General features: G+C 62.3%; 56 protein-coding genes and 1 tRNA gene. 27 read left to right on the forward strand and 30 right to left on the reverse strand.

Going from position 1 to position 55,606, the window contains the following annotated elements:
* The first annotated feature begins 198 nt into the window (after positions 1-198).
* From RO069_RS11485 to RO069_RS11495, 3 genes are all read left to right on the forward strand, one after another.
* A complete protein-coding gene (locus RO069_RS11485) occupies positions 199-789 on the forward strand; it encodes a TetR/AcrR family transcriptional regulator (RefSeq protein ID WP_328187634.1) in 591 nt (196 codons plus the stop codon).
* A gap of 109 nt (positions 790-898) precedes the next feature.
* Positions 899-1,339 (forward strand): PaaI family thioesterase, encoded by a 441-nt coding sequence (locus RO069_RS11490; protein ID WP_328187635.1) that lies wholly within the window; start codon positions 899-901, stop codon positions 1,337-1,339.
* The gene (locus RO069_RS11495) at positions 1,336-1,752 is read left to right on the forward strand and encodes a PaaI family thioesterase (RefSeq protein ID WP_328187636.1); all 417 of its coding nucleotides are present in this window, start codon (positions 1,336-1,338) and stop codon (positions 1,750-1,752) included. The genes RO069_RS11490 and RO069_RS11495 overlap by 4 nt, the downstream gene beginning before the upstream one ends.
* Positions 1,753-1,812: 60 nt before the next feature.
* Here the strand turns inward: RO069_RS11495 and RO069_RS11500 are convergent, their stop codons facing one another.
* Positions 1,813-1,935: a YHYH domain-containing protein gene (locus RO069_RS11500; RefSeq protein ID WP_328187637.1), complete on the reverse strand. Its 123-nt coding sequence runs from the start codon at positions 1,933-1,935 to the stop codon at positions 1,813-1,815.
* A gap of 361 nt (positions 1,936-2,296) precedes the next feature.
* Here RO069_RS11500 and RO069_RS11505 point away from each other — a divergent pair, with 361 nt between their 5' ends.
* Positions 2,297-2,590, forward strand: coding sequence for a hypothetical protein (locus RO069_RS11505; RefSeq protein WP_328187639.1), 294 nt, complete (start codon positions 2,297-2,299; stop codon positions 2,588-2,590).
* A gap of 87 nt (positions 2,591-2,677) precedes the next feature.
* Here RO069_RS11505 and RO069_RS11510 read toward each other — a convergent pair whose 3' ends face one another.
* The 15 genes from RO069_RS11510 to RO069_RS11580 form a co-directional block, all read right to left on the reverse strand.
* The gene (locus tag RO069_RS11510; RefSeq protein WP_328187640.1) at positions 2,678-3,028 is read right to left on the reverse strand and encodes a hypothetical protein; all 351 of its coding nucleotides are present in this window, start codon (positions 3,026-3,028) and stop codon (positions 2,678-2,680) included.
* Positions 3,029-3,296: 268 nt separating this feature from the next.
* Entirely contained in the window at positions 3,297-4,736 is a 1,440-nt protein-coding gene (gene nuoN, locus RO069_RS11515) for an NADH-quinone oxidoreductase subunit NuoN (protein ID WP_328187719.1), read from the reverse strand.
* Positions 4,733-6,268, reverse strand: a complete 1,536-nt coding sequence (gene nuoM, locus RO069_RS11520) for an NADH-quinone oxidoreductase subunit M (RefSeq protein ID WP_328187642.1) — start codon at positions 6,266-6,268, stop codon at positions 4,733-4,735. Before nuoM ends, nuoN begins: the two co-directional genes overlap by 4 nt.
* Entirely contained in the window at positions 6,265-8,133 is a 1,869-nt protein-coding gene (gene nuoL, locus RO069_RS11525) for an NADH-quinone oxidoreductase subunit L (protein WP_328187643.1), read from the reverse strand. The genes nuoM and nuoL overlap by 4 nt, the downstream gene beginning before the upstream one ends.
* Positions 8,130-8,438: an NADH-quinone oxidoreductase subunit NuoK gene (gene nuoK, locus RO069_RS11530; RefSeq protein ID WP_328187645.1), complete on the reverse strand. Its 309-nt coding sequence runs from the start codon at positions 8,436-8,438 to the stop codon at positions 8,130-8,132. Before nuoK ends, nuoL begins: the two co-directional genes overlap by 4 nt.
* A complete protein-coding gene (nuoJ, locus tag RO069_RS11535; RefSeq protein WP_328187646.1) occupies positions 8,435-8,953 on the reverse strand; it encodes an NADH-quinone oxidoreductase subunit J in 519 nt (172 codons plus the stop codon). The genes nuoK and nuoJ overlap by 4 nt, the downstream gene beginning before the upstream one ends.
* 18 nt (positions 8,954-8,971) lie before the next feature.
* Entirely contained in the window at positions 8,972-9,541 is a 570-nt protein-coding gene (gene nuoI, locus RO069_RS11540; RefSeq protein WP_328187647.1) for an NADH-quinone oxidoreductase subunit NuoI, read from the reverse strand.
* A gap of 9 nt (positions 9,542-9,550) precedes the next feature.
* A complete protein-coding gene (gene nuoH, locus RO069_RS11545) occupies positions 9,551-10,528 on the reverse strand; it encodes an NADH-quinone oxidoreductase subunit NuoH (RefSeq protein WP_328187648.1) in 978 nt (325 codons plus the stop codon).
* Positions 10,525-13,242, reverse strand: a complete 2,718-nt coding sequence (gene nuoG / locus RO069_RS11550; RefSeq protein WP_328187649.1) for an NADH-quinone oxidoreductase subunit NuoG — start codon at positions 13,240-13,242, stop codon at positions 10,525-10,527. Before nuoG ends, nuoH begins: the two co-directional genes overlap by 4 nt.
* A 47-nt stretch (positions 13,243-13,289) precedes the next feature.
* The gene (gene nuoF / locus RO069_RS11555; protein WP_328187651.1) at positions 13,290-14,672 is read right to left on the reverse strand and encodes an NADH-quinone oxidoreductase subunit NuoF; all 1,383 of its coding nucleotides are present in this window, start codon (positions 14,670-14,672) and stop codon (positions 13,290-13,292) included.
* Positions 14,669-15,184: an NADH-quinone oxidoreductase subunit NuoE gene (gene nuoE / locus RO069_RS11560; protein ID WP_328187653.1), complete on the reverse strand. Its 516-nt coding sequence runs from the start codon at positions 15,182-15,184 to the stop codon at positions 14,669-14,671. Before nuoE ends, nuoF begins: the two co-directional genes overlap by 4 nt.
* Positions 15,184-16,950, reverse strand: a complete 1,767-nt coding sequence (gene nuoC, locus RO069_RS11565) for an NADH-quinone oxidoreductase subunit C/D (RefSeq protein WP_328187654.1) — start codon at positions 16,948-16,950, stop codon at positions 15,184-15,186. Before nuoC ends, nuoE begins: the two co-directional genes overlap by 1 nt.
* Positions 16,951-16,964: 14 nt before the next feature.
* A complete protein-coding gene (locus RO069_RS11570) occupies positions 16,965-17,642 on the reverse strand; it encodes a NuoB/complex I 20 kDa subunit family protein (protein ID WP_328187656.1) in 678 nt (225 codons plus the stop codon).
* Positions 17,643-17,714: 72 nt separating this feature from the next.
* Entirely contained in the window at positions 17,715-18,131 is a 417-nt protein-coding gene (ndhC, locus tag RO069_RS11575) for an NADH-quinone oxidoreductase subunit A (protein ID WP_328187658.1), read from the reverse strand.
* Between the two features lie 116 nt (positions 18,132-18,247).
* Entirely contained in the window at positions 18,248-19,996 is a 1,749-nt protein-coding gene (locus tag RO069_RS11580; protein WP_328187721.1) for an ABC transporter transmembrane domain-containing protein, read from the reverse strand.
* Positions 19,997-20,113: 117 nt separating this feature from the next.
* Here RO069_RS11580 and RO069_RS11585 point away from each other — a divergent pair, with 117 nt between their 5' ends.
* Positions 20,114-21,907, forward strand: a complete 1,794-nt coding sequence (locus tag RO069_RS11585) for an ABCB family ABC transporter ATP-binding protein/permease (RefSeq protein ID WP_328187659.1) — start codon at positions 20,114-20,116, stop codon at positions 21,905-21,907.
* A gap of 8 nt (positions 21,908-21,915) precedes the next feature.
* On the opposite strand, the gene RO069_RS11590 is transcribed toward RO069_RS11585, so the two are convergent.
* On the reverse strand, positions 21,916-23,202 hold the full coding sequence (locus RO069_RS11590; protein ID WP_328187660.1) for a sensor domain-containing diguanylate cyclase: 1,287 nt from the start codon (positions 23,200-23,202) through the stop codon (positions 21,916-21,918).
* Positions 23,203-23,853: 651 nt separating this feature from the next.
* Here RO069_RS11590 and RO069_RS11595 point away from each other — a divergent pair.
* Positions 23,854-24,765 carry an alpha/beta hydrolase gene (locus RO069_RS11595; protein ID WP_328187662.1) on the forward strand — a complete coding sequence of 304 codons (912 nt, stop codon included), beginning with the start codon at positions 23,854-23,856 and terminating at the stop codon, positions 24,763-24,765.
* Positions 24,766-24,861: 96 nt separating this feature from the next.
* Positions 24,862-26,820, forward strand: a complete 1,959-nt coding sequence (locus RO069_RS11600; protein ID WP_328187663.1) for a carboxylesterase/lipase family protein — start codon at positions 24,862-24,864, stop codon at positions 26,818-26,820.
* A gap of 79 nt (positions 26,821-26,899) precedes the next feature.
* Here the strand turns inward: RO069_RS11600 and RO069_RS11605 are convergent, their stop codons facing one another.
* Positions 26,900-28,405: a flavin-containing monooxygenase gene (locus RO069_RS11605; protein ID WP_328187665.1), complete on the reverse strand. Its 1,506-nt coding sequence runs from the start codon at positions 28,403-28,405 to the stop codon at positions 26,900-26,902.
* 15 nt (positions 28,406-28,420) lie between these two features.
* Positions 28,421-28,996, reverse strand: coding sequence for a cupin domain-containing protein (locus RO069_RS11610; protein ID WP_328187667.1), 576 nt, complete (start codon positions 28,994-28,996; stop codon positions 28,421-28,423).
* A gap of 139 nt (positions 28,997-29,135) precedes the next feature.
* On the opposite strand from RO069_RS11610, the gene RO069_RS11615 reads away from it, so the two are divergent.
* The 9 genes from RO069_RS11615 to RO069_RS11655 all read left to right on the forward strand — a co-directional run bounded on the left by RO069_RS11615 (position 29,136) and on the right by RO069_RS11655 (position 33,988).
* Positions 29,136-29,846 (forward strand): winged helix-turn-helix transcriptional regulator, encoded by a 711-nt coding sequence (locus RO069_RS11615; RefSeq protein WP_328187669.1) that lies wholly within the window; start codon positions 29,136-29,138, stop codon positions 29,844-29,846.
* Between the two features lie 28 nt (positions 29,847-29,874).
* Positions 29,875-30,516, forward strand: a complete 642-nt coding sequence (locus RO069_RS11620; protein WP_328187671.1) for a GNAT family N-acetyltransferase — start codon at positions 29,875-29,877, stop codon at positions 30,514-30,516.
* 61 nt (positions 30,517-30,577) lie between these two features.
* Positions 30,578-30,988: a fosfomycin resistance glutathione transferase gene (locus RO069_RS11625; protein WP_328187672.1), complete on the forward strand. Its 411-nt coding sequence runs from the start codon at positions 30,578-30,580 to the stop codon at positions 30,986-30,988.
* 113 nt (positions 30,989-31,101) lie between these two features.
* Entirely contained in the window at positions 31,102-31,473 is a 372-nt protein-coding gene (locus RO069_RS11630; protein ID WP_328187674.1) for a GNAT family N-acetyltransferase, read from the forward strand.
* 15 nt (positions 31,474-31,488) lie between these two features.
* A complete protein-coding gene (locus tag RO069_RS11635; RefSeq protein ID WP_328187675.1) occupies positions 31,489-32,151 on the forward strand; it encodes a hypothetical protein in 663 nt (220 codons plus the stop codon).
* Positions 32,152-32,218: 67 nt separating this feature from the next.
* Positions 32,219-32,755: a DinB family protein gene (locus RO069_RS11640; RefSeq protein ID WP_328187677.1), complete on the forward strand. Its 537-nt coding sequence runs from the start codon at positions 32,219-32,221 to the stop codon at positions 32,753-32,755.
* A gap of 106 nt (positions 32,756-32,861) precedes the next feature.
* On the forward strand, positions 32,862-33,095 hold the full coding sequence (locus tag RO069_RS11645) for a hypothetical protein (RefSeq protein ID WP_328187679.1): 234 nt from the start codon (positions 32,862-32,864) through the stop codon (positions 33,093-33,095).
* Positions 33,082-33,345 (forward strand): type II toxin-antitoxin system RelE family toxin, encoded by a 264-nt coding sequence (locus RO069_RS11650; protein ID WP_328187680.1) that lies wholly within the window; start codon positions 33,082-33,084, stop codon positions 33,343-33,345. The genes RO069_RS11645 and RO069_RS11650 overlap by 14 nt, the downstream gene beginning before the upstream one ends.
* Positions 33,346-33,397: 52 nt before the next feature.
* Positions 33,398-33,988 carry a GNAT family N-acetyltransferase gene (locus RO069_RS11655; protein WP_328187682.1) on the forward strand — a complete coding sequence of 197 codons (591 nt, stop codon included), beginning with the start codon at positions 33,398-33,400 and terminating at the stop codon, positions 33,986-33,988.
* An 11-nt stretch (positions 33,989-33,999) separates the two neighbouring features.
* On the opposite strand, the gene RO069_RS11660 is transcribed toward RO069_RS11655, so the two are convergent.
* Positions 34,000-34,076: transfer RNA gene (locus RO069_RS11660), tRNA-Pro, on the reverse strand.
* Between the two features lie 140 nt (positions 34,077-34,216).
* Between RO069_RS11660 and corA the strand changes: the two genes are divergently transcribed.
* Positions 34,217-35,170 carry a magnesium/cobalt transporter CorA gene (gene corA, locus RO069_RS11665; protein ID WP_328187684.1) on the forward strand — a complete coding sequence of 318 codons (954 nt, stop codon included), beginning with the start codon at positions 34,217-34,219 and terminating at the stop codon, positions 35,168-35,170.
* 75 nt (positions 35,171-35,245) lie between these two features.
* On the opposite strand, the gene glyS is transcribed toward corA, so the two are convergent.
* From glyS to def, 7 genes are all read right to left on the reverse strand, one after another.
* A complete protein-coding gene (gene glyS / locus RO069_RS11670) occupies positions 35,246-37,324 on the reverse strand; it encodes a glycine--tRNA ligase subunit beta (protein ID WP_328187686.1) in 2,079 nt (692 codons plus the stop codon).
* A 2-nt stretch (positions 37,325-37,326) separates the two neighbouring features.
* Positions 37,327-38,319, reverse strand: coding sequence for a glycine--tRNA ligase subunit alpha (gene glyQ, locus RO069_RS11675; RefSeq protein WP_328187688.1), 993 nt, complete (start codon positions 38,317-38,319; stop codon positions 37,327-37,329).
* A gap of 159 nt (positions 38,320-38,478) precedes the next feature.
* A complete protein-coding gene (locus RO069_RS11680; RefSeq protein WP_328187690.1) occupies positions 38,479-39,927 on the reverse strand; it encodes a TrkH family potassium uptake protein in 1,449 nt (482 codons plus the stop codon).
* Between the two features lie 37 nt (positions 39,928-39,964).
* Positions 39,965-41,338 carry a Trk system potassium transporter TrkA gene (gene trkA / locus RO069_RS11685; protein WP_328187692.1) on the reverse strand — a complete coding sequence of 458 codons (1,374 nt, stop codon included), beginning with the start codon at positions 41,336-41,338 and terminating at the stop codon, positions 39,965-39,967.
* Complete coding sequence (gene rsmB / locus RO069_RS11690) at positions 41,335-42,645, reverse strand: 16S rRNA (cytosine(967)-C(5))-methyltransferase RsmB (RefSeq protein ID WP_328187694.1); 1,311 nt, start codon at positions 42,643-42,645, stop codon at positions 41,335-41,337. The genes trkA and rsmB overlap by 4 nt, the downstream gene beginning before the upstream one ends.
* A complete protein-coding gene (fmt, locus tag RO069_RS11695) occupies positions 42,645-43,580 on the reverse strand; it encodes a methionyl-tRNA formyltransferase (RefSeq protein WP_328187696.1) in 936 nt (311 codons plus the stop codon). The genes rsmB and fmt overlap by 1 nt, the downstream gene beginning before the upstream one ends.
* Positions 43,581-43,670: 90 nt before the next feature.
* Entirely contained in the window at positions 43,671-44,177 is a 507-nt protein-coding gene (def, locus tag RO069_RS11700; RefSeq protein WP_328187723.1) for a peptide deformylase, read from the reverse strand.
* Positions 44,178-44,479: 302 nt separating this feature from the next.
* On the opposite strand from def, the gene RO069_RS11705 reads away from it, so the two are divergent.
* The 8 genes from RO069_RS11705 (at position 44,480) to RO069_RS11740 (ending at position 51,319) form a co-directional block, all read left to right on the forward strand.
* The gene (locus RO069_RS11705; RefSeq protein ID WP_328187698.1) at positions 44,480-45,496 is read left to right on the forward strand and encodes a LysM peptidoglycan-binding domain-containing protein; all 1,017 of its coding nucleotides are present in this window, start codon (positions 44,480-44,482) and stop codon (positions 45,494-45,496) included.
* A gap of 62 nt (positions 45,497-45,558) precedes the next feature.
* The gene (gene dprA, locus RO069_RS11710) at positions 45,559-46,764 is read left to right on the forward strand and encodes a DNA-processing protein DprA (protein WP_328187699.1); all 1,206 of its coding nucleotides are present in this window, start codon (positions 45,559-45,561) and stop codon (positions 46,762-46,764) included.
* A 51-nt stretch (positions 46,765-46,815) separates the two neighbouring features.
* On the forward strand, positions 46,816-47,391 hold the full coding sequence (locus RO069_RS11715; RefSeq protein WP_328187701.1) for an L-threonylcarbamoyladenylate synthase: 576 nt from the start codon (positions 46,816-46,818) through the stop codon (positions 47,389-47,391).
* Positions 47,392-47,399: 8 nt separating this feature from the next.
* Positions 47,400-48,335 carry an oxygen-dependent coproporphyrinogen oxidase gene (hemF, locus tag RO069_RS11720; RefSeq protein WP_328187703.1) on the forward strand — a complete coding sequence of 312 codons (936 nt, stop codon included), beginning with the start codon at positions 47,400-47,402 and terminating at the stop codon, positions 48,333-48,335.
* Positions 48,325-49,152 carry a shikimate dehydrogenase gene (aroE, locus tag RO069_RS11725; RefSeq protein ID WP_328187704.1) on the forward strand — a complete coding sequence of 276 codons (828 nt, stop codon included), beginning with the start codon at positions 48,325-48,327 and terminating at the stop codon, positions 49,150-49,152. The genes hemF and aroE overlap by 11 nt, the downstream gene beginning before the upstream one ends.
* 94 nt (positions 49,153-49,246) lie before the next feature.
* The gene (locus RO069_RS11730; protein ID WP_328187706.1) at positions 49,247-50,020 is read left to right on the forward strand and encodes a MotA/TolQ/ExbB proton channel family protein; all 774 of its coding nucleotides are present in this window, start codon (positions 49,247-49,249) and stop codon (positions 50,018-50,020) included.
* A gap of 3 nt (positions 50,021-50,023) precedes the next feature.
* The gene (gene tssL / locus RO069_RS11735) at positions 50,024-50,863 is read left to right on the forward strand and encodes a type VI secretion system protein TssL, long form (protein WP_328187707.1); all 840 of its coding nucleotides are present in this window, start codon (positions 50,024-50,026) and stop codon (positions 50,861-50,863) included.
* A 141-nt stretch (positions 50,864-51,004) separates the two neighbouring features.
* Positions 51,005-51,319: a PA4642 family protein gene (locus RO069_RS11740; protein WP_328187709.1), complete on the forward strand. Its 315-nt coding sequence runs from the start codon at positions 51,005-51,007 to the stop codon at positions 51,317-51,319.
* A gap of 55 nt (positions 51,320-51,374) precedes the next feature.
* On the opposite strand, the gene RO069_RS11745 is transcribed toward RO069_RS11740, so the two are convergent.
* The 3 genes from RO069_RS11745 to RO069_RS11755 form a co-directional block, all read right to left on the reverse strand.
* Positions 51,375-51,833, reverse strand: a complete 459-nt coding sequence (locus RO069_RS11745; RefSeq protein WP_328187711.1) for an Hsp20/alpha crystallin family protein — start codon at positions 51,831-51,833, stop codon at positions 51,375-51,377.
* Positions 51,830-52,198 (reverse strand): hypothetical protein, encoded by a 369-nt coding sequence (locus RO069_RS11750; RefSeq protein WP_328187712.1) that lies wholly within the window; start codon positions 52,196-52,198, stop codon positions 51,830-51,832. Before RO069_RS11750 ends, RO069_RS11745 begins: the two co-directional genes overlap by 4 nt.
* A gap of 78 nt (positions 52,199-52,276) precedes the next feature.
* Positions 52,277-52,813 (reverse strand): gamma carbonic anhydrase family protein, encoded by a 537-nt coding sequence (locus RO069_RS11755; protein ID WP_328187714.1) that lies wholly within the window; start codon positions 52,811-52,813, stop codon positions 52,277-52,279.
* Positions 52,814-53,178: 365 nt separating this feature from the next.
* Between RO069_RS11755 and prlC the strand changes: the two genes are divergently transcribed.
* Entirely contained in the window at positions 53,179-55,230 is a 2,052-nt protein-coding gene (gene prlC / locus RO069_RS11760) for an oligopeptidase A (RefSeq protein ID WP_328187716.1), read from the forward strand.
* An 11-nt stretch (positions 55,231-55,241) separates the two neighbouring features.
* Complete coding sequence (locus RO069_RS11765) at positions 55,242-55,496, forward strand: YheV family putative zinc ribbon protein (protein WP_328187718.1); 255 nt, start codon at positions 55,242-55,244, stop codon at positions 55,494-55,496.
* Positions 55,497-55,606 lie beyond the last annotated feature (110 nt).

Here is a 55,606-nt window from a genome sequence, read left to right on the forward strand (position 1 = left end):
ACTAACCGGTTTTACCGCCGTCTCCTACTTTTTCACGCTAATCCGCGATGAACCTATTTTTTGGACCGAAGACAGGGCAAGGGTTCCTGAGGTCATTTCTGGCTTCTATCCGTTGAACTTCTACACGTATTATTGAAATCTCCTGTTTGCGTATAGACTGTTGCAGCCTTCGAGTCCTTTCGGCCCAGGATTAGACGCATGCCCGCAAGCTCCGTACACCGTCTCAACATCGTGCGTGCAGCTGCAAAGCTGTTTCGCAAGAATGGTTATTCGAAAACCGGTCTGAACGAGATCCTTGCTGAAAGCAAGGCGCCAAAGGGCTCCCTTTACTACTACTTCCCGCAGGGCAAGGAACAGTTGGGCGAAGAAGCCTTGCGGTTTTCTGCCCGTATGGCGGTCGACGCTCTGGAGCAACTTCGCCGGGAAAATACCACCGCAGCGTCTCTGCTACGGGCCTTCGCAGCGCTTCTGGCAGAATGGATGGAGCGGTCTGCATTCCGTGATGGCTGTCCAATGGCGACGACCATACTGGAAACCGTACCGCAGTCCGCAGAGCTAAGTCTCGCGGCACGGGAAGGGTTCGCGGCCTGGCGAGGGATATTCGAAGACATGTTGCGCAGCGACGGCGCAAAACCAGACGACGCGGTTCGCCTGGCCAATCTGGCAATAGCCGTATTGGAGGGCTCCCTGATCCAGGCCAGGGTAGCGCAAGATTGCAGTCCCATTATCGAATCCGCCGAAGAAATCGCCGCCCTGATGAGCCTTCGCTCGAACCGCCCTGATACCTGAGAAACCGCCTGCCCGGTTTCGTCACCATTGCGTGTAGCCCTGAATCTTGATAATTATAATGACTGGTCTATATAAAACATGACAACTTCAAATGACAGAAGGTGGCTCCATGGACAGCAACAAGGCAGTGCCCGCCGGATTTTCCCGCCATGACCGCCGTAGTGGCCTGACCGATCCCTGGGAGCCGCTGTTTGCAGCGACCACGGACCGTACCTTCAGTCTGGGGCTCTACACCGACACACCCCATGTGAATAGCCGGGGCTTCGTGCATGGAGGCCTTTTCTCCGCGCTGGCGGACAACGCGATGGGGCTGAGCTGCGCCCGGCAGATAGACAATGTTGGCGGGCTGGTAACGGTCAATCTGAGTATCGATTACCTGGGAACCGCGCGCAAAGGCGAATGGCTGGAAATAAGAGCCGAGCCTACACGCATCGGACAGTCGCTCTGTTTCGCCGAGGCAAGGATTCTGTCTCACGGTAAACTCTGCGCGACGGCAAAAGCGGTATTCAAGGTTTCGCTACTCAATAGCAACAAGGAGAAAAGGGTATGAACGATGCAGATGACCTGCTTGCCAGGATCCAGAACATATCCCGTCTTTCGGAATTCAATCAATGGCTGGCCCTTGAAGTAACTTCGGCTACGCCGGGGGAAGTAGAGCTCCAATTGCAGTGGAAAAAAGAACTCGGGCAATACAACGGATTTCTGCATGCCGGTATTCAGGGAGCATTGATCGATACCGCGTGCGGCTTTGCCGCCGGCACACTCAGCGGGAATGTCCTGGCGTCCCAGTTTACCGTGCGCTGCCTGCGCCCAGCGGAGGGACAGAGCTTCAGGGCAGTCGCGCGTGTGATCAAACCGGGGCGCCAGCAGGTATTCAGCACAGCGGAGCTTTATGCGACCAACGACGGTGTGGAGAAACTCGTCGCTACAGGCGATACGCTACTGGTGCCCGTACCGGCCTGAGTCAAAAGCCCTTGGTTTCGGCCTTGAGGAGAGTGTTTCTCCCCAGGACAGTTCTATTGGTTAATGACAGTGGTAAGGCTTGGAGCCGGCGTGGCAACCGTTTTTGTCGGTCCCACCGGAGTGGGCATGGGCTACGCCAATCAACATCATGGAAGCGAACAGAACAGCGACTAGCTTTTTCATAAACAACGCCTTTTTGTTGGAATTAAGCCTTCCTTTGCAAGTGAGCGTCCACCTGCCTCTGGAACTCTAGAGAAGGTCAGGTAGGGAACCCGCCGTAGCATTTCCTGAACTGACCAACTGTAGCTAGTGTAGACACTAATTGAGGGTGGTCCACTGTGTTTTATACAGAAACCGTTTCGACCCGCTAAAGGACTGGCATGACTCGCCCCGGGGAACAACTCACTCTCTGTTACCGATACCCCGTACGACCATGTCGTTCCCGCTGAGTCTTACGACAGAAATCTCAGTCTTCTTTGGGGAGTGACTGTCCCAGGTACGCCCTGACCGGCACAGGATCCGGTCCTGCTCGCTAGTTGTTTTCATGAGCTATTCGTTTGGTGAAGCAGGAGAAGTCGGGTACTCTCTATACAGCGCCAGGGCATTTGGTTGGAAATCGATCGACGAGTCACCCGCGTTGGATTGGGTGTTTATGTTCGCCTACCCGATGGCCTATGCGGTCTTCATTCCGGCTCTGGTGTTGCTAGTAAAGGACGTGATGCGGTTCAGTCGCCGAACGCCGGTGGTGGCCATCGGCTGGGTTGGCTTTGATGTGGTTGTACCCCTGTTGAGCTATCTGCTTTTTGAACTTTATTTCCTTCAGATTGGGCAGGTGTGAGGTTTGTCAGACCTATCCTGGTGACGCTGCCCTAGTGGAAATAAATCCGTCCCCTTTTTTTCATCTCGCAACCACTACAGTCACTTGTTAATGCAATGGAAGGTTGACCTTGCTTCCATGGTAAACGCCGTCCTTAAACAGGAGTAGGCTCTCGTTCACCTTCAATCCCTTCCTGTCAGAGCCCCATTTGATGTGGATGTCAGATACCTCCACAGCGCGAACGGCCTCGCTTCCGAACCTGTCAATCGCCAAGCGTTTTATACCTTCAAATGACGTATCAGCCCCAGAATTTCTGAGGATGGCCTCAATCTCGCTTGTGGTGATTATCTGCTCCACCCACGCTTCTTCGTACCGCTTAACCTCGGTGTATAAATAGAGGTTTAGCCCTGCGGAGACTAGAAACAGAAGACTTAAAATCAGCACCAGCTTTCTATTCATGTGAGCATTAACCGCGTATTAGATCACTTTCCGCATTATTGCGAAAAACGAGAACGCCAAATAACTCCAAGAAAGATCGCACCCTACTTAAAATAAAGTTTCTAAAAACAGGAGGACACAGTGGTCGACCCGGCTCTTTCCGTAATATCGTGCGCTCCACATTTGACGTTTTCAATATACCAGTTTAAAAGCGACATACCAGTAATGCCGGGAACTGGGCGTGGAGATAGATGATCGGTCAATAGTGAGTGGCGTTAGTCGCTGCGGATCACGAAACTCCAGACAACCCCACAACCCAATCAATAACCGGCGCCGGATAAACCCCGATCACCAGAATCAACACAGCCACAACCATTAGCGTCAAACCACCAACCCGACTCCCCCAGTCATTGGTGGCGTCCCGTCTCCGCATGCCCGGCTCCGGCAAATACAGGGTCACCATCACCCGCAAGTAATAGAACAACCCGATGGCGCTGCCGGCGACGATGCCGCCCACCAGCCACCACTGGCTGTCGGCTACGCCCAGGGCGATGACGTAGAACTTGCCGATAAAGCCCGCGGTCAGGGGGATGCCGGCGAGGGACAGGAAGCTCACGGTCATCACCGCCGCCAGCCAGGGGCGGCGCCAGAACAGGCCGCGGTAGTGGTGCAGGCCGGCGGCGTCTTCGCCGCCGAAGGGGCTGGATACCTGGGTGACCACGCCGAAGGCGGCCAGGGTGGTGACCAGGTAGGTGATCAGGTAGACCCCGGTGGTTTCCACCGCCATGGCACCGCCCACCACGACGGCGACCATCAGGTAGCCGAAGTGGGCGATGGAGGAATACCCCAGCAGGCGTTTCAGGTTGGGCTGGAACAGGGCCAGCAGGTTACCGCCGAGCATGGTGATTATAGCCAGCAGGGTGATCAGGGTATGTAACCACTCACTGTCGAAGATGGGCGCGGTGATCACCAGCCGGATCAGCAGGATAAACACCGCCAGCTTGCTCACCGTGGCCAGGAAGATGGTGGCGGGGGCCGGGCCGCCCTGGTACACATCCGGGGTCCACAGGTGGAAAGGCACGATGGACAGCTTGAAGCCCAGGCCCACCAGCATCAGCACCGCGCCGGCCAGGGTCCAGGTGTCCGGGCTGGCGGCAAGGCCAGCGGCCAGCCCTGCCAGGTCCAGGCGACCGGTGCGGGCGTAGATCAGCGCCATGCCGAACAGCAGGAACGCGGTGGCGGCGGCGGACAGGATCAGGTACTTGATGCCCGCTTCCAGGGACCGCTCCGCCCGGAAGCTGTAGGCCAGCATGCCGTACAGGGGCATGGACAGCAGCTCCAGGCTGATGAACAGGCTGGCAAGGTGGTCGCTGGCCACCAGCCCCAGGGCGCCGGTTACCGCGCACAGCAGCAACAGGTAGAACTCTTCTCTTGGGCCGATATAGCCGGTCAGGTAGTGATGGCTCAGGGCCACGGTCACCAGCGCACACAGCAGCACCAGCACACTGCCCATGATCGCCAGGCCATCCATGACCATCAGCGGTGGTGACGACAGCGTCCCGGACGCCACGGGCAGGCAGGCCAGGGCCAGGATCAGACCGGCGGCGGACAGCAGCGCGGTGACACCGTGGTGCCGTTGCCAGGCCACACCCAACATGACCACCATGGCGGTGGTGCCGACAACAATCAGTGGTAGCAGGGCGACCAGGTTCTCCAGGGTCAGCATCAGTTCACCTCCCCTGCGCGATCGGCCAGTTCGGTGGGCGCCTGCTGGAACAACTCAGCGGCCGGCCCGGCGATGGGGGTGGTAATGTCCAGTATCGGCTGTGGATAGAGCCCCACGAACAGGGTCAGCACCAGCAATGCCAGCATCATGCCATATTCCCGCAGGTCCGGCCCGGCCAGGGCGCCGTGGCGGTATTCCGGGCCGTAATGCACCCGCTGCATCAGCAGCAGGGAGTAGATGGCCGCCAGCACCAGGCCGACACTGGCGATGACCACCACCACCGGCGCGCTTGGGAAGGTACCGAACAGCACCATGAACTCACCCACAAAGTTGGCGGTGGCGGGCATGCCCAGGGACGCGGCCACAAAACACAGGGTGAAGCCCGGCAATATCGGTATGCGGCCCCACAGCCCGCCCATGATGCGCATGTCCCGGGTGTGGATGCGCTCGTACAGTTGCCCGCTGAGGATAAACAGCCCGGCGCTGGAGAAGGCATGGGCCACCATCAGGATAATCGCCCCCTGGATCGCCAGTTCCGAGCCGGAATACAGGGCAATCAGCACAAAACCCATGTGGGAGATGCTGGTGTAGGCAATCAACCGCTTGATGTCCTGTTGCCCGCAGGCCAGTACCGCGCCGTAGATGATGCCCACCAGTCCCAGGGTCATGGCCACCGGCGCAAAGGCCTGGGATTCCTCCGGGAACAGCGGCAACGCAAAGCGCAGGATGCCGTAGGCGGCGGTTTTCAGCAGGATGCCTGCCAGGTCGACGCTGCCCGCGGTGGGCGCCTGGGCGTGGGCGTCCGGCAGCCAGCCGTGGAAGGGCACCACCGGCAGTTTCACCGCGAAGGCGATGAAGAAACCCAGCATCAGCCAGGGCGCCAGGGCCTCGGGGATATCGGTGCCCCGCAGGGTGTCGTAGCTGAAGGACAGCTCCCCGGTATTCGAGAAGTGTACGAACACCAGCGCAATGATCGACACCAGCATCAGCAGGCCGCTGGCCTGGGTGTAGATGAAGAAGCGGGTGGCGGCGCGGATGCGGGTCTGCCCCTGGGAGCCGCTGTGACCCCACAGGGCGATCAGGAAGTACATGGGCACCAGCATCATTTCCCAGAACAGGAAGAACAGGAACAGGTCCAGGGCCAGGAACACGCCCACCACGCCGCCGAGGATAAACAGCAGGTTCAGGTGGAAGAAGCCCACCCGGTGGGCGATCTCCTGCCATGAACACAGCACCGCCAGGGCCCCCAGGAAACCGGTCAGCGCGACCAGGATGAGCGACAGCCCGTCCATGGCCAGGTGAATCTCGATGCCGAAGCGGGGGATCCACGGCGCCCGCCATTCCAGTATCCAGTGGCGGCTGCCCTCGCCCGGCATGGTGAAGTCGCCGGTCACCCACAGCCACAGGCTGATCACCAGCACGAACAGCATGGTGATCAGGGCAATCCAGCGGGGTGTCTTTTCGCCCCAGTGTTCCGCCTGCCAGCACAGCAGGCCCCCGATGAACGGGATCAGGATCAGCCAAACCAGGATCATGGAGCACCTCCCGGCAGCAGCGCCAGCGTCATCAGGATGGCCGTAGCCCCGAACACCATCACCAGGGCGTAGCTGCGTACCCGGCCGTTCTGGCTGCGCACCAGTCCGGCGTTGAAGGCCTTCGCTATCACGGCTGGCAGGTTCATCACCAGGTTGACCAAGTCCACCCGGAGGATTTTCACGGTCCACTGCCAGGGCCGCACCAGCAGCCCGTCAAACACGGCATCGAAGCCCCAGGCGTTGTGCCACAGGGTCCACAGGCGGGCGCCAATGCCATGCCGGGCTTTGTCAGCCAGCCAGTCCCGTTGCCACAGGAACAGCCAGGTCGCGATCAGCAGCCCGGCGATGGCGGCGCCCATGGCCAGCACCTGCAGCAGGGTGTGGCCGGTGTGGACGGATTCGCCGGGAGCGGCAGGGAACAGGTCCCCCAGACCCGGGTAGATCCATGCCCCGATAAAGGTGGACAGGATCGCCAGCACCACCAGTGGCAGGTGATGGGTGACGGGGTTGGTGCCTGGTTCGGGATGACGGGCGTGGTCGCTGCCCGGCTCGCCGTGGAAGGTGCCCAGGACCAGCCGCACCGTGTAGATGCCGGTGAGCACCGCGCCCAGCAGGCCCACCGCCAGCAGGCCGGTCTGGTCCGCTGCCATGGCCTGCCACAGGATCTCGTCCTTGCTGAAGAAGCCGGCGCTCACCAGTGGCAGCGCCACCAGCGCCGCGCCACCGATGATAAAGCCGCCATAGGCCACCGGCAGTTTGCGCCACAGGCCGCCCAGCTTGTCCATGTCCTGCTCATGGTGACAGCTGATGATCACCGCCCCGGCGGACAGGAACAGCAGCGCCTTGAAGAAGGCGTGGGTCACGAGGTGGAAGATGGCGGCATCAAAGGCCCCCACCCCGAGGGCCAGGAACATGTAGCCAATCTGGCTCATGGTGGAGTAGGCCAGCACCCGCTTGATATCGGTCTGGGCCAGGGCCGCAAAGGCCGCCAGCAGCAGGGACACGGCACCGATCACGCCCACCAGCAGCAGGACATCCGGGGCCAGCAGGAACAGGCCGTTGAGCCGCGCGATGAGGTAGACCCCGGCAGTGACCATGGTGGCAGCGTGGATCAGGGCGGATACCGGTGTCGGACCGGCCATGGCGTCCGGCAGCCAAGTATGCAACGGTACCTGGGCAGATTTGCCAAGGGCGCCGCCGAGTACCAGCAGGGCCGCCAGGTTGGCGACATCGCTACCCGACGTCCAAAGTTCCGGGGCCCGGGCCAGCACCGTCTGGATGTCCAGGGTACCCAGCTCCATAAAGATCAGGAACAGCCCCAAAGCCAGGAACACATCGCCGATGCGGGTGACCACAAAGGCCTTGAAGGCCGCCCGGCCGTTGGCGCTGCCCTGGTAGTAGTAGCCGATAAGCCCGTAGCTGCACAGGCCCACGCCTTCCCAGCCCAGGAACAGCAACAGCAGGTTGTCGCCGAGTACCAGCAGCATCATGCTGAACACGAACAGGTTCATCCAGGCGTAGAAGCGGGTGATGCCTTCCTCACCGGTCATGTACCAGACGGCGAACAGATGGATCAGGAAGCCCACGCCGGTGATCACCGACATCATCACCAGGGCCAGGTCGTCCACCGCCAGCCCGATGGTGGGCTGGAAGTCACCCACGGCGATCCAGGTCCACAGGGTCACACCCTCGGTACCACCGGAATGGCCGATTATCGTCCACAGGGTCGCCAGTGCCGCCAGGCCGACACTGCCCACGCCAATGACCGAACTGGCCCGGGGGCCCAGGCGACCGGCGGAGAACGCCAGGATCAGGGTGCCCGCCAGGGGCAACAGGAACGAGAGAGTTACCGCCAATGCCATCATCCACGCATCCTGCTGGCCGCATCGAGGTTAAGAGAACGGAACCGCTGGTAAAGCTGGATCATCAGCGCCAGCCCGACGCTGGCCTCCGCCGCCGCCAGGGTGATCACCAGCAGGAACATGGCCTGCCCGTCCGGCTGGTTCCAGGCGGTGGCGCCGACGATAAAGGCCAGTGCCGCCGAATTGAGCATGACCTCCAGGCTCATCAGCACAAACAGCATGTTACGCCGAAGCATCAGCCCCAGCAGCCCGAGACTGAACAGGATGGCTGCCAGGATCAGGCCGTGTTCCATGGGTATGCCATTCATCGGGAACCTCCACGATGGCGCAGGGGGTTCGAACGCCGGCCCACATGGGAGGCGGTCACCAGTGCCGCCAGCAGCAGGATGGCGGCCAGCTCCACCACCATCAGCCAGGGGCCGAACAGGGTCAGGGCCACCGATCTGGCGGTGAGCAGGTCGCCGTCGATGGTCTGCCCCACTCCGCCCTGGGCCAGCAGCGACACCACCGCGCCCAGCAGGACCATGGCCAGCAACGACGGGCCCAGCCAGTAGCGGGGGTGCAGGAAGGTCTGTTCCCGTTCCGCGTCCGGTTTCAGGTTCAGCATCATCACCACGAACACGAACAGCACCATGATGGCCCCGGCATAGACGATGATCTCCAGGGCCCCGGCGAAGGGCGCGCCCAGGGCGAAGAACACCAGCGCGACAGCAATCAGCGAGACAATCAGGTACACCACCGCATGTACCGGACTGGTGCCGGTGATCACGCCGACGGTGGCGAATATTGCCACCAGGCCGCTGAGGTAGAAGGCCAGTTCCATTACGCTTTCCTCCCGGTGTCAGGGCAGCAGTGAACGCACATCCTCCGGTGCCTCCTCGTTGCTGGCTTCGCCCTTGTCCTTGCCGCCGATGGCCATGCCCGCCACCTTGTAGAAGTTGTAGTCGTGGTCCTTGCCGGGGCCGTTGATCAGCAGGTCTTCCTTCTCGTACACCAGCTGCTGGCGGTCGTACTCGCCCATCTCGAAGTCCGGCGTCAGCTGGATGGCGGAGGTGGGGCAGGCCTCTTCGCACATGCCGCAGAAGATGCAGCGGGAGAAGTTGATGCGGAACCACTCCGGGTACCAGCGACCGTCGTCCATTTCGCCCTTCTGCAGAGAGATGCAGTCCACCGGGCAGGCCACCGCGCACAGGTTGCAGGCCACGCAGCGTTCCTCGCCGTCCGGATCACGGGTCAGCACGATGCGGCCCCGGTAGCGGGGTGGCAGGTACACCTCCTCCTCCGGGTAGCTCACGGTTTCCCGCTTGCGGAAGCTGTGCATGAACACCATGCCCAGGGTGCGCAGCTGGGACCAGGTGGCCGGCACCAGCCAGAGCACGGTTCGTATGACCGGGACTTTGGTCTTCTCCATAAGTCCTCCCTATTCGCCCACCAGGAGCATCACCGCTCCGGTGGCCAGTAAGTTGATCAGGGTCAGCGGCAGGCACACCTTCCAGCCGAAGCTCATCACCCGGTCATACCGGGGCCGGGGCAGCGACGCCCGCAGCAGGATGAACAGCATCAGGAAGAAGCCGGTCTTGAGGGCGAACCACAGGATCGGTGGCAGCCATGGCCCGTGCCAGCCGCCGAAGAAAAGCGTCACGATCAGCGCCGATACCAGCACCATGCCGACATATTCACCGATGAAGAACATGCCGAACTTCATGCCGGAGTATTCGATGTGGTAACCGTCCGCCAGCTCTTGCTCCGCCTCCGGCTGATCGAAGGGATGCCGGTGGGTGACGGCGATACCGGCGACCAGGAAGGTGGCGAAGCCGAAGAACTGGGGAATGATGAACCAGAACCCTTCCTGGGCATTGACGATATCCCGCAGGTTGAAGGAGCCGGCCAGGGCCACCACGCCCATCAGCGACAGCCCCATGAACACCTCGTAGGACAGGGTCTGGGCCGAGGATCGCATGGCCCCCAGTAGCGCGTACTTGTTACCGCTGGACCAGCCGCCAAGCAGCACGGCGTAAACGTTGATGCCTGCCATGGCCAGGAAGAACAGCAGCCCGATATGCATGTCCGCCACGCCCCAGCCCGGGGTGATGGGAATGACCACGAAGGACAGCAGCAGGGACGCGAAGGCAATGATCGGTGCCAGCACGAACAGGGGCCGGTCCGCGAACGGCGGTATCCAGTCTTCCTTGAAGAAGATCTTCAGCATGTCGGCAATCAGTTGCATCGTGCCGAAGGGGCCCACCCGGTTGGGCCCGTAACGGTCCTGCCACAGGCCCAGCAGGCGGCGTTCCACCACCGTCAGCGCCGCCCCGAGCAATACCGCGCCCAGCAGGATCACCAGGGCCTGGAACATGGCCCAGACGATGGCGGCCAGTTGCGGGGTCCACCAGCTCATGGCTCACCTCCCGCTGCCTTTTGCAGGGTGACGGATTCGCTTTGCCGGAGCCCGGGGATGACGCCGGCTGGCAGCCCGACCCAACCGGTGGGCCAGTCTTCCCGTTCGCGTACCGGCATCGCCCGTTCCCCTGCCAGGCTGACGATGTCTCCGGTGTGCAGGCCCAGGCGCAGGGCATCCTCATGGCTCAGGGTGAGCCAGGGGGCCTCTATTCGTTGCTGGATGGGGGTGGCCATTGAGGAGGTTTCCTCACCGCCGAACAGCCGGGGCAGGATCAGGGCCCGCAGGCCGTCGGTGGTATCGGCGGACGATGATGGCTGGCTGTAGTGGTGCGGTCCTGGCGCCCGCGGGATCAACCGGACCCCGGGGTCGCCGCCGCGCAGGTGTCCGCCCACCTCATCGGTGAACTTGTTCCAGGCCTGAGGTGAGTTCCAGCCCGGTGCCCAGGCGAAGGGCACCTGTTGCCGGGCTTCCTGGTAGCCGCTATAGCCTTCCATGGAGAAGGCGAAGGCGGTGTCCGGGTCCTGCATGGGCCGGGGTTCGCTAACATCCAGGTTGGCGCGCATGGCGGTGCGACCGCTGTAACGGTGGGGCTCCCGGGCCAGGCGCTGGCCATCGATGCGGAAGTTGGCGCCGGGGGCGGCGTTGACAATGCCGGCCAGGGCAGGATGGTCCGCCGCACAGGAGCCGATCGCCGTATCCAGGGTGATATCGCCGCTCTCCTGGCCCCACAGGTTGGTGGTGAGCACATGCAGCCAGCGCCAGCTCTCGTGGATGCGGGTCTCGGGCCTCAGGTAGGCCGGGTCGTACACCTGGAAGAAGCGCTGGGCGCGGCCCTCCAGGTTCACCAGGGTGCCATCGGACTCGGCGAAGCTGGCGGTGGAGAGGGTGAACCTGGCTTTCGCGGTGGTGGCGGTGTGCTGGTGGTCCAGGGCCACAATGATGTCCGCCCGGGACAGGGCCGCGTCCACCCGGGCGGCGGGCAGTCTCTGGTAGAGGTCGTTCTCCAGTACCACCAGGGCGTCGGCACGGCCCTGGTCCAGTTCGTCCAGGGCCCAGTCCAGGGAATGCCCGCCCATCAGCGACAGTCCGGTGCTGTTGGCTTCCCGGCGGATCAGTGTCAGCCCGCCCCGCTTGGCCCGCCGGGCCAGGGCCCGGGCGATGTTGCCGGCGGCGTCCAGCACCGCTTCCGACAGCAGTGAGCCACCACTGACCACCAGCGGCCGCTCTGCCGCCATCAGGGCATCGGCGATGCGCCGGGCCGCCTCGGCAAGGTCTGAAGACAGGTTATCCACGGCCGGGGCGGCCGGGTCGATATGATGGGCCACCGCAAAACCGAGCCTGGCGATATCGTCCGGGGCCAGGGCGTGTCGGGCTTGGGCGACGTCGTCCAGTTCCGTGGCTGCGGGCCAGGCGATAAACAGCGGGTGGTAGCGGTCCTGGGCCAGGGTCTTGAGGGCTTCGGCGTTCCAGGCCGGCACACCGATGCTCTCGCCCAGGGCCTTGCGACGGGCCAGCGCAGCCTGGCGGATGTTGAGGCCCAGCCGTGCGGCGCTCTGCACCGGATCTTCCCCCAGTACCAGGATGGCGTCGTGGTCCTCAATCTCCCGGGGTGTGGGCGTGGGCAGGCCGGTGCTGCGCTGCAGTTCCGCCATCCGCGCCAGGCAGGCCTGCTCCCGGGCCTCGATGCCGGTGGAAAAGTTCTCCATGCCCACCAGTTTCTGCAACTGGTGATTGCTCTCCAGGCTCGCCCGTGGTGAGCCGATACCGATGACGCGACGGGCATGGCGCAGGGTATCGTTGATGCGGGCCAGGGCATCGTCCACCCCCAGGGGCACCGGGTCGCTGTCCGGCGAATCCCGCCATTCCGGCACCGTTGGGCGGTCCTCCCGGTTTACATAGCCATAGCCGAAGCGGCCCCGGTCACAGAGGAAGTAACCGTTCACCTCGCCGTGGTAGCGGTTCTCGATGCGTCGGATGCTGCCGTAGCGTTCCCCGGGGCTGATATTGCAGCCCACCGAGCACTGGTGGCAGATACCGGGGGCGAACTGCAGGTCCCACTTGCGGGTGTACTGCTCGGAATGGCTCTGGTCGGTGAACACGCCGGTGGGACACACCTCGGTGAGATTGCCCGCGAAGGGGCTTTCCAGGGTGCCTTCCTCGTAGCGCCCGAAGTAGACATTGTCCTTGGCCCCGAAGGCGCCCAGGTCGGTGCCGCCAGCGTAGTCGTTGTAGAAGCGCACGCAGCGGTAACAGGTGATGCAGCGGTTCATTTCGTGGGCGATGAACGGCCCCAGGTACTGGTTGCGGCGGGTGCGCTTGCGGAAACGGTAGCGGCGGCGGTCGTGGCCGGTCATCACCGTCATGTCCTGCAGGTGGCAGTGGCCGCCCTCCTCGCACACCGGGCAGTCGTGGGGGTGGTTGATCATCAGCCACTCCACCACGCTGGCGCGGAAGGCCTTTGCTTCCTCATCGTCGATGGAGATGCGGGTCTGGTCCGATGCCGGGGACATGCAGGACATCACGATCATGCCCTTGTCATCGTCCGCATCCTTGTACTGTTTGACCGCGCACTGGCGACAGGCGCCCACGCTACCCATGGCCGGGTGCCAGCAGAAATAGGGAATGTCGAGACCCAGGGACAGGCAGGCCTGGAGCAGGTTGTGTGCCCCGTTCACCTCGTGCTGCTGTCCGTCCACATGAATAATGGCCATGGTTCAGTCCCGTTGCGTCGTCTTGGGGAAGCTCATATATCCGCCTGCTATACCTGACCCACCGGAATCGGATCCTCGTGGGCTTCGCCTTGTGGCTTGCCAACCCCCGCTTCGAACTCGTGGCGGAAGTGCTTCAGTGCCGTCTGTAGCGGCATGGCGGCGCCGGGGGCATGGGCGCAGAAGGTCAGGCCCGGGCCGCAGTCCGCCGCCAGTTTGTCCAGCAATTCGATATCGCCAGTTTCCCCCTGCCCCTGTTCCAGTGCCCACAGTAGCTTGACGGTCCAGGGCAGGCCGTCGCGGCAGGGGGTACACCAGCCGCAGGACTCCCGGGCGAAGAATTCCTCCAGATTGCGCATCAGCGCCACCATGCCTTGGTTGTCGGGGACGATGGAGAGCAGACCGGTGCCCAGGCGGCTGCCCTCCTTGCCCACGGTGTCGAAATCCAGTGGCAGGTCCAGGTGCTCAGGCAGCAGGAAACCGGTGCTGGCACCGCCGGGCAGCCAGGCCTTGAGTTGGCGGCCACCCCGGAGTCCGCCGGCCCGGTCGAGGATCTCGCCGCCGGTGGTGCCCATGGGCAGCTCCCACAGGCCTGGTCGCTCCACCGGGCCTGACACGCCATAGAGCTTACTGCCGCCGTCGTCGGTGCGATCCCCGGACAGGCCCTGGTACCAATCGGCGCCGTTGAGGATCACCCCCGGCACGTTGCACAGGGTTTCCACGTTGTTCACCACCGACGGCTTGCCCCAGGCCCCGGACTGGCCGGGAAACGGCGGCTTGGCCCGGGGGTTGGCGCGCCTGCCCTCCAGGGAGTTGATCAGGGCGGTTTCCTCGCCGCAGATGTAGCGGCCGGCACCGGTGTGCACCGCAATGTCGAAATCAAAGCCGCTGCCGTCGATGGAATCCCCCAGCCAGCCGGCCTCCCGGGCCTCTGCCAGGGCCCGGTTCAGCACCCGGGCCGATTCCACGTATTCCCCCCGCAGGAAGATGTAGCCGTAGCGGCTGTTATTGGCATAGGCACCGAGGATCATGCCCTCGATCAGTAAGTGGGGCTCCTGTTCCATCAGTAGCCGGTCCTTGAAGGTACCCGGCTCCATCTCGTCGGCGTTGCAGATCAGGTAGCCCCGGGGCATGTCGCCCCCCTGCAGGGTCAGGCTCCATTTGAGTCCGGCGGAAAAGCCGGCGCCGCCACGCCCACGGACATTGGCCTCCTTCATGGTGGCTATGATGGCCTGGGGGTCACCTTCAGCCAGGGCCTTGCGTACCGACTGGTAGCCGTCCTTTTGCAGATATTCGTCGAGCCAGACGGTCTCGCCATCGTCCCGCAGACGCCAGGTCAGCGGATGGGTGTCGGCGCTACGGTCGGCCTCCGGCTGCAACAGCCGGCTGCGGTAGTGGACTGAATCGCGCTGGCTGGTGATGGAGTTGCTCATGGGTAGCCCTCCAGCAGGCCCGGCAGATCATCCGGGTTGACCGGGCCGTAGGTGTCATCGTCAATCATCAGCGCCGGGGCGCCGTCGCAGGCGCCCAGGCAGCAGACCGGCAGCAGCGTGAAGCGACCATCGTGGGTGGTCTGGCCATAGTCGACACCCAACCGGTCCACCAGCGCCTGCTTCAGTTCGTCAAAGCCGGTGAGGAAGCAGGAGCTGCTGTCACACACCAGGACCACGTGGCGCCCCACCGGCTGGCGGAAAATCAGGCTGTAGAAGGTGGCCACGCCCTCCACGGCGGCGGGACCGATGCCCAGCACCCGGGCAATGGCCGGTATGGCCTCGTCCGGCACCCAGCCATGGCGGCGCTGGACAATTTTCAGGGCCTCGATGCAGGCGGCCTGGGGCTGCTCGTAATGGGCCGCTTCCTCCAGGATGGCGGTCTCGTCCGCCGGGTGCAGTTCGAAGCCGTCGCTGCCGATCAGTCCGGTTGTCTGTGGTGTTGTTGCCATCATCAGCGGTCCACGTCTGCCATCACGAAATCAATGCTGCCCAGGTGGGCAATCAGGTCCGGTACGAAACCACCCTTCATCACCGCCGGTATCTGCTGCAGGTGCGGAAAGCTCGGCGTGCGGATGCGGGTGCGGTAGCTCATGGTGTTGCCGTCACTGGTCAGGTAGTAACTGTTGATACCCTTGGTGGCCTCGATCATCTGCAGGGATTCGTTGGGCTCCAGTACCGGGCCCCAGGACACCTGCAGGAAGTGGGTGATCAGGGTCTCGATGTGCTGCAGCATGCGTTCCCGGGGCGGCGGCGTGGTCAGCGGGTGGTCCGCCTTGTAGTCGCCCGGCGGCATGTTGTTGACGCATTGCTGGATGATGCGCAGGCTCTGGCGCATCTCATCGATGCGCAGCTGGCCCCGGTCGAAGACATCACCGTTGTGGCCCAGGGGTATGTCGAAATCGAACTGCTCGTAGCCGGAATAGGGCCGCTGCTTGCGCAGGTCGAAGTTGCAGCCGGTGGCCCGCAGGTTGGGGCCGGTCACGCCCCACTCCAGGGCCTCGGCGGTGTTGAAGGCGGCCACATGGCGGGTGCGTTCCCGTACCAGGGTGTTCTCCATCATCGCCTTCTCGTACTCCCGCAGGCGGGCGGGCATCCAGTCCAGGAAGCCCTGCACCAGCTTTTCCCAGCCCTCGGGCAGGTCCTGCATGACACCGCCGATGCGGTACCAGGCCGGGTGCATGCGGAAACCGGTGATGCCTTCGATAACGTGGTAGCCCCGCTGGCGGTCACTGAAGGTGTAGAACACCGGCGTCATGGCCCCCAGATCCTGCAGGTAGGTGCCCAGGAACAGCAGGTGGCTGGTGATGCGGAACATCTCCGCCATCATCACCCGGATCACCTTGACCCGGTCCGGCACCTCGATACCCGCCAGCTTTTCCGCCGCCAGGATGTAGGGCAGGTTGTTCATCACCCCGCCGGTGTAGTCGATGCGGTCGGTGTAGGGAATGAAACTGTGCCAGGACTGGCGCTCGGCCATCTTCTCGGCGCCCCGGTGGTGGTAGCCGATGTCGGGCACGCAGTCGACAATTTCCTCGCCGTCCAGTTGCAGCACGATGCGGAAGGCGCCGTGGGCGGACGGGTGGTTGGGCCCCAGATTGAGGAACATGAACTCGGCGCCGTCCCGCTCCCGCTGCATGCCCCAGGCTTCCGGCTCGAACCGCATGGCTTCCTGCTCGGTCTGCTGGCCCTTGACGGTGAGGGTGTAGGGATCGAATTCCGTGGCCCGGGCGTGGTAGTCCTTGCGCAGGGGGTGGCCCTGCCAGGTGGGCGGCATCAGGATGCGTTCCGGATGCGGGTGTCCGGCCACGGCGATGCCGAACATGTCCATGATTTCCCGCTCGTACCAGTTGGCGTTGGCGAACACCCGGCTTACGGTGGGCACCCGCAGGTCGTACTCCGACAGCGCCACCTTGAGCATCAGGTCCTCGTTCCGGTCCACCGACAGCAGATGGTAGAACACCGTGAAATCCGCTTCCGGCAGGCCATCCCGGTGGTTGCGCAGGCGTTCGTCCACCGCCGACAGGTCGTAGAGCATGCTGAACGGGGCCGGCTGCTCCTTCAGGTGCGTCAGGATGTCCACCAGGCTTTCCCGGCGTACCCAGAACACGGGCATACCGGTGAGGGTGGGCTGCACATACAGCACATCCTCCCGGAACTGGTCCAGCAAGTGGCCGTTTCCGGTGTCTGCCTGTGGATTGTCGACGGTGCCTGTGGTCATGGTTGTCCAGCTCGTCAGAGTTTGTCCGGTGTCCGCAGTTCGGTGGCCTGGATGCGCCTGTCCCGCCACTTCTCCCGCTGGGACGGCATCTCCGCCCGGTAGACACCCTGGTCTCCCACCACCCAGGACAGCGGCCGGCGCTCCTCCTGGATGGAATCCTGCAGCAGTTGCAATCCCTGCAGGAAGGCCTCGGGCCGGGGCGGGCAGCCGGGCACGTAGACATCCACCGGCAGGAACTTGTCCACCCCCTGCACCACCGAATAAATGTCGTACATGCCGCCGGAGTTGGCGCAGGAGCCCATGGAGATCACCCACTTGGGTTCCAGCATCTGGTCGTAGAGCTGCTGGATCACCGGCGCCATCTTGATGAAACAGGTGCCTGCAATGACCATGAAGTCCGCCTGCCGGGGCGAGGCCCGGATCACCTCGGAACCGAAGCGGGCAATGTCGTGGGGCGCGGTGAAGGCGGTGGTCATCTCCACGTAGCAGCATGACAGCCCGAAGTTATAGGGCCACAGGGAGTTCTTGCGCCCCCAGTTGACCGCGTCATTCAGCACCTCGCTGAGCTTGCCGGTGAACACGTTACGCTCAAGCTGGCTCTTGACCGGGTCTTCCGCGGGTTCCTGCCTGCGGACCGGATAGCGGCTGTCGCCCTCCGGTGCCGGTTCCGCCCGGGTCAGTGTGTAGGACATGCTGCACCTCCATGGGCGCCATTGCCGACGGCTCAGAGTCCGCCGGCCCGCGCCCTTGTCGGGAAACCTGGATCAGCCTGCCGGGCGATGGGGCCTGCCGCTGGATGACTCCGGCGCCCAGTCCAGGGCACCGGTACGGCTGTCATAGAGCAGACCGGCCAGCAGGATCAGAATGAACACCGCCGCGCCCCAGAAACCGGCCCACCCCACCTCACGGATGACAATGGCCCAGGCAAACAGGAACACGGCTTCAATATCAAAGATCACGAACAGCATCGCGACCAGGTAGAACTTGACGGAAAAGCGCTGGCGGGCATCGCCGGTGCCGACGATGCCGGATTCGAACGGGAGCGACTTGCTGACACCCTGGCTACGCCCGCCCAGCAAACTGGAGGCGCCCACCATAAAGGCACACAGGCCCAGTGTGGCGACGATAAAGAAACCGGTGGCCCAATACCGGGCCAGCAGATCCGTAACCGTGTCAGCCATGCGCTCTCCCTGACAGTGTGGTGCTGTCGTTGAGAAAACCGGTGGACTTCAGGAGGAAGCCCTGACTAAAAAGCTAACAGTGGGTTGGCGATTGCGCAAATAATGAACGGGAAAAATCAATGACCTGCATCATCTTCCCCGGAGCCCCGGAATTGCAGGGCCGAGAGGCGGGCATACAGGTCGTTGCGGTGGATCAGCTCGTCGTGGTGGCCGGCATCCAGCAGGCGCCCCTGGTCCATGACCAGGATACGATCGGCGTGCCGGACCGTGGCCAGGCGGTGGGCGATCACCAGGGTGGTCCGGCCCGCCATCAGCCCCGGCATGGCCTGCTGTACCAGTTGTTCGCTCTCCGCATCCAGGGCGCTGGTGGCTTCGTCCAGCAGGAGGATCGGGGCATCCGCCAGTAGCGCCCGGGCGATGGCGAGGCGTTGGCGCTGGCCACCGGACAGGCCCAGGCCGGTATCCCCCAGGCGGGTGTCGTAGCCCTGCGGCAGGGCCTGGATAAAGTCGTGGGCATGGGCCGTGCGGGCGGCCCGGATCACCTCGTCCAGGCTGGCGTCGGGGCGGGCGTAGCGGATATTGTCGGCAATGGTGCCGTGGAACAGGGCCGGAGTCTGGGGCACCAGGGCAAAGCAGTGGCGCAGGTCGGCGGGGCTCACCTGCCGGCTGTCGACGCCGTCGATCAGGATCTGACCCCGTTGCGGGTCATAGAACCTCAGCAACAGGTCGAACAGGGTGGACTTGCCAGCCCCGGACGGCCCCACCAGGGCCACCGTCTCGCCGGCGGTAATGGACACCGACAGCTCCCGGATCGCCTCCACCTCCGGCCGGGTGGGATAGGCAAAGCTGACCTGGCGGAACTCGATGTCGCCCCGGACCGGCTGGGGCATGGGCATCGCATCCGAAGGCGCAGGGTCGATCTCATTATCACTCTGCAGCAGTTCGAAGATACGGGCCGCGGCGCCGGCGGCTCGCTGCAGTTCACCGATCACCTCGCTGATGGCCCCGGCGGAGACCCCCACCAGCAGGCTGTAGAACACGAAGGCGGCCAGTTCCCCGGGGCTGGTGCGCCCGGCGATCACATCCAGGCCGCCAATCCACAGCACGATACCCACGGCCCCCATCACCAGGGTGATGGCCAGGGTCATCAGCCAGGCCCGCTGTCGGATGCGGTCCCGGGCGATCAGGAAGGCGTTCTCCGCCACCGTGGAAAAGTGTTCCCGGTCCACCGGTTGATGGTTAAAGGCCTGAACGGTTTTGATCTGGGTGAGATTTTCGCCCACATAGCTGCCAACGTCGGCGACCCGGTCCTGGCTCAGGCGGGACAGCTTCCGCACCCGGCGACCGTAGAACAGGATGGGAATCAGCACCACCGGAAAGCCGAAGATGATCACGCTGGCCAGCTTGGGATTGGTGATGAACAGCAGGACCACCCCACCGACCAGCATCAGCAGGTTGCGCAGGGCGATGGAGACGGTGGAGCCGATCACCGACTGCAATACGGTGGTATCCGCCGTGAACCGGGACTGGATCTCCAGGCTGCGGTTCTTCTCGTAGAACCCCGGGTGCAGGTCGATCAGGTGGCTGAACACCTGCTTGCGGATATCCGCCACCACCCGCTCGCCGATCCAGGACACCAGGTAGAACCGGGCAAAGGAACCCACCGCCAGGGCGATCACCAGCACGAAGAACAATCCAATGGACTGGGCCAGCATGGCCGGTGACTGGGTGGCCAGGCCCTGGTCCACCAGGATGCGCAGCCCCTGGCCAAGTGAAAGTGTGATGCCGGCGGTGATCACCAGTGCGGTCATGGCACCGGCAACGGCCTTGCGGTAGGGCAGGATAAAGTCCCGGGCCAGGATCAGGGCGCGGCGGTGGCGATTGGCGATGGTGAGATCTCCTTCGGGCGGCAAGTTCGTATCTGTGTCATTTACGGCCTATGATGCGCCTTTGATCCATGACCTGACGACGGAATCATACCCTTGGCAGCCTACGCCGACGACGATTATCCCGCCAGCCAGCAGCCCTGGTGGAAAGTGATTGCCGGGCTCTGGCCCTACCTGGCGGAATACCGCGGCCGCGTGGCCCTGGCGGTGTCCCTGCTGGTGGCGGCCAAGCTGGCCACCGTGGCCACGCCGGTGGCTCTGAAATACATCGTGGACTATCTCGACACCACCGCCACCGCCGATATGCTGCTGTGGATTCCGGTGCTGCTGGTGGTTGCCTATGGGCTGCTGCGCTTCGGCAGCACCCTGTTCAGCGAACTGCGGGATGCGGTTTTTGCCCGGGTGGCGGAACGGGCGATGCGGCGGATCTCGCTGCAGGTCTTCCGTCACCTGCACCAACTGGCCCTGGGCTTTCACCTTGATCGCAAGACGGGGGGCCTGGCCCGGGATATCGAGCGCGGCACCACGGGTATCAGTTTCCTGCTGAGGTTCACGCTGTTCAACATCGTGCCCACCATCCTGGAGATCCTGATGGTGTCGGGGGTGTTGCTGGTCGCCTTCAGCCCCCTCTACGTGGTCGCGATTCTGGTGGCCGTGGTGGTGTTTGTGGTGTTTTCCATCCGGGTCACCGAGTGGCGCACCCGTTTCGTGCGGGAATCCAACGCCCTGGACAACCAGTCCAATGCCCGGGCGGTGGACAGCCTGCTCAACTATGAGACCGTCAAGTACTTCAACAACGAGGATTTCGAAGCCCGGCGCTTCGACGAGGACCTGGCGGAGTGGGAACGGGCGCGGCTCAACAACCGCCTGTCTCTGGCGGCCCTGAACACCGGGCAGGCGCTGATCATTGGTGTCGCGCTGATTGTGATCATGGCCATGGCGGTGCGCCAGGTGGCGGTCGGGGAGATTACCCTGGGGGACTTCACCATGATCAACGCCTACCTGATCCAGCTGTTCATCCCCCTGAACGCGCTGGGGTTTGTCTACCGGGAAATCCGCCAGGCCCTGGTGAACGTGGAGCGGCTGTTCGGGCTGCTGGGTGAGGGGTCCGACGTTCAGGATGCCGACAATGCCGTTACCCTGGAGACCCGGGGCGGTCAGGTCCGGTTCGAGGATGTCCACTTCGGCTACCGTCCGGATCGCCCGATCCTCCATGGGGTCAGTTTCGATATCCCCGCTGGCCACAAGGTGGCGGTGGTGGGCGCCAGCGGGGCTGGCAAGTCCACCCTGGCCCGGCTGCTGTTCCGCTTTTTCGATGTCGGCCGTGGTGCCATCACCATTGATGGCCAGGACCTCCGGTTGGTGACCCAGGACAGCCTGCGGGCCGCCATCGGGGTGGTGCCCCAGGATACTGTGCTGTTCAACGATACCCTGTATCGCAACCTGGCCTATGGCCGCCCCGATGCCAGTGAGGAAGAGGTGCATCGGGCGGCAGCGTTGGCCCACCTGACGGGCTTTATCGAATCCCTGCCGGAGGGCTACCAGACCCGGGTGGGTGAGCGGGGCCTGAAACTGTCCGGCGGCGAGAAGCAGCGGGTGGCCATTGCCCGGGTGTTCCTCAAGAACCCGCCGATCCTGATCCTGGATGAAGCCACCTCATCCCTGGATTCGGTCTCCGAGCAGGTTATCCTCCAGGCCCTGCGGGACGTGAGTGAGCATCGGTCCACGCTGGTGATTGCCCATCGGCTGTCCACGGTCCGGGATGCGGATACCATCCTGGTGATGGCTGACGGTTGTATCGTGGAGCGGGGCAGTCACGGGGAGCTGCTGGCCGCGGGCGGCCGTTATGCCGAGCTGTGGCGACGCCAGCAGGAGGATGCAGACTCCTAGCCCCCCGGCTATTCCGGGCCCGGTACCACGATTCGATTGCGGCCCTGGCGTTTGGCGGCGTACAGCGCCTGGTCGCATCGGGACAACAGACCCCGGATGGAGGACAGGCCTTCGTGCCAGGTCACCACACCGGCACTCAGGGTCACGGTAAAGGACTGACCCTCGCCATTGTCGAACGCCTCCTGCTCCGTGGCCTGGCGCAGGTCCCTGGCAACACGGTGGGCCGAGGCGGTATCGGTACTGGGCAGCAGGACCAAGAATTCCTCCCCCCCGGTGCGCGCCACCACGTCGGTCCGGCGGACCCGGCTTCGCAGGACACCGGCGAACCGTTGCAGTACCTGGTCACCCACCAGGTGGCCCCAGGAATCGTTGATCTGCTTGAAATGGTCGAGATCCAGCGAGATCAGGGAGAAAACGTCGCTATAGCGATCGGCGCGGGCGATCTGTTCCTCCAGGGTCCGCAGCATGTGACGCCGGTTGTGGAGGCCGGTGAGCTCGTCGGTGATGGACAGCCGTTCCAGCTCAAGCTCCATCTGTTTGCGCTCGGTAATATCCATGGCCATGCCGTGCCAGACAATACGGCCCAGCTCGTCCTTCTCCGGCTGGGCCACACCCTCCATCCAGCGGATCTCGCCGTTGACGTCGATCCGGTACTGGCAGCGCCATTCGGTGAGGTTTTCTGCTGACTCGACCGTGGAATCCAGGACCTGCTGGATATCGTCCCGAACGATGATATCGAACAGCGTGGATGGGTTTGTCAGTGTCTCTTCCGCAGGGATTCCATAGAAATCAACACTTTTCCTGCTGACATAGGTAAAACGGAACTCGCCGTCGGTGTCCATCACAAAGGTATAGATCACCCCGGGCAGAGATTCCGCCAGGCGTTGCAGGCGATGCTGGGTCTCCCGCTCCTCGGAAATGTCCAGGTGGGTGCCGCAGACCCAGTTGGCCTGGAGCTTGTCATCGTCCAGGCGTCGGCCCCGGGTGTGGATCCAGCGCCAGTGGCCCTGCCGGTGGCGCATGCGGACCACGCAGTCGTAGTAGGACGTCTCGCCCTTCAGGTAGGCGCCCATCCGGGCCTTGGCCTCTTCCACATCCTCCGGATGGGAGAGCGACTGCCAGAGCTCATAGGTCATGGGCTCCAGATCGGACGGCTGATAGCCGAGCATGCGGGCCCAGCGATCGTTGAATACCACTTCCCCCGTGTCGAGATTCCATTCCCAGGTGCCGGCGCGCGTGGCGTCGAGAATGGCCTTTAGCCTGGCCTCCGGCGAGAGTTTGGGACCTTTGGGCATGGACGGATCCGATCTGGTGGTTTTGTGATCACATATGGTGCGAATAATACCCGCCACCGTGTACGGATAACAGTGACGGAGGGCGCCTTTCGAGGGAAAAGAACCCGGCAGCCAGGCGGCGGCTGTCGCCCGGTAAACCAGGTAATCGCCCGGTGACTGCCCTCACAGATTCTGAAAGTGGGATTCAGGCTCGAATTATCACCACCTGCAAACTCGACGCCGGATCATTACGTAGGGTTCATTATCCTGGGTGACCGCCGGGTATGTCTGTGTCTTTTTTATTCCATTTTTCCATACATGGACATTAGTTAGAGCATTTTTCTCAGTGCGAAATGAACATTCGTTCCGCCTTTGGCGATCAATGGTTACGGCTTAGCCCTTCAACTGATACTCGAATCTGTTTCTACGGACTGGCACTCCATTCACGCTGGTAAGGGCTGGTCCCATATCCGGATGATCGCCTGCTATATCGGGTATCTGGATGAACTTCCGGACATTTTGAACTTCCCCGGGGGCAGCGCTATAACTCGTCGGGCCGTCGCAGCGGAACCTTCATTCCGGTTCCGTCGCAACACTTAACACGACCATTGGAGGGTTAAAAAAATGCATCGCAACGGCCTGAGATCACTCGTAATTGTATGTGGACTGACCATGACTGGCTCCGCCCTGGCCATTGGCGGGGGTGGTGGTATTGGCGGGGGTTCCGACTGGGACCCGGATGATGCGCCGGCATCCTGCCCCACCGAAACCCCGACCATGCTGCCCCAGGGTGCGACCGAGTACTACCGCGACCGTCCGGGGGTGCCCAACGGTGATGTGGAGGAAGTCAGCCTTGGTGGTGGCTTCTTCGGAGGTGGCAGCGCCCATATCTACACGCCACCCGGTTACAGCGAGTCCAACCCTGACGGTTACCCGGTCCTCTACCTGAGCCATGGTGCCGGCCAGGACGATTCCAACTGGACCAGCCGCGAAGAGGACTGGGGCGGCAGCGCTGACCTGATCCTCGATAACATGATTGCCGATGGCGAAATCGAGCCCATGGTGGTGGTCATGCCGGACACCAGCGGTTGTGCCTCTGGCAGCCCGGTTACCCCCGGCACCAGTGGCGGTTGTGTGGATCTGTTCAAGGACACCCTGATGCCTTACGTGGAGTCCAACTACAACGTCCGCACCGATCGTGACAACCGCGCCATCGCCGGCCTGTCCCAGGGCGGTTTCGTGGCCTTCAACGTGGGCCTCGGCAACCTGGACCTGTTCAGCCATGTGTTCATCTATGGCTCCGGCTGGTTCTCCACATCCCGCAGCGCCTTCGAGCGTGAGTTCGAATCGGTTCTGGATGATCCGGAGACCAACAGCCTGCTGAACGCGCCGATCGTCATGGGCGCGGGTTACGACGATATTGCCTACAGCAACACCGAGGCGACCATTGAGATTCTCAATGACTACGGCGTGGCCAATCTCCGTGAGGAGTACGAGGGTGAACACGATATGGACAGCTTCCGTCGGATGCTGCACCTGACCCTGCCGATGATGTTCGTCAACACCCAGGGCTGTGGCGGCTAGTACCTCCTGAGCAGTGACGACCTGCTTATGTCCGGGACCGTTCAGCCGTCGGTCCCGGCATCTTTCCCTACCCTTAACAACAAACCGGAGAGATTCATGTCGATCCCCCAGAAGACACGGCTTTGTAAACAGATTCGATTGACCACCATTGCCACCTGTGTCGCCACGGGCCTGGCATTTGGCGGTGTCAGTACACTGGCCCATGCCCTGCCCGACCAGGCCTCGGACCGGGCCCATGAGCGCACGTCCTGGAATCACGGCGAGCGCCTGGAAAAGGTAAAGGGCGCACTGGACAGGATTCGGCTGGCCCGCCTGCACAAGGTTCGTAACCTCTCGGCATGGAACCATTTCCCGGACGCCGGGGAATTCACTGACAAGGCCACCAACCTCGCCGCCCTGATCCAGACCCTGGACCAGGACGGTGACCTGAACAATGGCATCGACGTGTCCCGGGAAGCTTCCCGGATTGTCGACGAGTACAGGGACATGCTGACCTTTGACCAGCCACCGGCCGAGTTCGCCCAGAGCGAGGCGGTGATGGACCTGATGGCGGAATTGAATGCCGCCGGCGAAGCGGTCTTTGACGACACCGACCCCCGGCCCCGACGCCTGATGAACGCCGAAAGCGCCGTGGAGCTGGTGGCCCGGGCCCAGAGCGACCGCAAGATTGTGCCCACCAGCCTCGGTCTGCTGCGGGGCTTTACCACGCCTGATGATGAGGCCTGGGGTTTCTACGGTATTCCCTACACCAAGGCGCCCCTGGGCGACCTGCGCTGGAAGCCCCCGGTGGATCATGATGGCTGGTGGGGCGTGCGTGAAGCTATTGCCTGGTCCGACCAGTCCGCCCAGGACCCCACCAACGAAGCCTTCGGCGAAGGCGGCATGGGCGAGGACAGCCTCTACCTGAACGTCACCGTACCCAAGGACGCCGGCGATGAGCCACTGCCGGTCATGGTCTGGTTCCATGGCGGCGGGTTCTCCATCCTGACCGGAAACACCAAGGGCTTTAATAACACCTCACTGCCCGGCAAGGGCACCGTAGTGGTCACCGTCAACCATCGCCTCGGCCCCTTCGGCTATATGGCACACCCGGCGCTGACCGAGGAGTCGGAGAACGGTGCCTCCGGCAACTATGGTCAGCTTGACCTGATCGCCGCCCTGGAGTGGGTGCAGGAGAACATCGACCGCTTCGGCGGTGATCCGGACAACGTCACCATCTTTGGTGAGTCCGGCGGTGGCGGCAAGACCCTGTCCCTGCTGCATTCGCCGCTGGCGGATGGGCTGTTCCACAAGGCCATCGTGCAGAGTGGCATGGCGGCCCCCTTCGATCAGACCATCCCGGTGCAGAACCCGCTGGAAGACCAGGAGCAGCAGGGCATCAACCTGGCCGAGGCCCTTGGCGTTGCCGATGAGCCGGACGTACTCGCTGCCATGTGGGACATCCCCTGGCCGGAGATCGTGGAAGCGGCTGGCGAGGCCGGATTTGCGGCACGCCCGAACATCGACGGCTGGTACCAGACCATGGGCATCCGCGATGCCTTCGAGGCCGGCGAGCACCATGACGTACCCATCATGGCCGGTGCCAACACCGGTGACCTGCCGCCGCTGGTGGAAGGCCTGAAGTGGTACATGCCATGGATGGCGGAGTACAACGAGTCCGACGTCTACACCTACGTGTTCGACCATGTACCGGCGGGCTGGCGCAACTTTGGCACCTCCGCCTACCACGGTGTCGAGCTGGTCTACATGTTCGACTATCCGGGCAGCTTCGTGGCCCACTATCTGCTGGGCCTGACCGGCCATCCGGATCCGACACCACAGAAGTTCGCCACCACCGACAGCCCGGGTATCGATCCGGAGGAATACGCCATGGTCAGCCAGCTTTCCCTGGACCTGTGGGCCTCCTTCGCGAAGGACGGCGACCCGGCTATCGAGCGCCAGAAATGGCCCGCCTACACCGGGGAGAACGATACCTACCTGCGTATCGACCTGACCCCGGCGGTGGAAACCGGCCTGGATGAGGCGTTTCCGGAGTTAACCATTCCCGAGCAGTAGATGCTCTGACGGAGGCGCAGGGCCCGGAAGCGGGCTCCGTGCCTCCGTTACCAGGGGAAGCAGCCCCTGACGCGGCGACTCATCCAGCACCTCCCCTGGCGCCAGTATCGACCGAAACGTGGCTTCGTTCCCTTTCCAGACCGCGCAGGCGATTCGCCCTGAATGGCTGGAGGTGTTCCGACGCCAGACCCGGACATCGCCGCTGGCGGACTTCCATGTCTCGCAACAGCCAGTCCGTGTAATGGGCAACATAGCCACCGATGAAGTGTCCCTCCCGTTGTTGTGGAAAGTGGCGGGCGGTCCACTTCAACACCCTTTCCACACTACGTTCCATGGCGCGGGTATTGGGTAGCCGGAGTTTTCCAAGAAAGTGCTGGGAGAGCCAGTGAGCGGCAATTTCCGATGTCAGCGGCGAATTGGTTGAGGATGCGTAGCCAACAAAGCCGAGTCGTTGTTCCGTCGGGGGCAGAATGTGTCGGTAGAGCCTGAGTTGCCCGTTGGGCGCCAAAGTCTCCCGCAGTGGACGGTCAAGAAAATCAACGTTCCGTTTCCACCCCGTCGCGCAGATCACCACATCGGCTTCCATGTCTTCGCCGTTGGTCAGCCTTATCCCGTGGCCACCGGTGAATCGCTCTATTTCGCTACGCACGGCGTGTACCTGACCCGAGTTGATGTGGTTGTAGATGTCAGAACCGATACCCAGGTGAAAGATGGAGTCATGTATCGACATGTCCGGCACCATGAAACCGGGCATACGCGTAGCACGGATTGTGAACTGACGTTGCTTTCGGCGAAACAGCGATACCAGAGGCGTGCACAGGCCCCGCAGAAGCTTCTCTGGCAGGGGCGACTGGTGATAGGGCGGGTAACTCAGCTTTTCAACCCAGCGGCTGTAGATCAGTTTGTCCACACGGGTGCGACCATAGTACCGGGGCAGCATCCAGTAGGTCTTACGAAAGAGCAGAGTGCACGAATCCGATACCTGTCCTGCCAGGGTGGCGCAGTCCAGTGCGGACTTGCCGGCACCGATTACCAGCACCCGTTTGCCAACAAGGCTATCTGCATGCTGAACCTGACTGGAATGGAGGATGGTCCCCGCAAAATCGCGGGAACCATCGAAGTCGGGAATATGCGGCTCGGACAGAACACCATTGCAGACCACCACAAAATCGAACGTCCGTGACCGGATGGGTCCCCCCGTGGTGAGATCGCGCGTGTGTACCTGGAAGCCGGGATGCTGTCCTTCTTCTTCCGACGGCAGTTGCTTGACTGAGACAACCTCAGTCTCCAGATTCAGATGGTCCCTCAGGCCGAAGTGGTCCGCATAGCGCTCAAGATAGCCGCGGATCTGTCCGGCCGTGGGGAACTCATCCGTAGACTCGGAATGGTCGAAGTCCGAGAAGGCATACAGTGGATAGGGGCTGTTGGTTCGCAAACCGGGATATGCCCGGGACGTTTCCCAGACGCCCCCAACCTCCGGCGCCTTCTCAAAGATGCTGACATCAAAGCCATCGCCTTGGAGCACTTTCGCGGTGACAAGTCCGGAAACGCCCGCGCCGATGATGGCTACCTGATTGCTGTTCATCGCCCACCTCGACGTTTACCGGTCGATATCACATTTTTCGTCGAGCTGTTGTCCCGACTGTTTGTCCACGGGCAGTGTCAGTTTTCCCTCCATCGGCGCATCAAGGAAGGTGGCTATTACCACGGCTTCTTCGTCGCTGCTGGGGTTGTGGGCCGTATGGACATTATCTCCCCCGGGATCAACGAACATCGTGCCTTTGCCATAGGGGCGATCAACACAGTCGTCCGCGTAGGTGTAGATCAGCTCTCCCTTTTCAACGCCAGCAAGGACCGGCCCCGGATGGGTATGCCAGGGAAAGGTTGCGCCGGGCTGAATGGTGATTCGGGCTACCGCAACCCTCGACGGGGCGTCGAGTTTGAGTACCTGCTCCGATCGCCCTTCCGGCTGGAGCCGGATTTCGATCGCGACCTCATCGGTGAATTCGGTCCGTTCACTGCCAACCATTTCAACGGCGATGGGATCGGGCTGATCCGGATCACCGGCGTTTGAAGACGGTGCCAGTAGCATCAGGGTGGCCGCACCGGCGGCTGTAACGACGGTCCTGATGAACGCTGGCCTGGGTTGTGGATATTGAAGTATTGGGTTCATCATTGCTGGTCTCCTTGTCTGCCAGGCAGTGTTTCTGCTGCCTGGTTGACTATTTGAACCTTTGCTAGGCTGACATGAATAGTTCAGTAACTGTACTGGTCCCTGTAGCCCATGATGGACGGAGATCCCGGGAGAAAAGGGCATGACAGAGCGTGGTTACGGTCAATTCTGTCCCGTGGCGATGGCAACGGAAGTGCTGGGTGCCCGCTGGAACATCCTGATTATTCGCGAGCTTCTGTGTGGGAGTTCCCGCTTCAACGAGCTGCGAAAAGGGGTGCCGCGCATGTCGCCGGCTTTGCTGTCCAAGCGGCTGGGCGAGTTGGAGCGGTTCGGGATCATTGTCAGGGAAATGGACGAGACCAGTGGTTCCCCCACCTACCGTCTTACCGAGGCGGGAGAAGAGCTTCGTGATATCGTTATGTCCATGGGCGTGTGGGGTCAGCGATGGCTGGAATCCCAGCTATCACTGAAGAACCTGGATCCCTCGCTGTTGATGTGGGATATGCGCCGAAACCTGAATCCCAGCCCGCTGCCAGACCACCGGGTCACGATTCAGTTTCTGTACCCCGAATTGAGCCGTGGTCAGAAAAAATGGTGGCTGATCGTGGACAAGCATGCCTCTGAACCGGTGGACCTCTGCAAGATCGACCCGGGCCATGAAGTGGATCTGTATGTGGCCACCGATCTGAAGACCATGACAGCGATCTGGATGGGCATCATAACGGTGGCGGATGCCACGCGGCGCGGTACACTCAGGCTTAGCGGGCCCCACAGTCTTACCACCTGCATGTCTGCCTGGATGGGGCTAAGTCCCTTTGCGCAGGAGACCAAGCAGGTCAGGGAGTCTGTCTGACGGCTACTGCCGTTGGCCCGGTAGTTCATTGGAACAGATAAACTACAACAACCTACGCATGGGAGCGGCGCTCCATGGAAAAGCGTTTGGGAGTCATATGCCGGTGCTTCGTTCAGGTGCCGGTGACTTCCGAGTGATACCCAAACAGGCAGGGATGCGTGCCCGCATGGAAATCAGAATATTGTCACAGCCCGACCTCCCGGGTATATCTCGTATTCAGGGGGAGTGCTACAGCCAGGACATTCTCGAGTCGCTTGATTCGTTCTCCGCAAAACTTTGTGCTGCCCCGGAGTTCTGCTTTATGGCAGTACACGGAGAACAGGCTGTCGGATATGCGGTTGCTTTGCCGCGGATATTCGGCGACATACCGGATCTGAATAGTGTTGAGCATTCTGTTTCATCGAATGCTGATAGCCTCTGTATCCATGACCTGGCGGTGAGCCCGTCGGCACGAAGGGTGGGTATCGCGAGCCAATTGCTGAAAGCGGTGTTGGATGCCGCAAGAGAGCGTGGATATAAACGCATATTCCTTGTCGCTATCCAGGGGGCATCATCGTATTGGCAGCGTCATGGCTTCGAGGCTTTGCAGGTGGATGAGTCGCTGAAAAGAGGCCTCTCTGCCTATGGGAAGGGCGCGACATATATGGTAAGGACCGATGAGGGCGTTTAGCTAGCCTATTCTGTTATTTTACTTCATCCGGCATTTTGTGACGTCGGATCGGGAGGACGGAATGGTTAACGGAATTAATCACATAACATTGGCTGTCAGTGATCTTGAACGATCGTTTGAGTTTTATACTAACGTGGTTGGCCTGAAACCGGTGGCGAAGTGGGTGCATGGCGCCTACTTGCTGGCTGGCGAAGGGTGGATCTGCCTGTCGTTGGATTTGGGCAAGCGCCGTGGCCCCGAGCCTGAGTATACCCATATTGCCTTTTCTGTGGAGAAGGGAGCATTCGACGAAAGCGCCGAGGCCATCCGCGCGCATGATGTGATGATCTGGAAGGAGAACAAGAGCGAAGGGGACTCTCTGTACTTCCTTGACCCGGACGGGCACAAATTGGAGCTTCATTCCGGGGATCTCCAGACGCGACTGGCCGCGCTCAGGGAGCAACCCTATGAGGGTCTGGAACTGTATGTTTGAGATAAGCCAGACAATGGGCTCAAGCCGATAATAAGACCACCAGATACCGGTTGCCGAACTTCTACTGCGGTGCAGTTTGGAACGCCTGAGCCGGTTTTACCGGTGACACGGAAATGACGCTACAGACCTATATGGACCTGAGTCCCCATTACACCAGTCGACTTATGTTGCGTCCGTTTCTGGAGAGAGATACAGATGAACTCTATGCCATCCAAAGTGATCAGCAAGCGATGCGCCACACATTCGCGGCCACTTCGTTGCAGCAATGTGCACAGAGGCTGAAAACGTTTGAAGATATGCGTGACTCTCACGGATTCGCGCCATGGGTTGTGTGTGATCGTAGCGAAACAGAGGTGATCGGCTGGGGAGGTCTGAACATCGACCCATTTGATCCAGGATGGGGTGTGGAGGTCAGCTATTTTTTCGATCCGGCCCATTGGGGGCGCGGTTTCGCGACCGAGCTTGTGTTGGCGCTGAAGGAGTAAGAGGTAAACGTATCTTTGGTGATAGAGAAGATTGCGCGGGCTATCCTGAACGTTCAAAGTCCTTTCGTCACGCGGGTCGCCATTGATGGCGTCGACGGCGCGGGTAAGACGATGTTCGGGGATGAGCTTGGGCGGACGCTGGAGGCTTTGGGTGCAACGGTGATCCGCGCCTCTGTGGACGGGTTTCATCATCCGCGCGCGGTCCGGTATCGCCGTGGTCGATATAGCCCAGAAGGTTTCTACCGTGATTCTTACGATTACGCGATGCTGAAGCAGGTACTGCTTGATCCCCTCTCTCCCGGAGGCTCAGGACAGTACGTTTCAGCGGTGTTCGATCACAGGAGCGATGCCCCGATCCATCCCGGTACGCGGCAGGCGGATGTCGGTGACATCCTTATCTTCGATGGCATCTTTGCTCACCGCCCCGAGCTTCGCGGATACTGGGACCTGTCCGTGTTTCTCGAGGTGTCCTTCGAGACCTCGATAAGGCGCTTGGGAGCGCGGGACGGCACGCCCATGGATCCTCTTGCGCCGTTGAACAGGCGGTATATCGAAGGTCAGCAGCTATATTTGCAGGAGTGTGGACCGGCCAACCATGCCACCGTCGTTGTTGACAACAATGAGCTCGCCTCGCCATGCATTGGCAGTACAGTGGCTAAAACAGAATCGCCCTTCTGACACAATCAGTTTTCATGGAGTATAGGCTGGAATGAACCCATTAACGGTTGCCCGGAGGTAGACAACCATGAGCCAGGTACACCTATTCCAACAGATGGCGACCTACAACCAGTGGATGAACGGCAAGGTCTACGAGGCGGCGGGCCGGCTTGATCCGAGCGAACTTTCCCGGGAGCGTGGGGCGTTCTTCGGTTCCATCCTGGGTACCCTGAACCACATTGTGGTGGCCGACATCATCTGGCTGAAGCGCTTCGGCGGTCATGAGTCCGGAGCCGGCGCACTGGCACAGGTGATGACGCAGCCAGACCCGACCGGCCTTGATCAGATCCTGTTCAGCGATTTCGAAGAACTCCGGAGCTATCGGCAATGGCTGGATGGCGAGATTATCCGCTGGGCCGACGGTCTGACGGAGTCCGGTGTGGACCAGGTTCTTGCCTACCGAAACACCAAGGGCAGCCCTTTCAACAAACGCCTGTCCCACCTGATCCAGCATTTTTTCAATCACCAGACCCATCACCGGGGCCAAGTATCCACGCTGTTGTCGCAGGTCGGCGAGGATGTTGGTGTAACCGATCTGTTGGCCCTGATACCGGATGAAACATAAAACCTGTCCGGCGATGTGTGATGGTCTGTGGCAATAGCGGTCAGGCTTGGCGTCATAACGTCATGGCGCTATGATGTCTTGAGGTTCTTTTAGACCGGAGACAGCCATGAGCGAACCTTCCAAGCGGTCGACAGTGTATTTCGATCCCCAGTTACATGCCGCCCTCAGACTGAAGGCGGCCCATACCAATCGCAGTGTGTCCGATATTGTGAACGATGCCGTCCGTGCCGCCCTGGCGGAGGATCAGGAGGACCTGGCGGCCTTTGAGGATCGTGTTGCAGAACCAACCATGAGCTACGAGGCATTGCTGGATGACCTGAAGGCCCATGGCAAGATATAGGCTGGTCTTCAGGAAATCCGTTGCCAAGGATTTACGCTCCATTCCTAACAAGGATGTGGCCCGTATCCTTCAGCGAATGGATGCCTTGCAGGACGATCCCCGGCCGGCAGGGAGTGAAAAGCTTTCCGGTCAGGAACGTTACCGGATCCGTCAGGGTGTCTACCGCATCGTTTACGAGATCATCGATGATCAGCTTGTGGTTACCGTCGTCAAGGTTGGCCATCGAAAGGACATCTACAAACGCCTTTAACGTACGTCGGATTTTACCGGACGCATAATCACCAAAAAGATAGGGAGGTCGGATGACAATCACGATGCAACAACCGGTTCTGGAGGGACGCCACGTTCGCCTGGAGCCCCTGTCGGAGGACCATATTGATGGCCTGTTCGACATCGGCCAGTTGCAGGAGGACTGGGCGTTTCTGCCTGTAGGGGCCTTCACCAGCCGGGCGGAGACGGAACAGTGGGTAAACCAGGCCCTGGGCCTGGCCAGAAAGGAGCTGCACTATCCATATGTGCTGGTCCAGCCGGAATCCCGTGCCCTGATGGGCAGTACCCGCTACCTGAACGTGCGGCCCCGGGACCATGGGCTGGAGATCGGCTACACCTGGGTCGCCCGGGACTACCAGCGCACGGCGGTGAATACCGAGGCAAAGTACCTGTTGCTCAGGCATGCCTTTGAGGTGCTGGGGGCTCTCCGGGTGGAGCTGAAGACGGACGCCAGGAACCTGCGGTCACAGAGGGCGATCGAGCGCCTGGGAGCGCAAAAGGAAGGCGTGCTGCGCCGGCATATGGTGGTCCAGGACGGCTTTGTCAGGGATTCGGTGATGTACAGCATCACGGACCTGGACTGGCCGGGTGTCAGGGACGGACTATTGGAAAAGCTGGGATAGCGGGAAGGAAATGGTCGGCGTGGCAGGATTCGAACCTGCGACCCCTTCGTCCCGAACGAAGTGCGCTACCAAGCTGCGCCACACGCCGAATTACGGGCTGCATTATACGTATTCTCCATCCAAATGCCAGCCCTCCAGTGGCGGTCCCGGTGAATCTTTTATCCGCCTTATGGGTTCCTCTCCTGGCCGGGTAGAATACTGACACCAGACCACCAACGGGAGAAGGCTGTGCTTCGACTGTTCAGATTTACCAATGGCCTCATTCGCGAAATTCCCGTGACGGACGAGCCGCTGGAGGCGCAGGTTCGCGCGGCGGACTGGATCGACTGCTGCGAAGCCAGCGAGGAAGAGAAGGCAATCCTCGAGAAGCTGCTGCTGACCGATGTGCCGGAACAGGATGAGGTGGACGAGATCGAGGCGTCGGCCCGCTGTTTCGTGGACCAGGCCGGTATTCACGTACACTCACTGTTCCTGACCCAGACCGAAGGGCGGCATACCACGGTATCGGTGGCCTGCATCCTCCAGCCGGAGCGGCTGATCACTATCCGGGATGACGAGATCGCGGACTTCCGCCTGATGCGCATGCGGGCCCGTCGGGGCCAGTTGGAAAGCCATCACCCTTCCGAAGCGCTGGTGACCGTGTTCGAGCAGAAGATCGAGAACCATGCCGACAACCTGGAGCATATCCACGAGCAGCTCGACAAGGTGTCTTACCTGGTGCTGGAAGATGAGGAGGCGGAGCTGGAGGAAGCGATCAGTCAGCTGGCCAAGCTGGAAGACAGCAACGGTCGCATCCGTCTGTGCCTGATGGACAGCCAGCGGGATATCTCTTTTCTGATCAGGCACCTGAGATCACACCCGGAGCTGCGGGAAACCTGCCGTGAAATCGCCCGGGACATTGAAACCCTGATGTCCCACAGCGCCTTTCTGTTCGAGAAGATCAATTTCCTGATGGGCTCCACCCAGGGCTTTATCAACATCGAGCAGAACCAGATCATCAAGACCTTCTCCATCGCGGCCGTGGTGTTCCTGCCGCCGACGCTGATCGCCAGTATCTACGGCATGAACTTCGACTACATGCCCGAGCTCGAGTGGCTGCTGGGTTACCCGGGGGCATTGGCGCTGATGGTGGGGTCCGGCTTTGCCCCCTACTGGTACTTCAAGCGTAAGGGCTGGCTGTAGCCCTGTCGACCGCGCAACAAAAAAGGGCTTCTCCTGAGGGAGAAGCCCTCTGTCATTCCGGGCCGGTGTTTCAGCTCAGCTGCCCGGCAATACCGAGATGTCCGCCACCCGCAGGAACAGGTTGCGCAGGCGATTGAGCAGCGACAGACGGTTGTTGCGCACCGCCTCGTCGTCCGCCATCACCATCACCTCGTCGAAGAAGGCATCCACCGGGGCTCGCAGGCTCGCCAGGGAACTGAGGGCGGTGGCGTAGTCACCGCTATCGAACAGCGGCACCACTTTTTCGGCCTGCTCGCTGACCTGCTCGGACAGGGCGATCTCCGCCTTGTCCTGCAGCAGGGCGTTATCCACATGCTCACCGATGGAGGCATCGCCCTGCTTGGTGAGGATGTTGGACACCCGCTTGTTGGCGGCGGCCAGGGCCTCGGCCTCCGGCAGCTTGCGGAAGGCATCCACCGCCTTCACCCGGCGGTCGAAGTCCAGCGGCCGGGTCGGACGACGGGCATGCACTGCCAGGTAGACCTCGGCGCTGATGCCCTGCTCCTCGTAGTGAGCACGGAAGCGCTCGAGCATGTAGTCCACCACCGTGCTGGCGGTGTTCTGCTCGGTGAGCTGGGTGAAGTTCTGCTCCGCCCATTCGCAGCAGGTCTGCAGGTCCAGGGGCAGTTCCCGCTCGATAATGATCCGCAGTACGCCCAGGGAGGCCCGGCGCAGGGCGAACGGGTCGCGGGTACCGGACGGTGGCTGGTTGATGCCGAACAGACCCACCAGGGAATCGAGCCGGTCGGCAATGGCCACGGCGCAGCCGGTCAGGGTGGACGGCAGGTCGTCACCGGCAAAACGGGGCATGTACTGCTCGTTCAGGGCCTTGGCCACGTCCTCGTGCTCGCCGTCGTTGGCGGCGTAGTACTGGCCCATGATGCCCTGCAGGTCGGTGAACTCCAGCACCATCTCGGTGACCAGGTCGGTCTTGCCCAGCATGGCCGCACGTTCCGCCAGGGCCGGATCACTGCCGATGGCTTCGGCGATCCTGCCGGCCAGGGCCGCAACGCGCACGGACTTGTCATGGATGCTGCCCAGCTTCTCCTGGAATACGATGGGCTTGAGCTGCTCCACCCGGTCTTCCAGGCGGGTCTTGCGGTCGGTCTCGTAGAAGAAGGCGGCATCGGCCAGACGCGGGCGGATCACCTTCTCGTTACCGGCGATGACCTGGGCCGGGTCCTTGCTTTCCAGGTTGGCCAGGGTGATGAACACGGGCAGCATTTTCCCGCCGGGGTCCACCACGTGGAAGTATTTCTGGTGTTCCTTCATGGAGGAGATCAGCGCCTCGGCGGGCACTTCCAGGAAGCGTTCCTCGAAACCACCCAGCAGCGGCACCGGCCACTCGTTGAGGGCAGTGACCTCATCCAGCAGGTCCTCGTCGATGACCGCCCTGCCACTGGCTTCCTTCTCGGCGATGTCCTCCACACCCCGGCGGATCACGTCCCGCCGTTCGGCGAAGTCGGCGATCACGTAGCCTTCCTGCCGGAGCACAATCTCGTAGTCATTGGGTGTGGGCACGATCAGCGAGCGGGGGCAGTGGAAACGGTGGCCACGGGTGGTGTTGCCCGGCTCCAGACCCATGATGGGCGCGTCGACCACGGTGTTGCCGTACATGAACACCAGCCAGTGGACCGGCCGTACGAATTCGGTGCGGTGGGCGCCCCAGCGCATGCGCTTGGGAATGGGCAGGCCGGCCAGGGCCTGTTCCACCAGTTGCGGCAGCAGTTCCACGGTGGGTTTGCCCTGCTCCACGGTACGGTAGACCACCCAGGCACCCTTGTCGGTTTCCAGGGTGTCCAGCTGTTCCGGGGTTACGCCCAGGGAGCTGGCAAAGCCGTTCAGGGCCTTGGTGGGGTTGCCGGAATCATCGAACGCGGCCTTCACCGCCGGGCCGCGCTTCTCCACCGGCTTGTCCGGCTGGGCATCCTCCAGTTTGCGGACACGCACCGCCAGGCGGCGGGGCGCGGCAAAGGCCTCAACCTTGTCGAAGGCGATGCCGGCGTCTTCCAGACCAGTGCGGATGCCCTGGGCAAAGGCGTCGGACAGGGGTTTCAGGGCCTTGGGAGGGAGTTCCTCGGTGCCCAGTTCGACCAGAAAATCCTGAGTAGCCATGATTATGCGTTCCCCTTCTTGGCCTTTTTGCCTTTCTTGCCCTTGCCGGCATTCTCTTCAGCAGCCAGCACTTCCTTGCGGAGTGCCTCCGGCGACAGCGGGAAGCCCAGTGCCTTGCGACTGTCGAAATAGGCCTGGGCGACGGCCCGGGCCAGGGTCCGCACCCGCAGGATGAAGCGCTGGCGTTCAGTGACGGAAATGGCGTGGCGGGCGTCCAGCAGGTTGAAGGTGTGGGACGCCTTGAGCACCTGCTCATAGGCGGGCAGCGCCAGACCGGCGTCGATCAGGCGGGCGCTTTCGCGCTCGTACACGTCGAAGCTGTGGAACAGGAACTCGGTATCCGCGTGTTCGAAGTTGTAGGTGGACATCTCCACCTCCTGCTGGTGGAAGACATCGCCGTAGGTGACGACGCCGTCAGGGCCGCGGGTCCAGACCAGATCGTAAACACTATCCACACCCTGCAGGTACATGGCGATGCGCTCCAGACCATAGGTCAGCTCGCCGGTGACCGGGTAGCATTCCAGGCCACCCACCTGCTGGAAGTAGGTGAACTGGGTCACCTCCATGCCGTTGAGCCAGATCTCCCAGCCCAGGCCCCAGGCGCCCAGGGTCGGCGACTCCCAGTTGTCTTCCACAAAGCGGATGTCGTGCACCAGCGGATCAAGCCCCAGGGCGCGCAGTGAATCCAGGTACAGCTCCTGAATGTTGTCCGGGGAGGGCTTGAGCACCACCTGGAACTGGTAGTAATGCTGCAGGCGGTTGGGGTTCTCCCCATAGCGGCCGTCGGTGGGGCGGCGGCTGGGCTGCACGTAGGCGGCGTTCCAGGTTTCCGGGCCAATGGACCGCAGGAAAGTGGCCGGGTGGAAGGTGCCGGCGCCCACTTCCATGTCCAGTGGCTGGAGGACCACGCAGCCATGCTGCGCCCAGAAGTTCTGCAGTGCCAGGATCAGCCCCTGGAAGGTCGTCAGATCCGGGTTTGACGGTTGTGATGCCATGGTTGTCACGACGGTAGCCTGCTATTCAGTCTGTGTGTTGCGGGCGGTCGGACAACATAATAGCGTCGGCCCGCATCGAAAGGCGGGTATTATACGCGCCATGGAAGGGTATTTCTAAGTTGCCGTCGAATTCCCGCAAGGCCCTTTCCGGGCAAGGACTTAACGCCGCCAGAAAGCGGGTGTCAGCAGCACCAGCAGGGTGAATACCTCCAGGCGGCCCAGCAGCATGGCGAAGCACAGCACCCACTTGGCCACGTCGTTGATGTTGCCGTAGTGGTAGGCCACCTCGCCCAGGCCGGGGCCGAGGTTGTTGATGGCGGCGGCGACGGCGGTCCAGGCGGTGACCTGGTCGAGGCCGGTGGCCAGCAGGATGATCAGCATGGCCACGAACATGAACATGTAGACCGAGAAGAACCCCCACACCGCCTGCAGCACCCGGTCCGACACCGGGCGGTTGCCCAGCTTCACCGGGATTACCGCGTTGGGGTGCAGCAGGCGCTTGATCTCCCGGGAGCCCTGGCGGTAGATCAGCAGCACTCGCATCACCTTCAGGCCGCCACCGGTGGAGCCGGCGCAGCCGCCCATGAAGGCCAGCACGAACAGCATGAACGGGAGCATCAACGGCCACTGGCTGAAGTCCGCGGCGCTGAATCCGGTGGTGGTGGCGATGGACACCACCTCGAAGATGCCCTTGGTAATGGCACTCATGGGGTCCAGGGTGGCGGTGTAGATCAACACCAGTACCGCGATCAGGGCCACGGCCATGAGGACACTGAAGTAGAAGCGGAACTCCGAATCCAGCCAGTAGGCCCGCAGGCTGCGCTGGCGGAAGGCCATGAAATGCAGGGCGAAGTTGGCGCCGGAGATGATCATGAACACCACCGCGATCATCTCGATCAGGGCGCTGTCGAAGTAGCCGATGCTGGCGTCGTGGGTGGAAAAGCCGCCAATGGCAATGGTGGAGAAACTGTGGCCGATGGCGTCGAACCAGCTCATGCCGGCGGCCCAGTAAGCCACCGCGCACAACACGGTCAGCGCCACGTAGATGTACCACAGGGCCTTGGCGGTCTCGCCGATGCGTGGCGTCAGCTTGTTGTCCTTGACCGGCCCCGGTACCTCCGCCCGATAGAGCTGCATGCCCCCGATACCCAGCATGGGCAGGATGGCCACCGCCAGCACGATGATCCCCATGCCCCCCAGCCACTGCAGCTGCTGGCGGTACCAGAGCATGGATTCCGGCAGCGAGTCGATACCGGTGATCACCGTGGCGCCGGTGGTGGTCAGCCCGGATACCGCCTCGAACAGCGAATCGACGTAGGTGTAGGGGGCGTTGTTGCTGAGGTAGAAGGGGATCGAACCGGCGACGCTCAGCACTACCCAGAACAGGGTGGTGATCAGGAAGCCGTCCCGCACCCGCAGGTCACCCGCCACCCGGCGGAAGGGCAGCCACACCACCAGCCCGCCGAACATGACCATCAGCAGGCCATTGGCAAAGCGCTGCCACTGGCCGTCGTCGTACAGCAGGGAGATGCCCAGGGGCGGCAGCATGGTGAGGCTGAACAGCATCATCAGCAGGCCGAGTATCTTGGCAATCACCGGCAGGCGCATTCTCAGCGATTCCCTTCCATTGCGATTGGGGTGATCATCAGAAGAAAGTCAGTCCCACCTGGAACAGTTTCTCCACCTCACGGATACGGGTCTTGTCCACCAGGAACAGGATGACGTGGTCGTCCGGCTGCACCCTCAGGTGGTCGTGGGCGATCAGCACCTCGTTGTGGCGGACGATGGCACCGATGGTGGTGCCCTGGGGCAGCTTGATCTCGTCCAGGCGCTTGCCCACTACCCGGGATGAGCGGTGATCGCCGTGGGCGATGGCCTCGATGGCCTCCGCCGCGCCCCGCCGCAGGGCATGCACATTGACCACGTCGCCCTTGCGCACGTGGGTCAGCAGGCTGCCGATGGTGGTCTGCTGGGGAGAGATGGCCACATCGATCTCGCCGCCCTGGATCAGGTCCACGTAGTCCGGGTTGTTGATCAGGGTGAGTACCTTGCGGGCGCCCAGGCGCTTGGCCAGCAGCGAGGCCATGATGTTGGCCTCGTCGTCGTTGGTCACCGCGCAGAACACATCGGTGCTCTCGATGTTCTCTTCCAGCAGGATGTCCTTGTTGGCGGCGTTGCCCTCCAGCACGATGGTCTTGCGCAGGTTTTCCGACAGCATCACGCAGCGGTCCCGGTTACGCTCCAGCAGCTTGACCTGGTAGCGGCTCTCCAGGGTGTGGGCCAGGCGCTGGCCGATATTGCCACCACCACAGATGAAGATACGCTTGTAGGGCTTCTCCAGGGGTTGCAGTTCACTCATCACCGAGCGGATATGGTCGGTGCCGGCGATGAAGAACACCTCGTCGCCGTCCTCGATCACCGTGTCACCCTGGGGAATGATGGGCCGGTCCTTGCGGAAGATGGCGGCCACCCGGGTGTCGATACGGGGCATGTGGGTGCGCAGGTAGGACAGCTCATGGCCCACCAGCGGCCCGCCCTCGGTGGCGCGGATGGCCACCAGCCGTACCAGGCCGTTGGAGAATTCCAGCACCTGCAGGGCGCCGGGGTACTCGATCAGCCGGGTGATGTGCTGGGTCACCAGGTGTTCCGGGCTGATCAGCACGTCCACCGGGAAGCCGTTCTCGCCGAACAGTTCCTTGCGGGCCAGGTAGGCGTTGGCCCGCACCCGGCTGATCTTGGACGGCGTGCGGAACAGGGAGAAGGCCACCTGGCAGGCCACCATGTTGGTCTCGTCGGAGTTGGTGACGGCGATCAGCATGTCGGCGTCTTCCGCCCCGGCCTGGCGCAATACCGTGGGGTAGGAGGCCAGGCCTTGTACCGTGCGGATGTCCAGCCGGTCCTGCAGTTCCCGCAGGCGCAGGCCGTCGCTGTCGATCACGGTGATGTCGTTGGCCTCGTTGGCCAGGTTCTCGGCGAGACTGCCGCCCACCTGTCCGGCTCCGAGGATGATGATTTTCACTGGCTCTCCTCCGGCCCGCCCTTGGTCAGGCAGGCGTAGAAAAATCCGTCGTGACTGTGGGGATCCGGCAGCAACTGGCGTCCATGGCCGGTGTCCATGCCCCAGGCCGCGGGCTCATCCAGCAACCGGGCATCCGGCTGCTGCTTCAGGAACCGCCGGATTATACGACTGTTTTCCTGTGGAAACACTGAACATGTCGCGTAAACCAGTCGGCCACCTGGCGCCAGGGTCTGCCACAAAGCGCTCAATAACCCGAGCTGGATGCTGGCCAGCGGCGTGATGTCCGTCTCCCGCCGCAGCAGCTTGATGTCCGGATGGCGGCGGATCACGCCGGTGGCGCTGCAGGGTACATCCAGCAGTATCCGGTCGAAGGCCTGGCCGTCCCACCATTGATCAATGTCGGCGGCATCCGCCTCTACCAGTCTGGCAGAGAGTTGCAGCCGGTCCAGATTCTCCAGGATCCGGGGCAGGCGGTCGGCGGATTCGTCGATGGCGGTGACGTCACCCTGGTTGTCGATGGCTTCCAGGATGGCGCAGGTCTTGCCGCCAGGGGCGGCACAGGCATCCAGGATGCGCTGGCCGGGCTCCAGACGGAGCCATTGGGTACAGAGTTGGGCGGCCTCGTCCTGCACGCTGGCGTGCCCTTCGGCAAAGCCTGGCAACAGATCCACCGGAACCGGACTGTCCAACTGGACGCCGTGGTGGGCGAATTCGGTGGCCCGGCCCGGGATGCCTGCCTCCTGCAGCCGTTCCAGGTAGTGTTCCCGGCTGCCATGCCTGGGGTTCACCCGCAGGGTCATGGGGGCCTGGGTATTGTTGGCGTCGAGGATGCCCTGCCAGTGGTCCGGCCAGTTATGACGCAGCTTTTCTATCATCCAGTCCGGGTGGCTGTAGCGGGCCTCGTCGCTGGCGGGTTCGGGTGCCCCCTCCCGTTCCGCCGCCCGCAGGACGCCGTTCACCAGCCCGGTCAGGGGTGCCCTGCCCAGGGCCTTGCAGGCTTCCACGGTTTCGTTGAGCACCGCGTAGGAGGGATTGGCGCTGAAGCGAAGCTGGAACAGGGCCGCCAGCATCAGGTGGTGGACGATGCGGTCCTGTTTGCGGAGGGGCTTGCGCAGGCGGCTGTTGAGTTCGCCGTCCAGCCGGTGGAACCAGCGGCAGGTGCCGTAGCACAGGGCCTGGAGTTGCGGGCGCAGCTCCGGGTCGATGAACTGGCTCTCCGCCGGCAGGCACTGTCCCAGGGATTCGCCCTGCTCCACCGCCAGCAGCACCCGGGCGGCGACGGCCCGCAGGGGCAGTTCCCGGGCCATCAGTGCAGCACCTGGCCGGGCATGAGCAACGGTTTGCCGCCGTTGATCAGGTCGGATACGGACATGGCTCGGGTACCGGGCAACTGCACCCGGGTGACCCGCAGGATGCCGGTGCCGCAGGCAATGTCGATGCCGGCACGCTCCCTCGCCAGCACGGTGCCGGGAGGCTGGCCGCTGATGTCGTCGACGGCGAAGGCCTCATGGATGCGGATGCGCTCCCCCTCCAGCTCGCCATCGGTACCCGGCCAGGGGTTGAAGGCACGCACCTTGCGGGCAATTCCGTGGGCATCCCCCTGCCAGTCAATATGGGCCTCGTCCTTGCTCAGCTTGTGGGCGTAGCTGGCCTGGCTGTCATCCTGGGGTTCGGCGTGCAGGCCGCTGGTATCGAGGGCCGCCAGGGCTTCCACGATGGCCTGGCCCCCCATGTCCGCCAGCCGGTCGTGGAGGCTGCCGCCGGTGTCGTCGTCATGGATGGGAGTGCGCTGTTTCAGCAGCATATCGCCGGTATCCAGGCCGGCGGCCATCTGCATGATGGTGATGCCGGTTTCCGGGTCGCCCGCTTCAATGGCCCGGTGGATGGGGGCGGCGCCCCGCCAGCGGGGCAGCAGCGAAGCGTGGATGTTGAGGCAGCCCAGGCGTGGTATGTCCAGTACTGCCTGGGGCAGGATCAGGCCGTAGGCGGCCACCACCATCACGTCCGGCTTGAGGTCACGCAAGGCCTGTTGCTCGGCGTCGTCCTTCAGGGAAACGGGCTGGAACACCGGAATGTCCGCATCCACCGCCGCCTGCTTGACGGGGCCGAACTGCTGCTTGCGGCCACGGCCGGAGCGGCGGTCGGGCTGGGTGTAGACGGCGACAATCTCATGGTCGGTGGCAAGCAGCGCCCGAAGGGCGACGGCGGCAAAATCGGGGGTTCCGGCAAAAACGATTCGCACAGCGGGTTCCTGTTTCTGGCTGCGGTAACAAACGAAAAGACCGGGTGCTGTTACACCCGGCCTTTCATGTTTTCTGCTGCTACGCCCTGGTCAGGCGCTCTTCTTGTGGAGCTTCTCGAGCTTCTTGCGGATCCGGTTGCGCTTGAGGGCGCTCAGGTAATCCACGAACAGCTTGCCGTTGAGGTGATCCATCTCATGCTGGATGCACACGGCCAGGAGCCCGGTGGCTTCCAGCTCATAGGGCTCGCCGTTATAGTCAATGGCCCTGATGCGGACGTGCTCGATACGCTCAACATCCTCGTAGAAGCCGGGTACCGACAGGCAGCCTTCCTGCATCGGCTGGTAGTCACCGTCGAGCACTTCCACCTCCGGGTTGATGAACACCCGGGGCTCGCTCCTGTCCTCGGACAGGTCCATCACGATGATCTGCTCATGCACGTTCACCTGGGTTGCCGCCAGGCCGATACCCGGCGCATCGTACATGGTTTCGAACATGTCATCGATCAGCTTGCGGTGCTTGTCGGTGACTTCCTCCACCGGCTTGGCGATGGTTCGCAGCCGTGGGTCCGGATATTCAAGAATGTTCAGAATCATAATTGCCTGTGCTTGCCTGAGTTGCCATGATCTCGCCTGGAGGTCTGGCTGGTGTCACAAAAATGCGATCGCGTACCGCGACTTTTGCTGTCTACTCGCTATGATAATCGGAACGATAGCTGTGCATTCCAAGGGGAGACAGCCGTTAATACGTCTATTATCCCCGGAAGCATCATTGAATACAAACTGATCAGCCGATAGTCAGAATCTACTGCAAGACAAGAATATAAGGTCACAATTTCGTTACTTTCCTCTATATTAGAGGAGAGCACGCTTTCAAGGCACGCGCGATGAAGGATTTTACAATGAGGAAACTGCTGTACGCTCTGGCAGCCGTGATGCTGCTGTCCGCTTCCTGGGCACAGGCGCAGGGCCCGGAGTTCCGGACCGATCATCCCGACCGGTATGTGGTAAAGAAGGGTGACACCCTCTGGGATATCTCGTCACGGTTCCTGAACAATCCCTGGTACTGGCCGGAGATCTGGCACGTCAATCCACAGGTCAACAACCCGCACCTGATCTACCCTGGCGATGAACTGGCGCTGGTGTACATCGACGGCAAGCCCTACCTGACCAAGACCAGCAGCGGCGTGGTGAAACTGTCGCCCCAGGTGCGTTCCGAGCCGATCGATACCCCGATTCCGGCCATTCCGCTGGAGGCCATTGACAGTTTCCTCACCAAGACCCGCATCGTGACGGAAGAAGAACTCAACGGCGCCCCCTATGTGCTGGAAGGCGAGGAAGGTCGCATCGTGACCGGCGCCGGCGACCGTGTCTATGCCCGTGGCGAGGCCCCTGCCACCAACGTGGGTATCTTCCGCCGCAGCCGTGCCCATGTGGACCCGGATACCGGCGAGTTCCTGGGCCTGGAGGCCCGCTCCATCGGTGACGGCAACGTGACCGACGAAAATGATGACATCCTGACGGTGCAACTGACCCGCACCCGTGAGGAAGTCCGCATCGAGGACCGTCTGCTGGCCCGTGAGGACCGTCGCATCAACACCAGCTTCACCCCCAGCGCGCCGGATGAGGATATTGAAGGCAAGATGATCGCGGTGGAGAGCGGTGTCACCCAGATTGGCCAGTACAATGTGGTGGTGCTGAACCGGGGTCAGCGTGATGGCCTGGAAGTGGGCAACGTGCTGGCGGTGCTGCAGGCGGGTAACCTGGCCAAGGACCCGGTGACCAATGAGATGGTCCAGCTGCCCGATGAACGCGCCGGTCTGCTGATGGTGTTCCAGACCTACGAGAAACTCAGCTACGGCCTGATCCTGCAGGCCACCCGCGCCCTGTCCGTTGGCGACAAGGTGATGAATCCGTAAGGACCCGATCAGAACGTAAGGGCTGCCAGGAAGGCAGCCCCTCCAACAGGGAGGTTGCCCCGGTGACGGTCAGCGCACCAGACACTGATTTCCTGTCTTCCCCATCCGCCCCCTGGCTGATACTGGGCTCCCTGCCCCGTTTCAGTGGCAGGCGCTGGCTGGCGGTGTGTGATGCCTTTGCCAACCCGCTGGAATTCCTGGACGCCTCCCCCGCCACCCAGAAGGCCTTCGGCGCCGGCGCTGGTGCCCGGGCGATCATGGCCGCCTGGCAGCGGCGGGACCTGGACTTTGCCCCGCTGGCGGATATCGCCGCGGTCTTCCAGACCTGCCGGCGACAGTCCATCGGGCTGCTGGGCTGGGGAGATCGTGACTATCCCGAGCCCCTGCGCCATATACCGGATGCTCCGGCGGTTCTTTATGTGCGGGGAAACCCCGCGCTGCTGGTCTGTCCCCAGATCGCCATTGTCGGCTCCCGCAACGCCACCCGGGCGGGCCTGGACCATGCGCGGCAGTTCGCCGGTGCCCTGACGGAACGGGGTTATGCGGTCACCAGCGGCCTGGCCCAGGGTATCGACGGCGCTGCCCATACTGGCGCCCTGGCGGCGGGCGGCGACACTATCGCCGTGGTGGGTACCGGTGCCGATGTGATCTATCCCAGTGCCCACCGGGCCCTGGCCGATGAGATTATCCAGCGGGGCGTGCTGGTGTCGGAGTATCCGCCGGGCACCGGCCCCAAGGCTGGCCATTTTCCCCGCCGCAACCGTATCATCAGTGGCCTGAGTCGCGGCATCCTGGTGGTGGAGGCGGGCCTGCGTTCCGGCTCACTGATTACCGCCCGGCTGGCCCTGGAGCAGGGGCGGGAGGTGTTTGCCATTCCCGGCTCCATCCACAATCCCCTGGCCCGGGGCTGTCACGAGCTGATCCGCCAGGGCGCCAGGCTGGTGGAGACCGTGGACGATATCGAGGAGGAACTCTCCGCCTGGTGGAACCGGCCGGTGGAGGCGGCGCCCCCGGAACCCACGCCCAAATCACCCCCAAAGCCCCAGCCGGCGTTGTTTGCCACGGCTCCGGACCCGGCACCGGTGCCGGACCATCTGGACGACCGGGAAATCGCGGTGCTGGAGGCTTTAGGGTATGATCCCCGCTCAACGGATCAAATCTGTGACGCCACGGGGTTGCCGGCGGACCAGCTCATGCAGTCGCTGCTGATGCTGGAAATGGAAGGACTGGTGGAATCCGCCCCCGGAGGGTATCTGAGGGTGTTCTAGCTTTCCTGGACAACCCTGCCCCGTGGCCATTGTGGGAGTCTGCGGAGCGTCATGACAACAGCCATCAACCTTGCCACAAGTTGGTCCCGCCAGCGGCTCTGCCAGGTACTGGACGGGCAGGGCGTGATCGCCTATCCCACCGAGGCGGTGTGGGGCCTGGGCTGCAACCCCTGGAGCGAGTTCGCGGTGGACACCATACTCGCCCTCAAGCAACGGCCCATGCACAAGGGCCTGATCCTGGTGGCGGCCTCGGTGGAGCAGATCGATTTCCTGCTGGACCCACTGCCGACCGAGGTACGCGAACGGGCCCTGCAGCACTGGCCCGGCCCGGTCACCTGCGTGGTGCCGGATGTGCGTCGCCAGATCCCCGACTGGGTGCGGGGCGACCATGACACCATTGCCGTGCGGGTCAGCGCCCATCCCCTGGTTCAACAACTCTGCCGGCTGGCGGGCATGCCGCTGGTGTCCACCTCCTGCAACCCGGCCGGTCGTGAGCCGGCCCGGTCACCCTGGCAGGTTCGGCGTTACTTTCCGGATGGCATTGACCTGATGGTGTCCGGAAGCCTGGGCGAGTCCCGCCAGCCCAGCACCATTATTGATATCACCACCGGCCGCAAGCTGAGATAGGAGGCCCGATGACCGATCCCGCCATGCCGGATTCCGAAGCGGTCCGACAGTACCTGCTGACCCTGCAGGACACCATCTGCGAGCGCCTGGAGGCCCTGGACGGGGAGGCGACCTTTGTCACCGACGCCTGGGACCGGCCGGAAGGCGGCGGAGGCATCAGCCGGGTGATCACCGAGGGCGCCGTGTTCGAGAAGGGCGGCGTGAATTTCTCCCGGGTGATGGGGGAGCAGATGCCGCCCTCCGCCACGGCCCATCGCCCGCACCTGGCCGGAGCGCCCTGGCAGGCCATGGGCGTGTCCCTGGTGATGCACCCGAAGAACCCCTACGTGCCCACCTCCCACGCCAATGTGCGATTCTTTATCGCCACCCCCAAGGACAGCGACCCGGTGTGGTGGTTTGGCGGTGGCTATGACCTTACGCCCTACTACGGTTTCGACGAGGACTGCCACCACTGGCATGACACCGCCCGCAATGCCTGCCTGCCCTTCGGGTCCGACATCTACCCTCGCTACAAGCGGTGGTGTGACGAGTACTTCTACCTCAAGCACCGGCAGGAACCCCGGGGCATCGGCGGCCTGTTCTTCGACGACCACAACACCGGCAACTTCGCGGACGACTTCGGTCTGATGCAGTCCGTGGGCTCCAGTTTCATCGCCGCCTACGAACCCATCGTGGAGCGACGCAAGGACCTGCCCTGGGGCGAGCGGGAACGGGAATTCCAGCTCTACCGCCGGGGCCGCTACGTGGAGTTCAACCTGGTCTACGACCGTGGCACCCTGTTCGGGCTGCAGTCCGGTGGCCGCACCGAGTCCATCCTCATGTCATTACCGCCACTGGTGCGCTGGGACTACAACCGGGTGCCGGAACCCGGCTCTGAGGAAGCACGGCTGACCGAGCATTTCCTGACCGGGCGCAACTGGCTGGAGGACGACGATGCACAATGACCTGTACGCCGTGGTGGGCAACCCCATCAGCCACAGCAAGTCCCCCCGCATCCACAGCCTGTTCGCCGCCCAGACTGGCGAGGCCATGGAATACACCGCCATCCAGGCGCCGCTGGAGGACTTCGCGGCGACCGTGCGGGACTTCTTCGCCAAGGGCGGCCAGGGCCTGAATGTCACGGTGCCCTTCAAGGAGCAGGCCTGGGAGATGGCGGACCGGCGCAGCGAGCGGGCCGAGAAGGCCGGGGCCAGCAACACCCTCTACCAGGCGGCCGACGGCGCACTGGTGGCGGACAATACCGACGGCATCGGGTTGGTCACGGATCTGACCGTCAACGCCGGTGTTAACCTGACCGGCAAGCGGATACTGGTCCTGGGGGCCGGTGGCGCGGTGCGCGGTGTGCTGGGCCCGATCCTGGCGGTACAGCCGGGGGAACTGGTGATCGCCAACCGCACGGTGGCAAAGGCCGAGGCATTGGTGGAACTGTTTGCGGACGAGGCCGGTGATACCCGCCTTTCCGCCACCGGTTTTACCGATGTGGCTGGCGCCTTTGACGTGGTGATCAACGGCACCAGCGCCAGCCTTCAGGGCGACCTGCCGCCGGTGTCGGCGGACATTGTGACGCCGGATACGGTGGTGTACGACATGATGTATTCGCCGGGCATGACCACTTTCAACCAGTGGGCGTCGGAGCACGGCGCCGGTCGCATACTGGATGGCCTGGGCATGCTGGTGGAGCAGGCGGCGGAGTCGTTCCGCCTCTGGCGTGGAGTGCGCCCGCGGACCGCGCCGGTGATGGAGGAGTTGCGCAAACACTGAGGTGTGTCACTGTTTGGCAAGCCGGTGGTAACCTGACCCGCCAAACTGGGCTATGCTGTGGGCAGTGTGAGTAGTCGTCAACAAAAGGCGTAGCATGGATATTCTTACCCTGGTCGGGCTGGTGGCAGGGGTGGCCATTGTCATCATTGCCATGCTGGCCAATGCCACCGTACTGACCTTTCTCAACCTTCCCGGCCTGGCAATCGTGCTGGGTGGCACCCTGGCGGTCACCCTGGTGCGATTCCGCATGGCCACGGTGACCAGTTCCGTCAAGCTGGCCCTGAAAACCGCCTTCACCGACCGCCTGGACCGCCCGAGCGACCTGATCCGCGAGGTCAGCGAACTGGCCCGGGTGGTTCGCAAGGATGGCATCCTGGGGCTGGAGAGCCACGAAACCGATAACGACTTCCTGCGCAAGGCCATCAACCTGTGCGTGGACGGCCATCCACCGGAAATGGTGGAGGAAACCCTGGCCCAGGACATCCAGCAGATGAGCGAGCGCTACGAGGTGGCCGAGCGGGTCTTCCGGGGCATCGGCGAGTCGGCCCCCGCCATCGGTATGCTGGGCACCCTGGTGGGGCTGGTGCAGATGCTCAATACCCTGGATGACCCCGGTTCCATCGGACCGGCCATGGCCATCGCCCTGCTGACCACCCTCTACGGCGCCTTTCTGGCCCAGTTGATTGCGCTGCCCCTGGCGGACAAGCTGCAGTTGAAGGCGGAGGACGAGCGCCGCAACCAGGTGCTGATTGTCACCAGTATCCAGAACATCCTGCGGGGCCAGAACCCCCGGGTGATCTCCGAGATCCTGTCGTCCTTCGTCAGCCCGGATCAGCGCCAGTCGCCGGAAGCGGGCCAGGAGGCCTGACCGTTGGCATCTCCGGTTCTGACCCGCCATACCCGAGTCCGCCGCAAGGGTGGGGCACCCTCCTGGATTGTCACCTTCGCGGATCTGGCAACCCTGCTGCTCACCTTCTTTATCCTGCTGCTGTCGTTTGCCGAGATGGACCTGAACAAGTACAAGGCCATGGCCCAGTCCATGGCCGTGGCCTTCGGTAGCGCCAATGTGGTGGCGGAGGATATCGGCGGCTCGCCACTGACCATGATCGAATCGGATACGGTATCGCTGCCGGAACCGCCGGACTCTCCCCAGGAGGAGGCGCAATTTATCGATGACCGTGGTGCGGCACCGGACGTGACGCAGGTGCCCGAGGGTATCGTGGATCTGTCCTCCCGCCTGATTGCGGAACTGGAGGACCAGGTGGCCAATGAGTCCCTGAGCGTCAACTACGATCCGCAACAGGTGGTGATCCGGTTCTCGGAGCAGGCGACCTTCAATTCCGGTGAGGCGGAGATCAAGCCACAGATGCTGCCGATCATCGACCGGGTGGTGGAGGTGTTGTCCCAGTGTACCGGCGACATCATCGTGGCGGGCTATACCGACAACGTGCCCATTACCAGCAGCCGGTTCCGCTCCAACTGGGATCTATCGGCGGCCCGGGCGGTGTCCGTGGTTCATGAGCTGGTGATGAACCGCCAGATTCCGGCGGAGCGGGTGATTGCCGCCGGACGCGCGGAAACCCAGCCCCTGGTGCCGAACACCACCCCGGAGAACCGCGCCCTCAACCGTCGGGTGGAGATTGCCATCCGCGACCCGGACTGTCAGGATTCGGCTCCCACCGAAGACCTGCCGGTCGAGGTGCTGCCCTGATATGCGGGGCACCAGGAGTCTGAGCGGTGGAAATCGCGCCGACTCCTATATCCTAATAGATAATTCATCTAGGTCAGGGGGCCGGAGGGTCGTTATACTGTTTGGCCCTATTTTCCTGGCAGCTTTATAACGAGAGAGATCATGAGCGGACCTGAAAAACCGAAAGTCATCGGAGAGGAATGGAGCGACGAGCGGGTCAAGAGCTTCCTGCTGATCAGTCCCTATGATGCCCGGCTCAACCCGGATCACTATGTCCTGATCACCGCCTACGAAGCCATGCGCGCCGAGGATTTCGAGCGCTTTATCGGATTCTTCGTGGAAGCGGGCCGGGATCTGAACGCAAAGGACAGCCAGGGCGAGACCATCCTTGATCACGTTTCCCGTCACAAGCGCATGACTGCCTATGCCGATGCCCTGAAAGCCGCCGGCGCAAAAAAAGCGGCTGAACTGGCGTAACACGCCAGCCCAGCCGCCGAGCGCCACGAAGGAGGTGGCAGGCGAGGTGGACCGATCAGTGGACTTCCACCTCGATGGCCTTGGGTTCGGCCGGTTCCACCTTGGTCAGGGTCAGTGACAGGATGCCATCCTTGAACTCGGCCCTGATACTGCCTGCGTCCACATTGTCCGGCAGGGTGAAGCGGCGCAGGAAGCTGCCATAGACCCGTTCCACACGGTGCTGCCTGTCGTCGCTGGTTTCCTCTTCTTTCCTGCGCTCACCCTGGATAGTGAGCACACCATCGTGGACGGTGACTTTCACGTCTTCCTTCTTCATGCCCGGCAGTTCGGCATCAATTACGAAGGCTTCCTTCGTCTCTTTGATATCGACCGCCGGGGCCCAGTCGCTGCGACGGAACAGGTCCTTGCCTTCGCGCTCGCCGGTACTGGCGGTGGGCAAACCAAAGTAGCGGTTGTAACGGTTGATCAGGTCTTCAAATTCGCTGACCGGATTCCAACGGGTAAGGTTGCTCATAATGAAACTCCTCCTGTGAACCTGAATACGGTGTCTTGATTCAGCTTCAGTCTCGGAACAGCTCCATCACGGTGGCGCCAGCCGGATGGTGTTATCCGTGAACTTCTGCTGTTATCGAATTTAGGAGCGGATTGGGGTTTTTCAAGAGGGTTGGTGGTTGAAATTTGATCTGGGTCAGGTTGGTTGAGGTTCGGGGGCAGGGTATGGTGGTCGGGGGTGTTTTCTCCGCCGCAATTCACGGTCCATCCCTGGACCGACCTTGCTCCGCGACATCCTGTCGCTGCTACGTAAACACCCCCGACCACCATACCCGTCAGACAGCCGGGAAAGCGCAGGGCAAAACCAAATAGTTTGATGATGGACATTCCCTCTCCCCTGGAGGGAGAGGGCCAGGGAGAGGGGGAGCGCCCGCAGGGCGCTGTCTCCCGACGGAAACCAGAGTGTTACTGGTCAGCCAGATAGTCGTCTTTCAGTTTGACGTAGTTGGCGGCTGTATATTTGAAAAACGTCTTCTCGTTATCGGTCAGTGCCCGCGATTTCTTGCATGGCGAGCCGACATAGAGATGGCCGGACTCCAGGGTCTTGCCCGGCGGCACCAGACAGCCCGCGGCGATGATGACTTCATCCTCGACCACGGCCCCGTCCATGATGATCGCCCCCATGCCCACCAGCACACGGCTGCCGACCGTTGCACCGTGGATCAGGGCCTTGTGGCCGACGGTGACGTCGTCGCCCAGGGTGGTGGGCCAGCCGCCGGGGTTGTAGTCGGAGGCATGGGTAATGTGGATGACTGTGCCGTCCTGGATGCTGCACCGGTCGCCAATGCGGATCCGGTGCATGTCGCCCCTCACTACGGTCATGGGCCAGACCGAGCAGTCGTCGCCCATTTCCACGTCGCCGATCACCACCGCCGACTCATCCACCCAGGCCCGTTCACCGAATTTTGGGGTGTAGCCCTTGTGAGAACGTATGTTCGCCATTACATACACCTATTAGCCAAGAGATTTGCATACCGTTATCTTCACAGATAATCCGGTGAATATCATCGGTTGACCCGTTTGCCGGTTTGGCATCAGCGATATTCAAAAGGCTGACAGGACAGGTATGGGGGATTGTTTTCGCAGCAGCGCCATGGGTGAGACCAGCGTTTATGAAGCGAAGCTTCATGCGCAGGCGAACGCCAGCCATCTATGATGGTTGGCCGGACTGAGCGCGGAGCAAGGCGGGCGCCAGGGATGGCCCCTGAATTGCGGCGGAGAAAACAATCCCCCATACCTGGCCCGCCCCCGAACCAACAGGCTACGGGCCAACCAATACCCAAATTCGAAAGCTGAGAAGAGGCCAAATGAACAACCCACTGCTCACCGACGACCTGCTCCCCAAGTTCGATCACATCCGTACCGAACACATGGAGCCCGCCATTGACCAGATCCTCAGCGACAACCGGGTGCAGATCCAGGATCTGGCGGCCCAGGACGATCCCAGCTGGGAAACCCTGGTCCAGCCCATGCAGTCCCTGGACGACCGTCTCAACAACGCCTTCTCGGTGATCTCGCACCTCAATGGCGTGATGAATAACGAAGACATCCGCGCCGTCCACAAGCGCTGCCTGGAAAAGCTCACCGAGTATGGCACCGAAATCAGCCAGAACGAGCAACTCTGCGCCGCCTTCAAAAGAGTGGCCGAACGCGCGGACTTCCAGGACCTCAGTGAAGCCCAGCGCAAGATGGTCAACAACACCCTGCGGGACTTCCACCTGGGGGGCGTCGACCTGCCCGAGGACAAGAAGAAAACCTTCGCCAACCTGTCCCGGGAATTGTCGGACCTGACCAGCCGTTTCAGCGACAACGTGCTGGACGCCACCCAGCACTGGTACAAACACATCACCGACGAGAGCGAACTGTCCGGGGTGCCCGAGTCTGCCCTGGATGGCGCCCGTCAGGCCGCCAAACTGAAAGAACTGGATGGCTTTGTCATCACCCTCGACTTCCCCAGCTTCTTCCCGGTCATGACCTACTGCGACAACCGCGAGCTGCGCCGGGAAGTCTACGAAGCCTTCGTCACCCGGGCCTCCGATGTGGGCCCCGACGGTGGCAAGTGGGACAACACCCCGATCATGGCGGAGATCCTCAAGCGCCGTCATGCCCAGTCCAAGCTGCTGGGTTTCAACAACTACGCTGAGCGCTCCCTGGCCACCAAGATGGCCTCCAGCGTGGACGAGGTGATGGACTTCCTGAACAAGCTGGCGGCCAAGTCCAAGCCGGTGGCGGAGCAGGAAGTGACCGAGCTGAAGAGCTTTGCCAAAGAGGAATATGGCGTTGAGGACCTGCAGGCCTGGGATATCGGCTACTACAGCGAGAAACTGCGCCAGAAGCGCTACGACATCTCCCCGGAAACCCTGCGCCCCTGGTTCCCGGCGGAGCGGGTGATTGCCGGCATGTTCCAGGTCACCGAGAAACTGTTCGGCGTGCAGATCGAGCAGCGTCCGGAAGTGGAAACCTGGCACAAGGACGCCACCGCCTACCGCATCTCCCGTGACGGCCAGGAAATCGCCTGGTTCTACCTGGACCCCTTCGCCCGCCAGGGCAAACGTGGCGGCGCCTGGATGGCCGATTGCCGGGTACGGTGGAAGAACCTGCGGGGCACCCTGCAACTGCCGGTGGCCTTCCTCACCTGCAACTTCACGCCGCCGGTGGAAGGCAAGCCCTCGCTGCTGACCCACGACGAGGTCACCACCCTGTTCCACGAGTTCGGCCATGGCCTGCACCACATGCTGACCCAGGTGGACGTGGCGGATGTCTCCGGCATCAACGGTGTGGCCTGGGATGCGGTGGAGTTGCCCAGCCAGTTCCTGGAGAACTGGTGCTGGAACCCGGAATCCCTGGCCCTGATCGCGAGCCACCACGAGACCGGCGAGCCACTGCCCCAGGACCTGCTGGACAAGATGCTGGCGGCCAAGAACTTCCAGGCCGGCATGCAGATGGTCCGTCAGTTGGAGTTCTCCCTGTTCGATTTCCGCCTGCACTCGGAATTCACCGAGGAAGCCCCCACCAACCCGCTGGACATGCACCGGGAAGTCCGTAAGGACATCGCGGTGATAGAGAGCCCCGAGTTCAACCGCTTCCCCAACGCTTTCTCCCACATCTTTGCCGGGGGTTACGCGGCGGGCTACTACAGCTACAAGTGGGCGGAAGTGCTGGCGGCGGATGCCTTCTCGCTGTTCGAGGAGAACGGCATCTTCGATCCGGAAACTGGCCGTTCCTTCCGGGAAAATATCCTGGAAATGGGCGGTTCCCGGGAGCCCGCGGAACTGTTCAAGGCCTTCCGGGGTCGTGAACCGGATGTGGATGCCCTGCTCCGTCAGTCCGGCATCACAGACCAGGAACACGCAGCCTGAGGAGTCAGACAATGGCCCGTACACCGAAACGTTTTATCGCCGGGGCCATTTGCCCTCGGTGCGCGGCCATGGACCGGCTGATGATGTTTACCGATGATGACGGTGTGCAGCACCGTGAGTGTGTGTCCTGTGGATTCACCGACAGCCAGGGGGGCGAAGGCCCCTCCGGCAATCCGGAGTTGGAGACCCGGGTGAACACGCGTGACAATGAAGAGGATCACACCGTCAAGCAGGTGGTGTTTTTCAAGTCCCGCTCTGAGGACTGATTTTCCGGTTCAGGTTGTTCCCTGGGTAGCCTGCGGGTTCTGGGGGCTTCAAGGGTCCGGGTGGGGGTTCCGAAACGAAAAACGGTTGTTTTTCTGACTGTTTCGGAACC

The organism is Marinobacter sp. OP 3.4 (genome assembly GCF_036224885.1).
Classification (GTDB): domain Bacteria; phylum Pseudomonadota; class Gammaproteobacteria; order Pseudomonadales; family Oleiphilaceae; genus Marinobacter.

Coding starts and splice junctions, on each gene's coding strand:
- RO069_RS11745 (WP_328187711.1), bottom strand. CDS start 51,833: ATGAGCAACCTTACCCGTTGGAATCCGGTCAGCGAATTTGAAGACCTG.
- RO069_RS11655 (WP_328187682.1), top strand. CDS start 33,398: ATGACAATCACGATGCAACAACCGGTTCTGGAGGGACGCCACGTTCGC.
- RO069_RS11740 (WP_328187709.1), top strand. CDS start 51,005: ATGAGCGGACCTGAAAAACCGAAAGTCATCGGAGAGGAATGGAGCGAC.
- RO069_RS11640 (WP_328187677.1), top strand. CDS start 32,219: ATGAGCCAGGTACACCTATTCCAACAGATGGCGACCTACAACCAGTGG.
- RO069_RS11730 (WP_328187706.1), top strand. CDS start 49,247: ATGGATATTCTTACCCTGGTCGGGCTGGTGGCAGGGGTGGCCATTGTC.
- RO069_RS11755 (WP_328187714.1), bottom strand. CDS start 52,813: ATGGCGAACATACGTTCTCACAAGGGCTACACCCCAAAATTCGGTGAA.
- RO069_RS11495 (WP_328187636.1), top strand. CDS start 1,336: ATGAACGATGCAGATGACCTGCTTGCCAGGATCCAGAACATATCCCGT.
- nuoF (WP_328187651.1), bottom strand. CDS start 14,672: ATGAGCAACTCCATCACCAGCCAGCGCGATTCAGTCCACTACCGCAGC.
- RO069_RS11680 (WP_328187690.1), bottom strand. CDS start 39,927: ATGCGCCTGCCGGTGATTGCCAAGATACTCGGCCTGCTGATGATGCTG.
- RO069_RS11570 (WP_328187656.1), bottom strand. CDS start 17,642: ATGTCCTACACACTGACCCGGGCGGAACCGGCACCGGAGGGCGACAGC.
- glyQ (WP_328187688.1), bottom strand. CDS start 38,319: ATGGCATCACAACCGTCAAACCCGGATCTGACGACCTTCCAGGGGCTG.
- RO069_RS11590 (WP_328187660.1), bottom strand. CDS start 23,202: ATGCCCAAAGGTCCCAAACTCTCGCCGGAGGCCAGGCTAAAGGCCATT.
- nuoL (WP_328187643.1), bottom strand. CDS start 8,133: ATGATGGCATTGGCGGTAACTCTCTCGTTCCTGTTGCCCCTGGCGGGC.
- RO069_RS11595 (WP_328187662.1), top strand. CDS start 23,854: ATGACTGGCTCCGCCCTGGCCATTGGCGGGGGTGGTGGTATTGGCGGG.
- RO069_RS11715 (WP_328187701.1), top strand. CDS start 46,816: ATGACAACAGCCATCAACCTTGCCACAAGTTGGTCCCGCCAGCGGCTC.
- RO069_RS11625 (WP_328187672.1), top strand. CDS start 30,578: ATGGTTAACGGAATTAATCACATAACATTGGCTGTCAGTGATCTTGAA.
- nuoK (WP_328187645.1), bottom strand. CDS start 8,438: ATGAATGGCATACCCATGGAACACGGCCTGATCCTGGCAGCCATCCTG.
- ndhC (WP_328187658.1), bottom strand. CDS start 18,131: ATGGCTGACACGGTTACGGATCTGCTGGCCCGGTATTGGGCCACCGGT.
- nuoE (WP_328187653.1), bottom strand. CDS start 15,184: ATGATGGCAACAACACCACAGACAACCGGACTGATCGGCAGCGACGGC.
- nuoH (WP_328187648.1), bottom strand. CDS start 10,528: ATGAGCTGGTGGACCCCGCAACTGGCCGCCATCGTCTGGGCCATGTTC.
- RO069_RS11605 (WP_328187665.1), bottom strand. CDS start 28,405: ATGAACAGCAATCAGGTAGCCATCATCGGCGCGGGCGTTTCCGGACTT.
- RO069_RS11485 (WP_328187634.1), top strand. CDS start 199: ATGCCCGCAAGCTCCGTACACCGTCTCAACATCGTGCGTGCAGCTGCA.
- aroE (WP_328187704.1), top strand. CDS start 48,325: ATGCACAATGACCTGTACGCCGTGGTGGGCAACCCCATCAGCCACAGC.
- hemF (WP_328187703.1), top strand. CDS start 47,400: ATGACCGATCCCGCCATGCCGGATTCCGAAGCGGTCCGACAGTACCTG.
- RO069_RS11490 (WP_328187635.1), top strand. CDS start 899: ATGGACAGCAACAAGGCAGTGCCCGCCGGATTTTCCCGCCATGACCGC.
- nuoI (WP_328187647.1), bottom strand. CDS start 9,541: ATGGAGAAGACCAAAGTCCCGGTCATACGAACCGTGCTCTGGCTGGTG.
- nuoG (WP_328187649.1), bottom strand. CDS start 13,242: ATGGCCATTATTCATGTGGACGGACAGCAGCACGAGGTGAACGGGGCA.
- RO069_RS11650 (WP_328187680.1), top strand. CDS start 33,082: ATGGCAAGATATAGGCTGGTCTTCAGGAAATCCGTTGCCAAGGATTTA.
- RO069_RS11600 (WP_328187663.1), top strand. CDS start 24,862: ATGTCGATCCCCCAGAAGACACGGCTTTGTAAACAGATTCGATTGACC.
- RO069_RS11705 (WP_328187698.1), top strand. CDS start 44,480: ATGAGGAAACTGCTGTACGCTCTGGCAGCCGTGATGCTGCTGTCCGCT.
- nuoC (WP_328187654.1), bottom strand. CDS start 16,950: ATGACCACAGGCACCGTCGACAATCCACAGGCAGACACCGGAAACGGC.
- RO069_RS11505 (WP_328187639.1), top strand. CDS start 2,297: ATGAGCTATTCGTTTGGTGAAGCAGGAGAAGTCGGGTACTCTCTATAC.
- RO069_RS11615 (WP_328187669.1), top strand. CDS start 29,136: ATGACAGAGCGTGGTTACGGTCAATTCTGTCCCGTGGCGATGGCAACG.
- RO069_RS11645 (WP_328187679.1), top strand. CDS start 32,862: ATGAGCGAACCTTCCAAGCGGTCGACAGTGTATTTCGATCCCCAGTTA.
- RO069_RS11610 (WP_328187667.1), bottom strand. CDS start 28,996: ATGATGAACCCAATACTTCAATATCCACAACCCAGGCCAGCGTTCATC.
- rsmB (WP_328187694.1), bottom strand. CDS start 42,645: ATGGCCCGGGAACTGCCCCTGCGGGCCGTCGCCGCCCGGGTGCTGCTG.
- RO069_RS11630 (WP_328187674.1), top strand. CDS start 31,102: ATGACGCTACAGACCTATATGGACCTGAGTCCCCATTACACCAGTCGA.
- prlC (WP_328187716.1), top strand. CDS start 53,179: ATGAACAACCCACTGCTCACCGACGACCTGCTCCCCAAGTTCGATCAC.
- nuoM (WP_328187642.1), bottom strand. CDS start 6,268: ATGATCCTGGTTTGGCTGATCCTGATCCCGTTCATCGGGGGCCTGCTG.
- RO069_RS11765 (WP_328187718.1), top strand. CDS start 55,242: ATGGCCCGTACACCGAAACGTTTTATCGCCGGGGCCATTTGCCCTCGG.
- RO069_RS11510 (WP_328187640.1), bottom strand. CDS start 3,028: ATGAATAGAAAGCTGGTGCTGATTTTAAGTCTTCTGTTTCTAGTCTCC.
- glyS (WP_328187686.1), bottom strand. CDS start 37,324: ATGGCTACTCAGGATTTTCTGGTCGAACTGGGCACCGAGGAACTCCCT.
- nuoJ (WP_328187646.1), bottom strand. CDS start 8,953: ATGGAACTGGCCTTCTACCTCAGCGGCCTGGTGGCAATATTCGCCACC.
- RO069_RS11750 (WP_328187712.1), bottom strand. CDS start 52,198: ATGTCCATCATCAAACTATTTGGTTTTGCCCTGCGCTTTCCCGGCTGT.
- RO069_RS11500 (WP_328187637.1), bottom strand. CDS start 1,935: ATGAAAAAGCTAGTCGCTGTTCTGTTCGCTTCCATGATGTTGATTGGC.